Annotated in this window: 36 protein-coding genes; 16 read left to right on the top strand and 20 right to left on the bottom strand. The window is 68.7% G+C overall.

Annotated features, from left to right (window positions below):
- Positions 1-390, top strand: a 390-nt coding sequence (locus FB557_RS13880; RefSeq protein WP_144858235.1) for a helix-turn-helix domain-containing protein, incomplete at its 5' end; no start/stop codon positions are given.
- On the opposite strand, the gene FB557_RS14675 is transcribed toward FB557_RS13880, so the two are convergent.
- The 3 genes from FB557_RS14675 to FB557_RS13895 all read right to left on the bottom strand — a co-directional run bounded on the left by FB557_RS14675 (position 387) and on the right by FB557_RS13895 (position 2,550).
- Positions 387-1,799: a M23 family metallopeptidase gene (locus FB557_RS14675; protein ID WP_246074859.1), complete on the bottom strand. Its 1,413-nt coding sequence runs from the start codon at positions 1,797-1,799 to the stop codon at positions 387-389. The genes FB557_RS13880 and FB557_RS14675 overlap by 4 nt on opposite strands.
- The gene (locus tag FB557_RS13890) at positions 1,796-2,161 is read right to left on the bottom strand and encodes a hypothetical protein (protein ID WP_144858236.1); all 366 of its coding nucleotides are present in this window, start codon (positions 2,159-2,161) and stop codon (positions 1,796-1,798) included. Before FB557_RS13890 ends, FB557_RS14675 begins: the two co-directional genes overlap by 4 nt.
- Before the next feature lie 185 nt (positions 2,162-2,346).
- Entirely contained in the window at positions 2,347-2,550 is a 204-nt protein-coding gene (locus FB557_RS13895) for a helix-turn-helix domain-containing protein (RefSeq protein WP_170236306.1), read from the bottom strand.
- Positions 2,551-2,682: 132 nt separating this feature from the next.
- On the opposite strand from FB557_RS13895, the gene FB557_RS13900 reads away from it, so the two are divergent.
- From FB557_RS13900 to FB557_RS13940, 9 genes are all read left to right on the top strand, one after another.
- A complete protein-coding gene (locus FB557_RS13900; RefSeq protein WP_144858238.1) occupies positions 2,683-2,937 on the top strand; it encodes a hypothetical protein in 255 nt (84 codons plus the stop codon).
- 652 nt (positions 2,938-3,589) lie between these two features.
- Entirely contained in the window at positions 3,590-4,597 is a 1,008-nt protein-coding gene (locus FB557_RS13905; RefSeq protein WP_144858239.1) for a hypothetical protein, read from the top strand.
- A 190-nt stretch (positions 4,598-4,787) separates the two neighbouring features.
- Complete coding sequence (locus FB557_RS13910) at positions 4,788-6,272, top strand: ParB/RepB/Spo0J family partition protein (RefSeq protein ID WP_144858240.1); 1,485 nt, start codon at positions 4,788-4,790, stop codon at positions 6,270-6,272.
- Entirely contained in the window at positions 6,265-7,059 is a 795-nt protein-coding gene (locus FB557_RS13915) for a ParA family protein (protein ID WP_144858241.1), read from the top strand. Before FB557_RS13910 ends, FB557_RS13915 begins: the two co-directional genes overlap by 8 nt.
- Complete coding sequence (locus FB557_RS13920; protein WP_144858242.1) at positions 7,056-7,361, top strand: hypothetical protein; 306 nt, start codon at positions 7,056-7,058, stop codon at positions 7,359-7,361. Before FB557_RS13915 ends, FB557_RS13920 begins: the two co-directional genes overlap by 4 nt.
- Before the next feature lie 182 nt (positions 7,362-7,543).
- On the top strand, positions 7,544-7,966 hold the full coding sequence (locus FB557_RS14385; RefSeq protein WP_211356589.1) for a hypothetical protein: 423 nt from the start codon (positions 7,544-7,546) through the stop codon (positions 7,964-7,966).
- Positions 7,939-13,101 carry a helicase-related protein gene (locus FB557_RS13930; RefSeq protein ID WP_144858243.1) on the top strand — a complete coding sequence of 1,721 codons (5,163 nt, stop codon included), beginning with the start codon at positions 7,939-7,941 and terminating at the stop codon, positions 13,099-13,101. Before FB557_RS14385 ends, FB557_RS13930 begins: the two co-directional genes overlap by 28 nt.
- A complete protein-coding gene (locus tag FB557_RS13935; RefSeq protein ID WP_144858244.1) occupies positions 13,098-13,406 on the top strand; it encodes a hypothetical protein in 309 nt (102 codons plus the stop codon). Before FB557_RS13930 ends, FB557_RS13935 begins: the two co-directional genes overlap by 4 nt.
- The gene (locus FB557_RS13940) at positions 13,403-14,008 is read left to right on the top strand and encodes a hypothetical protein (protein WP_144858245.1); all 606 of its coding nucleotides are present in this window, start codon (positions 13,403-13,405) and stop codon (positions 14,006-14,008) included. Before FB557_RS13935 ends, FB557_RS13940 begins: the two co-directional genes overlap by 4 nt.
- Positions 14,009-14,111: 103 nt before the next feature.
- Here the strand turns inward: FB557_RS13940 and FB557_RS14245 are convergent, their stop codons facing one another.
- A complete protein-coding gene (locus tag FB557_RS14245; RefSeq protein WP_170236307.1) occupies positions 14,112-14,474 on the bottom strand; it encodes a thermonuclease family protein in 363 nt (120 codons plus the stop codon).
- Between the two features lie 407 nt (positions 14,475-14,881).
- Here FB557_RS14245 and FB557_RS13950 point away from each other — a divergent pair, with 407 nt between their 5' ends.
- Together FB557_RS13950 and FB557_RS13955 are read left to right on the top strand one after the other, a co-directional pair.
- The gene (locus FB557_RS13950; protein WP_144858247.1) at positions 14,882-15,172 is read left to right on the top strand and encodes a hypothetical protein; all 291 of its coding nucleotides are present in this window, start codon (positions 14,882-14,884) and stop codon (positions 15,170-15,172) included.
- A complete protein-coding gene (locus FB557_RS13955) occupies positions 15,165-16,505 on the top strand; it encodes a hypothetical protein (RefSeq protein ID WP_144858248.1) in 1,341 nt (446 codons plus the stop codon). Before FB557_RS13950 ends, FB557_RS13955 begins: the two co-directional genes overlap by 8 nt.
- An 85-nt stretch (positions 16,506-16,590) precedes the next feature.
- On the opposite strand, the gene FB557_RS14390 is transcribed toward FB557_RS13955, so the two are convergent.
- Positions 16,591-16,884 carry a C2H2-type zinc finger protein gene (locus FB557_RS14390; protein ID WP_144858249.1) on the bottom strand — a complete coding sequence of 98 codons (294 nt, stop codon included), beginning with the start codon at positions 16,882-16,884 and terminating at the stop codon, positions 16,591-16,593.
- Positions 16,885-17,716: 832 nt separating this feature from the next.
- On the opposite strand from FB557_RS14390, the gene FB557_RS13965 reads away from it, so the two are divergent.
- Complete coding sequence (locus tag FB557_RS13965) at positions 17,717-18,193, top strand: mycothiol transferase (protein ID WP_144858250.1); 477 nt, start codon at positions 17,717-17,719, stop codon at positions 18,191-18,193.
- Between the two features lie 212 nt (positions 18,194-18,405).
- Here FB557_RS13965 and FB557_RS13970 read toward each other — a convergent pair whose 3' ends face one another.
- Positions 18,406-19,428, bottom strand: a complete 1,023-nt coding sequence (locus FB557_RS13970; protein WP_144858251.1) for a hypothetical protein — start codon at positions 19,426-19,428, stop codon at positions 18,406-18,408.
- Positions 19,421-21,058: an N-6 DNA methylase gene (locus tag FB557_RS13975; RefSeq protein WP_144858252.1), complete on the bottom strand. Its 1,638-nt coding sequence runs from the start codon at positions 21,056-21,058 to the stop codon at positions 19,421-19,423. The genes FB557_RS13970 and FB557_RS13975 overlap by 8 nt, the downstream gene beginning before the upstream one ends.
- Before the next feature lie 275 nt (positions 21,059-21,333).
- On the opposite strand from FB557_RS13975, the gene FB557_RS13980 reads away from it, so the two are divergent.
- Together FB557_RS13980 and FB557_RS13985 are read left to right on the top strand one after the other, a co-directional pair.
- Positions 21,334-22,647 carry a pentapeptide repeat-containing protein gene (locus FB557_RS13980; protein WP_144858253.1) on the top strand — a complete coding sequence of 438 codons (1,314 nt, stop codon included), beginning with the start codon at positions 21,334-21,336 and terminating at the stop codon, positions 22,645-22,647.
- Positions 22,641-23,225: a recombinase family protein gene (locus FB557_RS13985; protein WP_144858254.1), complete on the top strand. Its 585-nt coding sequence runs from the start codon at positions 22,641-22,643 to the stop codon at positions 23,223-23,225. The genes FB557_RS13980 and FB557_RS13985 overlap by 7 nt, the downstream gene beginning before the upstream one ends.
- 335 nt (positions 23,226-23,560) lie before the next feature.
- Here FB557_RS13985 and FB557_RS13990 read toward each other — a convergent pair whose 3' ends face one another.
- From FB557_RS13990 to FB557_RS14000, 3 genes are read right to left on the bottom strand one after another with little or no spacing between them, the layout of a single operon-like run.
- Positions 23,561-24,052, bottom strand: coding sequence for a hypothetical protein (locus tag FB557_RS13990; RefSeq protein WP_144858255.1), 492 nt, complete (start codon positions 24,050-24,052; stop codon positions 23,561-23,563).
- Positions 24,052-25,038 carry a hypothetical protein gene (locus FB557_RS13995; RefSeq protein ID WP_144858256.1) on the bottom strand — a complete coding sequence of 329 codons (987 nt, stop codon included), beginning with the start codon at positions 25,036-25,038 and terminating at the stop codon, positions 24,052-24,054. Before FB557_RS13995 ends, FB557_RS13990 begins: the two co-directional genes overlap by 1 nt.
- A complete protein-coding gene (locus FB557_RS14000) occupies positions 25,035-25,397 on the bottom strand; it encodes a hypothetical protein (protein ID WP_144858257.1) in 363 nt (120 codons plus the stop codon). The genes FB557_RS13995 and FB557_RS14000 overlap by 4 nt, the downstream gene beginning before the upstream one ends.
- A gap of 183 nt (positions 25,398-25,580) precedes the next feature.
- Here FB557_RS14000 and mobF point away from each other — a divergent pair, with 183 nt between their 5' ends.
- Positions 25,581-31,100, top strand: a complete 5,520-nt coding sequence (gene mobF, locus FB557_RS14005) for a MobF family relaxase (RefSeq protein WP_144858258.1) — start codon at positions 25,581-25,583, stop codon at positions 31,098-31,100.
- 12 nt (positions 31,101-31,112) lie between these two features.
- Here mobF and FB557_RS14010 read toward each other — a convergent pair whose 3' ends face one another.
- The 10 genes from FB557_RS14010 to FB557_RS14055 form a co-directional block, all read right to left on the bottom strand.
- Positions 31,113-31,742, bottom strand: a complete 630-nt coding sequence (locus tag FB557_RS14010) for a hypothetical protein (protein WP_144858259.1) — start codon at positions 31,740-31,742, stop codon at positions 31,113-31,115.
- Positions 31,743-31,756: 14 nt separating this feature from the next.
- Positions 31,757-32,410 (bottom strand): hypothetical protein, encoded by a 654-nt coding sequence (locus FB557_RS14015; RefSeq protein ID WP_144858260.1) that lies wholly within the window; start codon positions 32,408-32,410, stop codon positions 31,757-31,759.
- Positions 32,411-32,496: 86 nt separating this feature from the next.
- Positions 32,497-33,024 carry a hypothetical protein gene (locus FB557_RS14020; RefSeq protein ID WP_144858262.1) on the bottom strand — a complete coding sequence of 176 codons (528 nt, stop codon included), beginning with the start codon at positions 33,022-33,024 and terminating at the stop codon, positions 32,497-32,499.
- Complete coding sequence (locus tag FB557_RS14025) at positions 33,021-34,838, bottom strand: type IV secretory system conjugative DNA transfer family protein (protein ID WP_144858264.1); 1,818 nt, start codon at positions 34,836-34,838, stop codon at positions 33,021-33,023. The genes FB557_RS14020 and FB557_RS14025 overlap by 4 nt, the downstream gene beginning before the upstream one ends.
- Positions 34,835-36,355, bottom strand: coding sequence for an ATP/GTP-binding protein (locus FB557_RS14030; RefSeq protein ID WP_144858265.1), 1,521 nt, complete (start codon positions 36,353-36,355; stop codon positions 34,835-34,837). The genes FB557_RS14025 and FB557_RS14030 overlap by 4 nt, the downstream gene beginning before the upstream one ends.
- Positions 36,352-37,974, bottom strand: a complete 1,623-nt coding sequence (locus tag FB557_RS14035; protein ID WP_144858267.1) for an SCO6880 family protein — start codon at positions 37,972-37,974, stop codon at positions 36,352-36,354. Before FB557_RS14035 ends, FB557_RS14030 begins: the two co-directional genes overlap by 4 nt.
- Positions 37,971-39,515, bottom strand: a complete 1,545-nt coding sequence (locus tag FB557_RS14040) for a hypothetical protein (protein ID WP_144858269.1) — start codon at positions 39,513-39,515, stop codon at positions 37,971-37,973. The genes FB557_RS14035 and FB557_RS14040 overlap by 4 nt, the downstream gene beginning before the upstream one ends.
- Entirely contained in the window at positions 39,515-40,207 is a 693-nt protein-coding gene (locus FB557_RS14045) for a hypothetical protein (RefSeq protein ID WP_144858270.1), read from the bottom strand. Before FB557_RS14045 ends, FB557_RS14040 begins: the two co-directional genes overlap by 1 nt.
- 52 nt (positions 40,208-40,259) lie before the next feature.
- Positions 40,260-40,586 (bottom strand): hypothetical protein, encoded by a 327-nt coding sequence (locus tag FB557_RS14050; protein ID WP_144858272.1) that lies wholly within the window; start codon positions 40,584-40,586, stop codon positions 40,260-40,262.
- Between the two features lie 4 nt (positions 40,587-40,590).
- On the bottom strand, positions 40,591-41,673 hold the full coding sequence (locus tag FB557_RS14055) for a MinD/ParA family ATP-binding protein (protein ID WP_144858274.1): 1,083 nt from the start codon (positions 41,671-41,673) through the stop codon (positions 40,591-40,593).
- Between the last annotated feature and the right edge of the window lie 278 nt (positions 41,674-41,951).

The following is a 41,951-nucleotide window of genomic DNA, read 5'->3' on the forward strand; positions in this document are numbered from 1 at the left end:
GACATCCCAGCCGCCGCGAAGATGCTCTCCGTGAGCGAGTCCACGCTTGGCCGTGCGATCCGCGCTGGCGAGATCCCGGCGTGGCGACTTGGCAAGAAGTGGCGCATGTGGCGCCCGGCCGTCCTGCGCGCCGTCGTCGGCGAGGTCGCCCTCGTCCAGCACCCGCTGATCCCTGAGGGCGATCCAGAGGTCGTTGACCGCACCACCGCCGCAGGGCTGCTCGGCATCACGCCAGACACCTGTGCGCTGCTGATCCGGGACGGCACGATCCCCTCGCAGCGCATCGGACCTAACTACCGGATCTGGTGGCCCGCCGTGCGACAGCTGATGATCGACGGGACGGCCACGCAGGCTCCCCCCACCGGCGACAACGAGACCGCGGCGCACTAGGCCTTCCCTTTTCCGATCCACGTCTGCGGATCGATCGGCTTGTCGTTGACCCGGACCTCGAAATGCAGGTGACACCCGCTCGACTCGCCGTCGCTGCCGACCTTGGCGATCTGCTGCCCCGCCTGAACCTCGTCGCCGACCCGGGCGAGCAGCCCGTTGCCGTACATATGCCCGTAGCGGGTCGTGGTCCCCTGGCCATGGTCGACCTCGATGAGGTGGCCGTATCCGCCCATCGGGCCCGCGTAGACCACGCGGCCCTTGGACGGGGCGCTAATCGCCGCGTCGCACGGAGCGCCGATGTCGATACCCGCGTGCATCCGGGCGTACCCGAGCGTGGGGTGCATGCGCATGCCGAAGGGGGAGGTAATCGGGCCCTTGCTGGGCATGACCCGCTCCCCCGGGGCGGCGAAGACCGAATCTGCCTCGGAGTCCATGCACGCGCTGGCCGCTGGCAGGGCGCCCGTCCCCGCGCTGCCCTGGAACGTCGCGTGGACGTGGTCTTGGTGGTTGGCCGTGGGCGAGCCCCGGTTCTCCATCGGCTTCCAACCCCGGTCCGGGTACCAGCTGCGCTGCTGCCACAGCAGGTACTTCACACCGAGCTCCTCGTGGTTCTCCGTGAGGTACTGGGCCAGGGCGTCCCCCTTCGCCGTCCCGGCGTCGGTGAGGGGGACCATGAAGTCCGCCGCCAATCCCGACGGGTGGTCCGGGTAGGGGTCGTTGGGACGGTGCCCGCCGACGGTGGAGATCTTGAACTGGGGAGCGAGCACTCCGACCGCGCGGGCGGTCACGTCCCGGACGCTGCCGAGGTTGTACGCCTTGATCGTCTTGGCGGTGTCGACGTTCGTCGAGCCGGCCTCAGTGATCTGAGCCCCCTCTAAGGCGGAGACGAGCTGCTGCGCAGAGCGCCAGTGCTGCGCGTAGTGGTACGGGTCGGCGTTGCTCTGCACCCGGTGCGCGGCAAAGGTCGGAGCGAGGTCCTCCCACCCCTCGACCTCAAGGAGCGCCTTGTAGAAGTTCGTCGCGGCGCTCGAGGGGTTCATCCGGTCCTCGAGCGAGCCCCACCCGGTCGCGCGCTGCTGGAACAAGCCGCGGCTGTCCGGACCCACGGCGTCCCCCCGCTCCAGGTTGTTCAGTGTCGACTCGCCGATCGCCGTCATCACCGCGATCGTCTGCGCGTGCCGGGACAGGCCCATCTTCTTGCCCGCGTTGACGATGAGGGCCGCGTTCTTCAGCTGCTCACCGGAGTACGGGCCAACCGAGTCGGGGAGGTTCGCGATGTTGACCACGATCCCGTCCTCGGTCGGGATGCAGCCGTCGTTTGGGCTCTCCGCCCCGCCCACGAGGAAGCTAGACGCCAGGAGGCCGCCCAGCAGAACCGCTGGCAGCCCGAGCGCGACCTTCTTGCTCACGAGCCCCGCTCCGGCTCGATCCGTTCAGCCAGCCACGGGGCTCCCTGGCCCGTGCGCGCCATCAGGACCGTGTACTTGCCGCGATCGGTGCTGATCTCGACCGTCGCCAGGTACGGGCTCGAATCGTCGGCGATCCGGCCCTTCCCCTTCACCTCGCGCACGGGCACCGCGGCCACGTCGACTGAGTTGTAGACCTGCCGGGCCGAGGGGGTCATCATCGGCCCCAGGTCGCGCCACCACTCCCCCTGCGAAATGTCCGGGCGGGCAAAGGCCGTCAGGACCTCCTCGGCCGCAGTGATCGCCTCTCGTCGCGCCTGCTGATCCCAGGTCGGCGACGCCACCGGAGGCGTCGTCTCGGTCATCTGCGCGTCGTTCGGGCCGGACGGCGTCGAGGTCGCCTGGGTCGAGGTGGAGGACCCTGACGACGTCGAGGACGTCGGCGGCGGATCCTCTCCCCCACTGCTGCACGCTGTCAGCACCGCGACAAGCGCGGCGCACGTCAGCGAACCCCTCCCTGCTCGGTTCATGTGCTGCGGCCCCCTTCGGGCTACTGGTTGCGCTGCTCCTCCATCCAGTCGCGAACCTCAGCCGCCAAGATCACCCAGGACGTCCCGACCTTGTAGGCCGGGATCACTCCCGATGCGAGCCACCGACGCACCGTCGGTTCACTCACACCGAAGATCTCCCCGAGCTCCTTCGTCGTCAAATGCTCGCCGTAGGGCGCAAACAGGTCGTCAAGACGACTAGCCATCAGCAACCCCATGTGTACGAGAAAAGCACATGTGAGCGCTTTGCGCTACCGTGAGCGCATAGGAAGTTGTCGAGTCGAAGGCCAGCACCCCCGCACGGTATCCGCCGACCCGCCCTCATGAAGGAGCATCCGATGGACGAGCTGAACGCCGTCATAGCCAACATCCCTATCGCTGGAGCGCTACTTGTCGCGCTGATGACCTTCGCCCGTCCGGTCCTGCGCCTCCTGGCGGTGGGCGTCTTCGCCGTCGGCGCCGTCATTGCCACCCAAAGCGAGGGAGCTGACCGGCTCCTCACCCTGCTCAACCTCGTTGCCGGCGTGACGCTCTGGCGGCTGGGGGCGCGACCCAGGAGGTCGTCACACCAGCCCCATCCGACACGCTCATGAAAGATCCCGCACATATCTGATATGCGCGGCTAGGTTCTATCTATGGCTGGACGACCGAGCAAGGGCGATCGCACGCTGATGGCTGCGCGGATACCCAACGCAGCGGCAGACAGGGTCCGAATCGAGGCTGCGGCACGCGGCCAGTCCCTCTCGGAGTACATCGCTGCCGTCCTGTGCCGCGAGGTCGGTCTGCCTGACTTGGCCCCCGCCGAGAACCCCGCGAAGGACGGGGAACTCCCCCGACAGGAAGAGTGGGAGCTTACGGGCTAACCCCTAATCAGGGCAGTGCCCTGACATGACGAAAGCCCCGGCGGCAACCGGAGCTTCCATCGTCAAAAGCTAGGTGGGAGACCGAGCGGCAACTCGGTGACTTCCCCGATCTGAACCACTCACCGAACCGTGAGGAGGCGGCTTTGTGCTGCCCACTTTAGACGACTCTGTCTCGAGATTGCCAGTCTCTGGCGAGATCTTCTCGGCGTGTCCAGGCGTCCCCACCGACTTGCGAGAGCGGCGTCGAGCCGCGCTGACTGCACGGGAGTGCCCGGACGGCCTCGGGCCGTGGGTGCAGCGGCAGTGCCTCCGTCACCCCGAGTTGCTCCCCCGCCGGCACCCCACTGACCGTGCTCGACGACGCACTGCCCGCCCCTCAGGCGTGCACTACGAGACCCCCGCCGGCGCCTACGCAGGCGTGGCCGCGTGGCGCTCACGCGAGCACTGGCTGGCCTGGGTCGTGCCCGTGGCGATCGCTGCTCACCCTGAGCTGCGTGCCGGGCTGGTCTCCGAGGACCTGCTGCGCCGCTACCTGGTGGTGCGCTCCGGCTACGCACACCGCCGCACCGGCCGGGGCGCCACCGTACGCCCGGACACCCTCGCGAGCGTCCTCGGCGTCACCAAGCGGCAGGTCCAGAACTGCGCCCGCGTCTCCCGTGCGATCGGGCTCGAAGTCGTCATCCAGCGAGGCCGGATGCTCACCTGGGCCGAGCGGATGGAGGCATGGCGCTCCGGTTCTCACCAGAGGGGTCTGGCCACCGAGGTCGCCTTCACGACCCCGTCCGGGCTGGGGAAAACCCCTGGGGAGATTTTCACCCCCCCTAGGAGGACCAAGTCCTCCTCAAAAACTCACCTAACACCTCCCTCCCCTGACGCCGCACGCGGCGAGAAAAAGGACGCGGCTCCGCCGCGGCCACCACGAAGAGGGGCGGCTCGACGCCGAGCTGGCACCCAACTCGGTGCCGAGCTCGTCAAGATCGTCCCCTGGCTGCGCCAGGAGGCCCCCAGACGCCTCGGACCGGCCCTGGCACGCTTCGCCACCGCCCCCACGCCGTGGAGTCCCCAGGACGTCGTCCTGGCTCTCGCAGACCTCGCCAAGCGCCGCGGTCAGATCGCTCCCCTCACCGCAGACCGAATCGCCACTCGTCCCGCCGTCGTCCTCGCCGGGCTCCTCCGGCACCTCGACGTCGAGGCCGACCACCCCAGTCACACACCCTTCGTCGACCCCGCCACCCTCAAGCCCTGCCGCCGCACCGACTGCGACGGCCACGGCTGGGTCACCATCAGCGACGGCCGCGGCCGCCACGTCGTCGCCAAGTGCCCCGATTGCCCACCCGGCATCCGCGCCAACGTCGTGGACGACGGACTCGACGAGGAACCGCCGTTCTAGGCCTGCGAATGCGGCTCTCGCTACACCGGTTAGGTCGAGGGGCGGCCTGTCCGCTCTGTAACCGGGGTGATTCGTCACGAATCACCCAGGCCCAGGCTCCGACACGCCCACACCTCTGAGAGGTTGCGCCCACCCCCGTCCTGTTACATGCTTTACATGTAACGTATGCAATCGAGTGAAGGGGACGACCATGGCGAAGCCAGCCAAGGGCATGTCGACCACCCTGAACCGCGCCAGGGTGGCCCCCTCGCGCAAGGGCGGCGTGGTCGAGGCGATGAAGTCGCGGGCAGCGGCGGTCGGCGAGAGTCGGATGATTCCCCTGGGTGACATCCAGCCCAACCCCGATAACCCCGCGGAGAGGTCGCGGCCGGGGGAGGGGCTGGTGGCCTCGATCCGCGCGGTCGGCGTCATCCAGGACCTGGTGCTCGTGCCGCTCGAGCTGTGGCGCGCGAATCACCCCGAGCACGAGGACGTCGTCACCGACGCTCCCTACGTCGTGCTTGCTGGGCACCGGCGACTGGCGGCCGCAGCCGCCGCCGACCGCGATGAGGTCCCGGCCCGGGTCCGGGAGGACTTCGACCCGACGACGCTGGACTCCCTCGTCGTCCACGAGAACATCCACCGGGAGGCGCTGACGCCCATCGAGGAGGCCATCGCCTACCGACGGATCATGGAGCGCCAGAGCCTCTCCCAGCGGGCCCTGGCCAAGCACACCGGGGTCTCGCAGTCGCAGATCAGCAAGAAGCTCAAGTTGCTCGAACTCCCTCCGGGACTCCAGGAAGTCGTCGGCGCGGGGCTGCTCGGCATCGAGGAGTCCGCCACCGTCCTCGACGAGGACCCCGACGTGATCCAGCTGGTCAACGAGGCCGCCGCAGCCGCCGAGGAGGAGTTCGACCTCACCGAGGCCATCACCCATGCCCGGTACGACGCGCGAGTGGAGGTCGCGCGAACCACGGCCGTCGAGCAGGCGGAGCAGCGCGGAGCGCCCTTCGTCGCCTTCGACGAGCTCGACGCACACCTCAAGTGCGGCACTGGCAGCGCCTGGAACCACCGACTCAACGATGACAAGGCCATCGCCCAGGCCCAGGACGCGGGCACTCTCGTCGTCAGCCACAGCCACGTCGCCCCATTGGGCGGAGGAGGGAAGGTCGAGTTCTACACGACCGAGAAGCCGAAGAAGGCCCCCGCATCCAGCCGGCAGCAGGAGCAGGCCGCGAACGACACCCAGCGTCGCAAGGCCAACAAGGCCAGGCGGGCCGCTTTGCTTGACATGGTCGCCAAGTCCCCGAAAGCGGACGTCATCCGCCGAGGACTGCTCGCCTGGGCGATCAACGGCGCCAGCTGGGGCTCAGAGACCCTCCGCGTGGCCCAGCCGCTCCTGGAGCACGCCGAACTGATCCCCACGGGACTGAACTACTGGGACATTCGCGTCCACCTCCGCACACTCGATGAGCGTGCGCAACTGCACGCCGCCTGGGTCCTGCTGATCGCCAAGCGCGACGAAGAGGTTGGACTGCCCCAGGACCATCGGAAGTGGGGACAGGTGCACCTCGAGCACTACGCCTGGCTCGCCGAGCAGGGCTACGACCCCAGCCCGTGGGAGCAGGGCAAGCTCGCCGAGGCCCGAGAGACCGTGAACGCTCAGCAGCAGGAAGAGGACACAGCCGATGACTGATTCGCCACGAATCACCCCCGTCCTAGCCATCGTCTCTGGGGCAGGCAGCGCAGGGAAAACCACCACGGCAACGACCCTGGCCGCCCTCCTGGCCCAGGACGGGCAGCGGGTGCTGCTCATCGACCTGGACCCCCAGGCCAACGCCACGACTGCCGTCGGGGTGGACCCCGAGACGGTCACCCATACCGCCGGCACGGTCATGCTCCGCGAGATCACGCTGGCCGAGGCGATCGTCTCGACCCCGATCGAGGGACTGTCACTGGTCCCGGCCAGTGACCTTCTCGACCAGCAGCGCATCCTTCTCGGGACAGTCACCGGTGCGGAGCAGCGGCTCAAGCACGCCCTGCGCGGCGTCGAGGATCTCGCCGACGTCGTGATCCTCGACTGCCAGCAAGGCGTCGGGGAACTGTTCCCAGTTGCGGCTCTCGTGGCGGCGACCGCAGCCTTGACCACGACCTTCCCTTCGACCAAGGAACTCCAGGGGCTGCCGCGCACCGAGGGCATCGTCACCGACGTCGCCGACGCCTACAACCCCGATCTGGCCCTGGTCGCTGTCGTCCCATGCAGCGTTCCCCCGGTCGGGGCGGGCCGGTTCTACGCCGAAGCCATCGACGCTCTCCAGGGCGCCTACGGCGGCCTCGTCACCCCACCCGTGCGCCGCTCCGTTGTCGCCTCGCGCGCCTACGACCAGCGGACCCCGCTCCCCATCGGAGCATCGGGGGAGCCCGTGACCGAGGACTACCGCGCCGTCCTTGCCGATCTGCGGGCGAAGGGGGTCCTGGCATGACGCCCAAGGAGAACCTTCAGGCGCAGGTGCCTGCGCAGCACGCCGAGCGGGTGCGCGGGACGGTCGCTGGGATGCAACGCGTTCACGGTGCCGCCTACACCCTCACGCAGTTCCTCCTCGACGCCACCGAGGAGCACTGCCGACGCCTCGAGGCGGAGCATCACGACGGGCAGCCCTGGCCGCCGATGCCGAAGGGTGACCTGCCCCGGGGGGCCCGGATCGGGCAGGCCAGACCCGCTGGCCGCGCGACCTCATCCACGGGTGATTCGTCACGAATCACCCCCGAGCCGGAGGGCGGGTGAACCCCGTGCGCCGCCACTTCTCAAGGCGCGACTTCTCAACAGGCGGATGCCGTACCCGTACTGCACAATGGCGAAGACTTGATTACGTCCACAAGGGGGAAGCGGGATGGCTCGGCCACGTCGGAGCACCGACGACGCACAGCTGGCCTTCGACCTCTTCGGAGATGGAGAGCCCGACCGCGATGAACGAGCTCGGACAGCTAGCGATGGACCACTGGAAGACGTGGCTCCCCGAGCAGTACCAGCAGATCCCGGACCCGGAGACCCACTTCGCGGCCCTGGGCCAGACCGCCCACGAGCAGATGATCCAGATCGAGGAGGACATCCTCCGAGCATCACCGGCCGACCCGGACTATCTCAAGGAGGTCGGGAGGCGGAACATGGCCCGCCTGACGGCCCGCGAGACGATCTTGTCCGAGCTGCTCCCGACACCTCCGCAGAGCGACGACGACGCGCAGGACCCGACGCCGAGCCCGATCGACCCGACGGGGATGCCCAGCGACCCGAGCCACCCGCTGTGGGCGGACCTGGACGACGACTCGATCAGCCCAGCGGAGTTCCAGGCCCGGCGGAAGGCTTGGATCGACTCACTGCCGATCCGCTGACCCTCCCCGAGGGGGCGCCGAGGTTCGTTCCCCGCGGTCAGGAGCACCTCGGGGGGTCCTCAGAGACCAGCGCACGAGGTTTCGGGGATGCCGTCGCTGCCCGCTCCCGGCTCGCGAGGAACCTTGCTGCGCTGCACTGGCTCCAGGTCGCCCAGTCCACCGGGGGCGTCAACGCCCACATGCAGGAGCAGATCGCTCGGTGGTCCGGGTGGGGCGCGCTGCCCCACGTCTTCGACGAGCGGAACACCGAGTACGCCGAGGACCGCGCCTACCTGCGCGAGATCCTCACCCCGGCCCTCTACGCCGCAGCGTCCCGGTCGACGATCAACGCCCACTTCACCGACGCCGCGATCGCCACCCAGATGTGGGACGCCCTCCAAGGACTGGGGTTCACCGGGGGAGAGGTCCTCGAGCCCGGGTCCGGGTCGGGAAACTTCATCGGCCTCATCCCCGAGGACCTGCGCGGGGATACCCACGTCACCGGCGTAGAGGTCGACGCGGTCACCGCCAACATCTCCCGGGCCCTCTACCCGGACGCCACCGTCCGCACCGAGTCCTTCGCTGAGACCCCCTTCGCCCCCGGCACCTTCGACGCCGTGATCGGCAACGTCCCGTTCGGGCAGCTGCGCCTCCACGACCCGCGCCACAACCCGGACAACCTCCCGATCCACGACCACTTCATCCTCAAGGCCGTCGACCTCGTCCGCCCCGGTGGCACCGTCGCCGTCCTGACCTCCCGCTACACCCTGGACAAGACCGACAGTCGCGCCCGCGAAGGCATCTACGCCCAGGCCGACCTCCTCGGCGCCGTCCGGCTCCCCGCAGGTGCACACCGACGCGCAGCAGGAACTGACGTCGTCACCGACGTCCTGCTGTTCCGCCGGCGCCTCGAGGACGAGACGCCGGGCGACGACACATGGCTGCGCACTGTGCCCGTCGAGGGCCAGGTCCACGCCAGCGCCTACTTCGAGCAGCACTCCGAGCACGTCCTCGGTACCGTCACTGTCGGCACGGGACAGTTCGGCCCTGAGCTCCAGGTCCACAGTCCCGAGCTCGACCAGACCCCGGCCCGGCTCGAAGAGACGCTGCGAGCTATCACCGCAGCCGCGACAACTGCGGGCCGCGTGCACCAGCCCCAGGGCGGTGATTCGTCACGAATCACCCCGACTCCGGTCGCGATCACAGGCAACCCGCTGCGCTTCACCGGCTTCATCCAGGAAGCGGGGGAGGGGTTCACCCAGGTCCGCGACGGCCAGAGCCACCCCTTCGAGGTCCCCAAGTCGCGCCGCGACGAGATGCGCGCCCTGCTGGCGCTGCGAGACACCACGCTGGCCCTCCTCGACGCGGAGGCCGCCACGGTCGAGGACACCGGGGACATCGCCGGACTCCGGGCCCGTCTCAACGCGCAATACGACACATACGTGCAGCGCTACGGGCCCCTCAACCGGGTCACCCACCGCCGCACCGGCCGGGTCGACGAGAACACCGGGCAGGACATCCTCGCCCGCGTCCTGCCCCGCTCTATCGTCCAGTTCGGCGAGGACCCCTTCGCCGCGCCCGTCCGATCGCTGGAGGTCTACGACGAGGCCACCGGCACCGCCACGAAGGCCGCGATCCTCCGCGGCCGAGTCCTGGAACGCCGGGAGGTCCTCACCTCCGCAGACACCCCGGCCGACGCCCTGGCCATCTGCCTTGACCAGCGCGGCGAGATCGACCTTCCCGTCATCGCCGACCTACTCGGCGCCGACACAGACGCCGCACGCGCCCAGCTGGGCACGCTCGTCTACGACGACCCCGCCACCGATGGCCTCGTCCCCGCCGCGGAGTACCTCTCCGGGGACGTGCGCAGCAAGCTCGCCGCCGCCACGACGGCGGCCGCCGACGACGACCGCTTCCAGAGCAACGTCGAGGCACTGACCGCCGTTGTCCCCGACGACCTCGGGCCCGAGGAGATCCATGCCAGCCTCGGGGCGGTCTGGATCCCTGACACCGATGTCGAGGCCTTCCTCCAGGAGACCCTGGACGATCCCTCCGTCCGGGTTCGCCATGGCGCGGGCGCGATGTGGACCGTGGCCGGCAACAAGCGCACCGTGGCCGCCACGAGCACCTGGGGCACCGAACGCCTCAACGCCCTCGACCTCACCACCCGTCTGCTCCAGCAGCAGGAGACGGTCATCCGGGACGAGATCGAACGCCCCGAGGGCGGCACCGTCCGCGTGGTCAACGCCGAAGCGACCGATGCCGCCGCAGAGAAAGCGGCCGCTCTCCGTGACCGGTTCGCGGAGTGGGTCTGGCAGGACCCGGGCCGCTCGGCACGCCTGGCCCAGGCCTACAACACGATGTTCAACAGCATCGTGCTGCGCGCCTACGACGGCGAGCACCTCACCCTGCCCGGACTCGCCAAGTGGTTCCACCCGCACCCGCACCAGCGAGCCGCGGTGCACCGCATCGTCAGCGAGCCGTCCGTGGGGCTCTTCCATCAGGTCGGGGCAGGCAAGACGGCCGAGATGGTGATGGGCACCCAAGAGCTGCGACGGCTCGGGATGGTCAACAAGCCAGCCATCGTCGTGCCCAACCACATGCTCGAGCAGTTCACCCGCGAGTACCTCGCGCTCTACCCCCGTGCCAACGTCCTGGCCGCAGGCACCGAGGACCTACAACGCGACAAGCGCCGCCTCTTCGTCGCCAAGGCCGCGACCGGCGACTGGGACGCCATCATCATGACGCGCGGCGCTTTCCAAGCACTGCCGGTCTCCACCGAGACCGAGCGGACGTACATGCAGCGAGAGCAGGAGGCCCTGCGCGCCTCCCTCGAACGCCTGGCCGGTGACACCGCCGACACCCGGATCGTCAAGCAGATGGAGACCCGGCTGGCCAACAGCGAGGAGCGGCTGAAGAAGGACCTCGACCAGCGTCGTGACGCCGGGCTGACCTTCGAGCAGCTCGGCATCGACTACCTCATGGTCGACGAGCTCCACGACTACAAGAACATGCGGATCGTCTCCTCGATCCGCGACGTCGCCCACGATGGGGCCCAGCGCGCGATCGACCTCGACATGAAGATCGACTACCTGCGCCGCCGCAACGGGGCACGGGTCTTCACCGGGGCGACAGCGACACCGATCGCCAACAGCGTGGCCGAGGCCTACGTCATGCAGCGCTACATCCGCCCCGACCTCCTCGACGAGGTCGGCATCGTCGACTTCGACTCCTGGGCCGCGACGTTCGGCGAGACCGTCACCCAGGTGGAGCTGGCCCCCGAAGGAGGCGGCAACTACCGGACCACGACGCGGTTCGCGAAGTTCCGCAACGTCCCCGAGCTGCTACGGATGTGGCACGTCGCCGCCGACGTCAAGACCGCCGAGGACCTCACCCACCTCAAGCGACCCGAGCTGAGGGCCAGGCGCGACGGGCAGCGACTCCCCGAGACGGTCCTCATCGCACCCAGCCCCGAGCTGAGCGAGTACGTCAGCGACCTGGGGGAGCGGGCCGAGAAGGTCCGAGCCAGGCTGGTCCCGCCCACCGAGGACAACATGCTCAAGGTGTCCTCCGAAGGGCGAGCGGCTGCACTCGACCTTCGGCTCGTCGGGCAGGACCAGGCCGACGACACGCTGATGCCCGTCCCGACGAAGCTCGAAACAGCAGCTGAGCGCATCCACAGCATCTGGCAGACCCACCGCGACGACACCTACGCGATGCCCGACAGCGAGGGGCAGACCCACACCACCCCTGGCTCTTTGCAGATCGTGTTCTGCGACCTTGGCACCCCGACCGGCTCCGCCCCCTTCAACGTCTACGAGAACCTGCGACAGGAACTCGTCGCGCGGGGCATGGACCCGGCCCGGGTCCGCTTCATCCACGAGGCCAACAACGACCGCAAGAAGGCGCTCCTGTTCGAGCAGTGCCGCACCGGGCAGGTCGACGTCATCATCGGATCGACCTCGAAGATGGGCGTCGGGACGAACATTCAGACGAGGGCGGTCGCCCTGCACCACCTCGACTGCCCCTGGAGGCCAGCCGACATCGAGCAGCGCGAAGGGCGGATCCTGCGCCAGGGCAACCTCAACCCCGAGGTCGGCATCTACCGTTACGTCGTCGAGGGCAGCTTCGACGCCTACTCGTGGCAGACCGTGGAACGCAAGGCGAAGTTCATCGACCAGATCATGAGGGGCACTCTCGACCAGCGCGAGATCGAGGACCTCGGCGACAACACGCTCAGCTTCAACGAGGTCAAGGCCCTTGCCTCCGGCGACCCGCTCGTCCTCGAACGCGCAGAGCTTGAGCAGGAAGTCGCCACCCTGACCCGCCTCGAACGTTCACACTCCCGAGCCCAGGCCGGTCTGCGCACCAGGATCCACACCGCCGAGCAGGATCTCGACCGTGCCCTGGAACGCATCCCGCGGATCGAGGCCGCGATCGCCGGCAGCACCGACACTCGCGGCGAGAACTTCCGCGCCCGCACCGCAGACGGGCGCACCCACAGCAACCGTGCCGACGCCGCGGCCACCCTGCGCCACACCCTTGGGGCCCACCTCGCCCGCCTGGACAAGCACACCCGTCCCGAGGCCGAGCCTGACCAGGTCCTCATCCTCGGCGGGCACACCTTCGACGGGCGCGTGCGTCTCGCCCGTCTCGGCGGCCAGGACGTCGCCCAGGTTCGCCTCGGTGACCTCCCGGACATCAGCGTCGACATCGACCTCTCCGAGAGCGGGCATGGCGGCATCACCCGCATCGAGAACGCGATCGCCAACTTGCCCCGCGCCCTAGAAGCCGCGCAAGGCGCAGCCGAACGCGCACGACGCGAGATCGCCGAGGCCCAGGACAGCATTGGCGTCCCCTTCGCACGCGCAGACGACCTCAAGGACGCCCGCGACCAGCTGGCCCAGGTCGAAGAGCGCATGAGCGCCCCCAAGGCCGACCCCGCAGTCGTCGCGCCCGCAGCGACTGATTCGCCACGAATCGGGGATGATGACGAGGTGCTTCCCCCGGACCAGGCCGTCAGCCGTGCTCAGGAGGCCCGTGCACGCCTCCAGGCCACCATCGAGGCCCAAGGGTCACGCCGGGCTGAGCCGCGCCGTGACCACCCAGCCAGGCAGCCCTCACGTACTCACGGGCCCACGACAGGACTGGGATGACCGGAACCACCCCAGCAGCCCTGGACAGCACGCTGCGCGAGGTCTTGGGGCACCTCACCAAGGCCCGGACCTCCATCAGCGACACCCACCCCCTGAGCGAGCACCTCGAGGAGATCGCTCTCACCCTCCACGAGGTCGTCGACCTCGAGGCGCCGGACATCACCATCGACACCACGACGAGCCCCGAAGACGCACTCCGCGGAGCGGAACGCGCCCTCGACGCGATCCCCGCGCAGGACCGCCCACTGTGGCTGCTCCCGCTCCGAGCCGAGCTGGCGATTCTGCGACGCAGGAGCACCGCATGAGCCTCGACGACACGATCCAGCGCGTCCAGGACGCCGGGTGGCAATCCGTGGCCAACCTGCCCGACGCCGAGAGCACCACCGCCAGCGACCTCGCCGGGTGGGCCGCAGTCGCCCGAGCAGCCGCCCCGCTCCTGCAAGACGCAGGCCACGACCAGGTCACCACCGCCCTGACCGCAACAGCACGGAGCATCCCCGCCAGGCCCGCCACGCAGGCCGACCCCACCTCGCACCTGGCCGAGCTCGCCGCTGCGATCGAGGACCTCACCTCGGAGGTCAACGCCCAACCCCAGCGACGGGAGGACGCCGCCACGGCCGTGGCTGTCACCCTCCAGGCCGCAGCGATGGTCGAGGCCGAGCACACCCGAGACGCCCCCAACCCCCAGGTCCGCCAGGTCGGTCACCAGCTCGCGAAGGTGGCGGTCGCCGCCCGCTCAGCCCACAGCGATCGTCGGGCACGCGCGATCTCCCCAGGCCCCAGGCCCGAGGCCGCGACAGCCTCACCGACGGCCCGACGGGAGCAGGCCCGCACCCCGCAATCCCGGGATGATTCGCCACGAATCACCCCGGCCGAGACTCGCAGCCAGGGCCCGTCCCTCACCTAGAGGCGCGGAGCACCCGGGGACGCCGGCCTCTTCGCCGGCGGACGCCATGGGGTGCCCCCGGCGCGCGAGTGCCAGGTCACGGTGATCGGTTCGCCCATCGCGATCAGCAGCTCCACACGCCGCGACCGGCAGCCTTCGCGGCCTTGGATGGGGCCCGGTAGTCGGCCTCTCGGGTGTGCGTGCGCGCCTTCGCGGTCTTCCACGCGTGGCCCTGGCGCAGCATCACCGCAGTGACGTCACGACTCTTCCCGTCCCCGCCAGGCAGGTCGACGTAGCGCAGCAGGCGACCGTTATCGTCGCGGTCGTCGTTCTTCGGGTCGCTGACCAAGGTGACATCCTTGCCCTCGAGGAGACGCTTGGCGGCCTGGGTGCTCTCCTTCGACCAACACTGCGCAGGGTTGGTCTCGGGGGCATCCATCCCGAGGATCCGTACCCGCCCCAAGTCACGGCCGCTCTTGTCCGCCACCACCACCGTGTCCCCATCGACGACCCGAGTCACAGTCCCCGTGGTCGATTCCGCAGAGCCGCTGCCGGACCAAAAGGTCACGTCCGGCAGGCCACTCAGCAGCAGGAAGACCGCACCGAGCCCCAGGAGCGCACCAACCACCCGCACGGACGGGGCCTGCCGCCCCTTGCGTGCGTTCGGGCAACCGATGGTGCTCTGCCGATGCCGCTGCCCGCACGAGCAACTCCGCAGCCTTGCCATCGCGTCCTCCTTGTCTCGGTGGGTCTGACCATCCTTGGGCAGAGCACCGACAGCGCAACCGGAGCGACCAGTTTGGGCTTTCCCCAGTTGCGGTCACCGGGTCGACGTTGTCCACTGATGTGACGAGTCCACGCGACACCCCGGGACCGACCGACACACTGAGGCCCATGACCAACCACATCGCCGAAGCCATCGCCCAGCTCGAGGTCGCCGAGGTTGTCGGCGAGGGCCTCCTCGCTGACGACATCCGCTACACCCGGACCACCCTGGTCCTTGCCACCGGACGCATCGAAGCAGACACCCCTCTTGCCGTCAGCAGCGCCCATGAGCACCTGCTCGCCGCCGCCGCAGCTCTCGACGCGGGCGTCACCGCAGGGGAGACCACGGCCGCAGATGTGCTCACCGCACGCAGCGAGCTCGCCTCCCTTCTCCTGCGTGCCCAGGAGTTCGATGCCTGACGTCTTCCTCGACGACCTGCTCGATGACATCTCGGCCGCCGCCTACCGCTACGCCGCGACCATCACCGCAGGGTCACGAACGCAGGACCTCGAAAGCCGAATCCGGTCCGACTGGGAGGTCATTCGCCCGGCCGCTGTCCGAGCGCTATCAACCATCCCCACCCTCGGCGGGGCCCGCACAGCCGCCGATCCCGTCCTGAGGGGCATCTCAGACCTTCCGACGGTTCGCAGCAGGGCGCCGCAGGGATCAGCCCGTGAGGAGGCGGTGCACCTCGCACGCCTCCTCGGCGTGACCGCCGACGTCCTGGTCAGCGCCTCGCTGCGACCCGACTTCAGCGAGGAGCACGCGCGCGCTGCGCTCACACAGGTCACCAGCGCCGTCGGTGCAGTCAGCCGAATCTCGGCGGCCGCAGCAGCCACCACCGCCGCCGAGGCCAACGCTCACACCGCAGCTGCGGCTCGGCGGGCTGTTATTCGCTACGACGCACTGGAGAGGACCTGTCGAAACATCGGCCGGCAGGGTGAGCGACCCGTCGTAGGAATGGCCCCGGCGCCGACGACCCTGGCCGGGGCGATCGCCCGATGGTGCGCAACGACTGAGCGGGCACTAGAGCCCACGCAGGTCAGCAGCCATGTCATGCGGGCGGCCCCGGCAGACCTGCGGTACATCCACGCCGCCACAGCAGCACTCACACATGCCGCGAGGCACTCGCCAAGCACCCAGACCCTCTCGCAGGTCGCCAGGGTGCTCGGCTCGGCACAGAGCGCCTGGGGTGACGTGCTCGACGCATGGCCTGCGCAGACCCGCACCCAACCCGGAGGGCGCGAGGACTTCGAGCAGCTCCAGGCAGCGCACGACCTGCACGACCGCATCCGAGAGGCCGTCCGCTCGGGTCCAGGCTGGGCCACCGCCAACGAGATACATGACCGTGTCGACGTCGGGCACGAGCTCCGCGCTCTCTCCGACCTCACCGGGAGCGCCCTGCGGCGGGTCGCGGATCGCTACGCGGCCACGACTCGCACCCTCGTCGACAACGAAGTCGTCACCTTCCCGGCTCGCCAACTACCCAAACCGGGCGGAGGGCAAGGACATGACCCACGAATCTTGACCGCAGCGGCGAAGGGGGGCTGGGTCCCCCTCCCCGCGACATCAGCACCAGCCTTGACGCTGCGTACTGCGGTCGACGTCGCGAGCCTGTCCACCACCCGAGCAGGAACCGCGTTGCGGGCGCGGCGAGAGCCGCCGCCCAAGGCTGGCGGCCGAGCACTTCCCACCGCGCAACGCGATAAGCCGCGCCTGGACCCGCCGCAGCACCCGCAACGCAGGATCTGAACGCCCGCTAGGAGGGACGCGCCGCCCATCCTTATCCGGAAGAGGCGGCCGATGAGTACGTTCGCCCCCTCCTGCGGAGCCTGTCCTACCTGCGGCCAGCGCTCTTGCGGCCACTGTTGTGCATCCGGGTGGTGTGAGCTCGAAGGCCGCCAGCGGTCACGAGGATGCGGTGGCACTCTGGGCAGACGTGCTCCTGCTGGTCGAGCCAGTGGGCGAGGGTTGAATGCCACCACCACGCGGTGGGGTCGTAGCCGTCAGCGGTCGGGAACCGGCCGGTGCGTCGATGCCTGGTCAGGGTGGCGGAGGTCCATCCGGTGAGTGTGAGGACCGCTCCTCGGCCGAGGCGCCGCCCGTCGAGGACGACACGGCCTGTGGCCATGTCCTTCGCTAGCCGTGACCGCGTCAGGTTGAGGGCAGCAGCTACCTCGTCGACGGTGGCTCCGGCAGTCCAGAGATCGGATGCGCGGCGCAAGGCTGTGTAGCCATGCCGGGTCGGTGTGGGCAGCCCGTCGAGGGCGGTCGTCACGGCCACGGGGTCTGCGCCCCACGCGGCGGCGGTCAGTCGGTCGAGTGCTCCGTTGGCACGTGCGTGAGCCCAGTCGGTGATGTCCTCGATGTGAGGTGCGATGAGCAGGAGGCCAGCGGTCTCGATCGCATCGTGGACGTCAGCTCTGCTGACGGCCAAGGCACGAGCTATCGCGCTGGGTCGTTCCCCATCCATCCGGCATTGCAACGCCCAGCGGCGCTGCGGCGTGAGGGCCTGTCGGGTCTCGGCCGACCAGACCCGGATGAGCTTCACCGACGTGAGGTCATGGCGTGCGAACGCCTCACGCCAGTGTGGATGGAGCGCGCTCAGGGTGTCTTTGCCGTTAGTGTCACTCATCAGAGTAGGGGTCCTCATCGGCGGAGGTTCGCAGTGCCGGCCCTGTGCGCAGGTCGCTCTCCCACCGCCACGCCACCCAGTGCTCTACACCCTAAAACAGGGTCACGCAGGAGCGGTTGAGGGCTCTGTCGTAGATCGGTAACGCTCTCGTTCGGAGACCGGGGGTCGAGTCCGGCCCGTGACGAGATGGCGGGCGATGAAGGCCGCAATGACGATCGTTGCGGCCATCCAGGGCTTTCAACGGATCAGCCAGCGTCGCCGCAACAGGTTCGTTAAGTGACACGCGTTCGCCGAGCAAGAGGGACAGCAGCCCACCTACTCTGTTGGGATGCCCGACCATAGCTTCCCCGTCGATCACCCCGACGATGAGAAGGAGTTGCTCTTGGACTGGCTCCGCTTCCTTCGGGGCGCCGTCGTCCGAAAGGCATCTGTGGGCAATCAGAATGCCCATTGGCGTCCCGAGGAACGTCTGCTGAGTCTGATCGGGATCGTCAACCATCTGACCCACGTCGAGTGGCGCTGGATCGACGGTGGCTTCCTCGGAGTGGGAGTTGAGCGCGATGAGGCCGAATTCCAGCCCGGCGAGGAGTTGACGATCGACGCGGCCATTGGCGCGTACCAAGAGCGGTGGTTGATGACGGACACCCTTGTGCGATCGACTCCGCTGGACAACTCCTGTCAGCTGGAGGGTCAAGGGGACGTTAGTTTGCGCTGGGTGCTTCTTCACCTGATCAACGAGACGGCTCGTCACGGCGGGCATGCCGATGCTGTCCGCGAACTGCTCGACGGAACCACCGGCGAGTAAGGCCGGAGCGGACTTCGCCATTCACGGATTCCCATTCGGCGCGCGGAGGTGGTGTGCAGAGGACGTGCAGCCAATTTCGGAAACTGACAGCGCAGACGGCACGTGGCGGTGGCACGCGCGGCATGGGCGTGCGGTGACGATGGGTTAGTGCGACAGCAGGTTAAGTCCGGACGGGTCAAAACTGTCGGGACTGCTGCACCCCTCCTCGTCGGTCATTGCTCTGCCAGAAGGTCTACTCCGGGGTTGTTGCGAAGGTGCCTGGCCATGACGTGGTAGTTGATCGGGGTGTGGTCGAGGACCTTGCTGAGCATGACGGCGAAGAACCGTTCAGGGCTGATCTCGTGCGGGACCAGATCACCTCGGAGGGTCACAGAGGGAAGCGTGGCCAGCTGCTGTCGTACTACCGCATCGTCGTCGCCGTCATCGTTCTCGACGAGGGGCTCGGGTTCGGCTAGGGCGGAGGGGTCGATAGGTGCTTCGTCGTCGGGGTCTGCCCCGGCTTCGTCGGCGCTTGGCAGCGGTCCGGAGTACTCAGGGACAACTAGCGCGACCGCGTGGTATGCGTCCTCCTCGCGACCAAGCTTGGTGAGCAAGTCGACCAGCCAGTTCGCCTTGTCGAGGCTCTGGTCCCAGCAAGTCGAGCGAAGTCCGTAGACGAACCCGCACGCGGCTTGCGGGTGGCGTAGCCGAAGGTTCTTGGCGTCTCCGTACGACTCTTCTACGCGGTTGGCGGCGTTGTTGCCGAACGAGGAGTCCATGCGCTTGGTCGAGATCAGCACCTCGGGGCCGGTCGACCAGTGGCTGAGGATGACGTCGACTTGCTTGAGGTAGTTCTTCCCGAGGATGTTCCCGCTGGCGGCGCCGCCGTTGCGGCTGCCGCCCTTGGCGATCCTCCCGCGGAGAGCGTTCGCGGTCTGCTTCGTCTGGCCGTTGACGAAGTCGAGAACGTCCTGGGAGATGACCCTGGGGGCTTCTTCTCGCGGCCAGACGCGGTCCGGCTCGAGACCGGCCCGGCGAAGTTCGTACGCAACCCAGACGTCCAGGGCCAGAGCAGGGACACCGGAGGTGGTGGCGGCATCGAGTAGAAGGGGCACCCCCAGAAGTTGCTGGAGGACCTCGTAGTCAGGGGCGAACACTCCGGGCTCTACCCAGGGATTGGTGCGTCGACCGGGGGCCTCGGTGACGATGGGGTCGAAGAGCCGCCAGGCTTGAGCCTTCTTGGTGTCGTCAGCCACGGGAGACCTCCCGGGCGCGGTCCATGCGTCGCTTCGCCAGAGCGTCGCGATCAGAGCGGATCGCGGCTTGAGGCTTCTTCCCAAGGCGGAGGGCTCCGGTAAGCAGGACCTCGTCGACGAGGTCCACCGCCTGAAGCAGATTGCCGGCGCGCAGAGCCGCGGCGACCTTGGGTCGGAGCGCGGTCAAGGCCTCCGCGTGCGCGGTCACCAGCGCGGGCGAGGGCACGGCAAGTAAGTCTGCCTCGCGTGGCTCGATCTTGAGCATGCCGCCCCCGTACGCCCGGCCGACCGTCTCGGCTGAGAGGAGAGTGACGGAGTTCAGGCTGGCGATCGGCAGCAAACGGCGGCCGAGGTCGCTGTGCTCCTGGCGGAGGTAGACCCCATGCACCGAGTTGAGGTGGTGGGCTCGAACACGGTTGGTCGACAACCGCGGGGTGTCCGCGTTCATGTAGGTGAGGAAGAGGTCAGCGGGCCGGAGGTAAGGCACACGCCACCACGGGGTGCGAACCTGGCACTTGTAGGCCTCGTGCACGTCAAGGGCCTCGCCCGACGCGATGTATCGCAGTGCCGCAGCGGACGGCTTCGCAGCAGGCCGGAAGAGGTGTGTTGCCTGCCCGGCGTTCCCGAGCGCCTTGTGTGCGTCGGCGCTGAGGGACAGGCCGCGCAGGTGACGTGAGCCGGGGGGTGAAAGCTTGATGACGTCGGAGGGTGCGAGGCCGAGCTCTGCGACCTTCGCGGGGGAAAGTGCGAAGAACTTATTATTGCCGGTGACCATGCCCAGCGTCGTGTCGCCCCAGTCCTCGAGGAGCCCGAAGCCCTTGTGCGAGGTGGCACGGGTGAAGGCAGTCAGGCCCGAGGGCGAGAGCATTCCGCCGGACCATTTGGCGCCTCTGGTCGGCGGCGACCACGTGCGTGCGAGAGGCAATCCATCGAGTCCTGCGGCGTCGCGGACCTGGACAAGGCTCATGTGGTCGGTGCCGGTCTTCCCTTCGGGGTCGTAACCGCCCGCGAGCAGGAGCACTGCGTCGACATCGACACCGGGAAAGACTCGCTCCTCGAAGAGGACGAGGGAGACCTCTGCGAAGTGACTCATGAGGAACGAGCGGACGGGTGCGGCGTAGTTCACGGTGAGCAGCTCGGCCGGTAGGACAAGTGCGAGCCGGCCCTTGGGTCGGAGGTGTAGCGCGGAGTGGACGGTGAAAGCGGCCCATGACGAGGCCAGGTTCGTCAGGCTCACGCCGGCGCGCAGCGCGGCCTCGCGGCTCTTGGCGCGGGCCGCACCGGTCCATCCCTGGTAGCGCACGTAGGGCGGGTTGCCGACCGCGGCGTCGTACTTGCCGAACTCCTCGTGGAGGAAGAAGTCACGCACGTGCAGTTCGGCGTTGACTCCGGCATCGTGCAGGGTGCGTCGGGCCTCGTCGGCCGAGCTCTTGTGGATCTCGACGCCGACCACCCGGCCGGTGTGCTCTGGCGCGATCTGGTGGAGGAAGACAGCCTCGCCGCACGATGGTTCGATCACGTCGTCGCCGTAAGAACGGATCGCCCACTGTGTGATGTAGCGGGCGACCGGTTCGGGGGTGAAGAACGCTCCCCGGGCCTTGCGCAGATCAGCGGTGTCCTCGGGAAGCATGCGGCCATCCTGCCGTACGGCGAACGTTGCTCCGACCCGCCGCGCCCGGGGGCAGAGGCTGACGCTACGACACGGCGGGAACCTCGGCACGGGAGGCCGTGGAGCCACACGCGGATCTCTTTGCCCAGAGGGCGACAGGCGTGCGTTGACGATCGTCAAGTGAGACACCCGCAGGCCGCGGCCCGCGGCCATGCGTGGCCGTACGGTGAACGTCTCGTTTGACCAGCCCGAGGTAGGTTCTCACTGACGTAGTGCAATTGAGACGGGGCGTGTAGATGAAGGCTTGGTTGGGCAAGCGGGGGTTGCTGTTCTGGTCGTGCCTGGTCGGTTTGCTCGCGCTCCTGATCGCGGCAGCCGCCGCGGTCTTGGCTTACTGGCTGGCCGCGGGTGGGTGGATCGGTGAGCCCAAGGGCCGTGTTCCCCGAGCGGTAACAGACGCGATACGCATCGGGCTTACCACCGCTGCTGGTGCCGGCGCGGCTGTGGCCCTCGTGGTGGCCTTCCGCCGCCAGCGACTCCTCGAAGAGGACCGCGAGGGGGACCGTCAGAGCCAGATGGCCCTGCACGAGCGCTACCAGGAAGCCACGGCACAGCTCGGCCACGACAACCTGACTATCCGCCTCGCGGGCGTCTACGCCCTCGCGGCGGTCGCGGACGACTGGATCGGCCGGGGCAACCGAGGTCAGGCCCAGGTCTGCGTCGACGTCCTCTGTTCCTACCTGCGCACCGACGCTCGCGCGAAGGACGGGTCGCAGCCCGACCTGGAGGTGCGGCAGACCATCACCCGCGTGATCGCCAGCCACCTCCAGCCCGGCGCTTCGTTCTCGTGGGGGGGCTTCTTCCTCGACTTCACCGGCGCAAGATTCACGGGACGGCACTCCTTCGTCCGGGCGGAGTTCACCGGCGGGGAGGTGTCCTTCAACGGGGCGGAGTTCACCGGCGGGGAGGTGTCCTTCAACCTGGCGAAGTTCACCGGCGGGCGAGTGTCCTTCGACCAGGCGGAGTTCACCAGCAGGCTGGTGTCCTTCGTCCAGGCGGAGTTCTCCGGCGGGCTGGTGTCCTTCGAGAAGGTGAAGTTCACCGGCGGGGGGGTGTCCTTCTTCGGTGCGGAGTTCACCGGCGGGGAGGTGTCCTTCTTCGGTGCGGAGTTCACCGGCGGGGAGGTGTCCTTCGACGGTGCGAAGTTCGCCAGCAGGCGACTGTCCTTCGACGGTGCGAAGTTCACCGGCAGTGAGGTGTCCTTCGACCAGGCGGAGTTCACCGGCAGTGAGGTGTCCTTCGACGGTGCGAAGTTCGCCAGCAGGCGAGTGTCCTTCGACGGTGCGGAGTTCACCGGCGGGGAGGTGTCCTTCTTGGTGGCGGAGTTCTCCGGCGGGCTGGTGTCCTTCGACGGTGCGGAGTTCACCGGCGGGGAGGTGTCCTTCTTGGTGGCGGACTTCACCGGCGGGCGAGTGTCCTTCGAGGAGGCGAGGCTCCCCGGTGGGAGCTTGTGCTCCCACAGCCGGGTGGTGTTCGGTCCCTGGCCGAGGCCCCCGGCTCCGCTTCCTGTGGTGTGGCCGCCTGCCGGGGAGGGGCAGGGGCCGTGCTGATCGGGTATGCGCGGGTGTCGACGGAGCGGCAGGACCTTGCGGCGCAGCTGCGGGGTCTGGCTGACCTGGGTGTGGACCGGGCGCGGATCTATACGGACAAGCGCACTGGTCGGTCGATGAAGAACCGTCCCGGCCTCACGCAGGCGATCGCCGCCCTTCGTCCCGGGGACGTGCTCGTCGTGACCAAGCTCGACCGGCTCGCTCGATCGGTACCCGATGCGCGCGACCTCGTCGGCCAGGTCTACGAGAGGGGCGCGGCCCTCCAGCTTGGACCGTCGCTGCACGACCCGGAGGACCCCGTCGGGAAGTTCCTCTTCAACGCGCTGGCGATGGTCGCGGAGTTCGAGGCGGACCTGAACCGGCAGCGCACGATGGAGGGCTTGGCGATCGCGCGGGCGCAGGGTCGGCTCAACGGGAAGCCGCCGAAGCTCAACGAGCGACGCACGAGGAAGTTGCTCCAGGACTACGAGGCCGGTACGGCGACGGTCGGCCAGCTCGCCGAGGACTACAACGTGTCCCGAGCAACCGTGTACCGAACGATCAAGCGCGCAAGGGCGCAGGAGGAAGGGGCTCGATGAGCACGACTTCTATCGCAGTGCTCGTGCTCGGAGCCGGTGCGGCCGGGGCCCGCGCTGTTCGGCGATCGGTCGACCGGACCATCGCCGACCAAACAGGATGCGTACCTCATGTGAAAGTCGGACGTGATTCGTCACGAATCGCGTCCCCATCGGCCTCTTCATCTGACGACCTAACGCCGCCCCAATCGCCAGGAATGTCGGTGCGACGGGGCGCGTGCTGGCAGTAACACCACCGTTGGATCCCGAGCCTGGGGGGCGACGCGAGCTCGTCTATGCAGTCCTCGGACGCGTGCGGCTCTTGGCATGGTTTGCAGATCACGATTCGTCCCTCTCGGTCAAAACAGACGAGGTTGTTGACGGTCGAGCTCGGACAGCCCCAGCCGCATAGCGGCGGGGACATCGCTCTCGGCGAGGATGGCTGCCCGGATGGCTCGTGCCCGTCCAGCCCGGCCGCGCACGTCGCGCAGGGGTGAGCCGACGCGATGTCGGCGCAGAAGCCATTCCAGGTGGTTGTCGTGGTTGTCGACTGCGGGCTCCAGGTGGGTCGGGCGTTGGCAGAGTGCCTCGTCGCAACTGTGGCGAAGGACGGGCGCGGCACACAGGGCGGCGGCGCCATGCTCCAGGGCGTACCCGAAGCGGTGAGCCAGGACGACGACGTCACGGCCGGTGACATCAGTCCCGACCCAGAATCGGCCGTGGCCGGAGCGCATGATGGCCCCGGTGAACCACCAGTGGGTCTCGGTGATGGCCACCTTCGCGTGGTAGCGATCGCGCACGTCACTGTCCTCGAGGGCGCCCTCGAGGAAGCGAAGCCGCTCCGGGTCCATCAGTCCCGCCGCGGCGCGTCTTCGCGTTGCGACTCGACGTACTCGCGGTTCTGTTCCCACCGCTGAGCAGCCACCGTGCGCTGACGCGGTGTGGGGGTGTCAGGAGGCCCCGCCTTACGGCGCTGAGCGGTCGAGGCCATCGCTGCGGCCACCGCACGGTCCCGAGCAGTGCCGTCATCTCGACCCGCTGCGGCCGCTTGCTTGTACGCGGCGTCGAGCTCGACGAGGTCCACCGCCGCGAGGGAGGGGTCGGGCTCCGTTTGGGGTGGGGCCTGTTCCTCGTCCCACCCCAAACGGTCCCCGAGCGTCTCGAAGTCCTCCCCCAAGGCGTCCAGGGATTGAGCCAAGCCGGCGGTCCAGTCTCGGACCTCGCCGACAGCGTCTATAGCGTGGCTCGCGCTGGTTCGCGCTTCACCGATGTGCAGCCCGGCGCCCGTTGCCATCGCACGGGCGACCTGCGGCGTGGGTGCCGGCATCGAGAGGTACGCCTGGCTCGCGGCGACCGAGACGTCGACATGGCGTAGAGCGTTGCGGGCGGTGCTCACCCAGTGATGCCCCTTGGCAACGTTTCTACGCATAGACGCGATCAACTCTCCATCCTCGGAGAGCGTGGCTCGTGCCTCCGCAGCCGCGAGATGTTCACGTGCGGCGACCAGGCGCTCACCGGCAGCATCGAGGTACTGGGCTACTTCCTCTCGGGTGGTGCCCGAGGCGGCTAACGCCACCGCAACCTCACGGCTGTCGCTAAGGGCCCGTGCGATCACTTGGTCGGCGACGTCGGCGTCATCGGCCCACTCTCCGCTCTGCGTCATCGCAGCGACCTGCTCGACGTCAACACCGGCGTAGTACAGCTGGGCCTCAAGCTCCTGTAGCTCGTGGTCGGTGCGCAGCAGCTGCTCGTGTCCGTCTTCCAACGCGGACACGGCCGAGAAGAGGTCGCGTTCCAGGTCCTCAGTCTCCATCACGGTCTGCTCTGCGGGCCTCATGCGACGTCGCTCTCGGCAGGAGCCTCACCGGCGGGCTCCGCAGCCGTCTCGGTGCCGCTCGGCGTGCTCTGCCGGCCCCGCTTGCTCAGCGCTCGAACCTCGGCTTGCGTGATCTCGCACAGCTCGGCGATCTCCTCGGGACGCACCCCCAAGGTGTCCTTGAGCTTGGAGACCGACAAGGCCATGTCCTGTTCCGCCGTGGCGACGGACTCCAGGGCTACATCGCGGTCGGCGACGGCGATGTAGTACGCCGTCTGAGCCTCGCTGATCTGCTCATCGCGGGCAGCGCGTCGAGCATCGACCCGCGCCTTGGCAGCCCGAGCACGCTCCCGTGCCTCGACCTTCTTCGACTTGGCCATCACTAGCCCCTTTCCGTTAATCAGATTCGTGCAAGTCGCTCAAATCTGTGTGTGTCAGTCGAGGTTATCTCCAATCCGAGAGGTCCACCACCGCAAGGACACCCCAATCCGTCCACCGACCTCTGGACAGGCAAGGATCGGACACACCTCTTGCACCTCCGGTGATCCGGTATCGTCGCTGCCGTGACGGCCTCGCTGCACAAGCTCAGCGCGGGTGACGGGTACACGTACCTGACCCGCCAGGTCGCTGCGTCCGACTCCACCGAGCTCGGCGGTCAGAGCCTGGCCGACTACTACTCCGCGAAGGGCGAGTCGCCGGGTCGCTGGCGGGGCCAGGGGCTCTCGAGCCTGGGTCGTCTCGCGTCTGGGGACACGGTGACCGAAGACCACATGCGGGCCCTGTTCGGGGAGGGTCGGCACCCGTGCGCCGATGTGATCGAGGACGAGGTCCTGGAGGCCGAGATCCGTGCCGGAGCGACCGAAAAGCAGGCCGCTACGCGGTCCCTGGCAGCCTCGAAGCTGGGCGCCGCGTTCGCGTCGTACGACGACAAGCCCAGCGAGTTCATCGTCCAGGTGACCCGCGCCTACCGGGCCTACAACCAGGAGCACGGACTTCCCCGGGACGCGGCGGTTCCCGACGAGGTCCGCGCCGATATCCGCACCCGCGTCGGTCGGGAGACCTTCGGCGCGACCTACGACCGGGAGCCTTTGGACGACCGGGAGCTGGCCGCGCACATCGCCCGATCCAGCCGCCCGCCGCGACAGCCGGTCGCCGGGTACGACGTCACCTTCTCCCCGGTCAAGAGCGTCAGCACCTTCTGGGCCGTCGCCCCCAGGGAGATCTCCCAGGAGATCGAGGCGGCACACCAGGCGGCCGTCGAGGACGCAATGGACTGGATCGAGCGGACCGTCTCGTACACGCGCCGCGGCAAGGCCGGGGTCCGTCAGGTCGACATCAAGGGCCTGCTCATGGCCCAGTTCACACACCGCGACTCGCGCGCCGGGGACCCGGATCTGCACACCCACGTTGCCATCTCCAACAAGGTCCAGGCCCTCGACGGCTCCTGGCTGGCCCTCGACGGGCAGCCGCTCCACCAGGCGTTGGTGTCAGCCTCGGAGCGGTACAACACCCGCTTGGAAGCCGAGGTTCAGGACCGGCTCGGGGTCTCCTTCGTCGAGCGGGAGGACCACACCCGAGGGGCCAAGCGGGCTGTTCGGGAGATCGACGGCGTTAGCCCAGAGCTGATGGCCGCATGGTCCTCGCGACGGGTGCAGATCGACGCTCGGCGAGCCGAGTTGACGGCAGAGTTTCGCAACATCCACGGTCGCCCGCCGACGCCGAAGGAGGCGATCGCGCTTGCCCAGCAGGCCACCCTGGAGACGCGGGAGGCCAAGCACGAGCCTCGCAGCCTGGCCGAGCAGCGGCAGCACTGGGCAGCCCAAGCCGAGGAGGTTCTCGGCGCGGACGGGCTGGAGACGATGCTCGCCACGGTCCGTTCCACCCTCGGCCCTGAACCGAGAGACCTCACCGGCGCAGAGCGCGACGACCTCGCGGCGAGGGCCTTGCGGACCGTGGAGGCGAGCCGCGCACGGTGGCAGATGGTCCACGTGCGCGCCGAGGTCGAACGGCGCGTGCGGGGTCTGGGATTGTCCAAGGACGCACTTGATGACGTCGTCGAAGACTGCGTCAGCCGGGCACTTGGGCCCGACCGTTCCGTGTCGTTGCAGCGTCCGGAGACGCTCGAGGTTCCAGCAGAGCTGCGCCGGGCCGACGGGTCGAGCCAGTACCACCGGGCGCACTCGACCCTCTACTCATCCGAGCGCGTCCTGGCCGCCGAGGAGAAGATCCTCGCCGCCGCGCAGCGCTACGACGGGCGCACCATCGACGACGCCAAGGTGGCCGTCGCACTCCTGGAGGCAGCGGCGAACGGGACCGCCCTGAACACCGGCCAGGCCGCGATGGTCACGGCGATGGCGACCAGCGGCGCACGGGTCCAGCTGGGCCTGGCCCCTGCCGGGTCGGGCAAGACCACGGCCATGCGGGCCCTGTCGAGCGCCTGGCAGGACGCCGGCGGAACGGTCATCGGGTTGGCCCCGTCCGCCGTTGCCTCGACCGAGCTGGGGACCTCGATCGGTACTGACGCCGACACCCTGTCCAAGCTTGTGTGGCACCTACGCAACCCCGAAGGCACCCCGAAGTGGATGCGTGCGATCAACGAACGGACCCTCGTCATCATCGACGAGGCGGGCATGGCGTCCACCCCCGACCTGGCCGCCGCGATCGACTACGTCACCTCCCGAGGCGGCAGCGTCCGACTCATCGGCGACGACCAGCAGCTCGCCGCCGTCGGCGCCGGGGGCATCCTGCGCGACATCGCTAGCGAGGTGGGCGCGGTGTCCCTGAGCGAGCTGCACCGGTTCACCAACCCGGCCGAGGCCGAGGCGACCCTCGCGCTGCGCGAAGGGCGCACCGAAGCCCTGGGCTACTACCTCGACAACGGCAGGGTCCGTGTCAGCGCGGACACCGACAGCGTCCTGGCGGAGGTGTTCCAGGCGTGGAAGCGCGACCGGGACGCCGGGGTCGACGCCCTGATGCTGGCCGCAACGAACGTCGACGTGGACGCGCTGAACGAACTCGCCCGTGCCTACCGCCTCGGGGACAACACGGAGGACCAGACCACGGTCACCCTCCGCGCCGGGACCCACGCCAGCGCCGGAGACCAGATCATCACCCGCCGCAACGACCGCCGGCTGCTGGTCACCCAGACGCACTGGGTCAAGAACGGCGACCGATTCACCGTTGGGACAGTGCACTCGGACGGCTCCCTCACCGCCGTGCACGACGGGACCAGCAGGAGCGTGCACCTCCCCGCCGACTACGTCCGAGAGCACGTCGACCTGGGGTACTGCACGACCTATCACGGCGCGCAGGGCACCACGGTCGACGCCACCCACTGCGCCCTGAACGGCAGCGAATCACGGCAGCTGCTTTACGTCGGGATGAGCCGAGGACGACACGCCAACCACGTCTACGTTCCGGTCAGCGGCGACGGCGACGACCACGCCAACATCCACCCGGACACCGTCAACCCCCGCACCGCTGTCGACGTGCTTGAGCAGGTCCTCCAGCGTGACGACGCACCCCGGTCCGCGCGCACCGAAGTCCGCGACAGCGCCGACCCGGCTCTCCAACTACACGCCACAGCGGGCCGATACGCCGACGCGATCGACCTTGCCGCGCTCGTGGCGATCGGGCAGGAGCGCGTCGCCGAGATCACCGAGGAGGCCGAGCGCCTCCTCCCTGGCCTGACCGGGTGCCCCGCCTGGGACACCCTGCTGGGGCACCTCTGCCGCATCGACGCCGAGACCAACGGTGCCGCGTTGTCCCGGCTCGACGCAGCGATCAAGCAGCGCGACCTCGGCTCCGCTGCCGACCCGGCCGCGGTCCTGGACTGGCGCTTGGACTCCAATACCAGCCGCTCCGCGGGGACCGGCCCACTGCCCTGGCTCGCTGCCCCTCCCACGGTGGACGACCCGGCATGGTCGACATATCTCGCCGCTCTCAGCGAGGAGGTCACCGAGCACGCCCGCGACCTCCGTACGCGCGTGCGCGACGGGGCCGACCTGCCCGCGTGGGCGCTCGGGCTCCAGCACGATCCCGAGCTCGTCGCCGATCTGACCGTCTGGAGGTCCGCGCTCGGGATCGAGGACCCCCACTCCCCCACCGGGCCACGTCGCCCCTCGGCACGCCACCGCAGGCACCAGGAGTGGCTCGACTCGCGAGTCAGCGAGGCACGCTCTGGCAGCGCCGCCCCCAGCCAGACCTGGGATGCGGTGCTGGTCGGCACCCGGGTCGTCGAGGACCCGCACTGGGTCGCGCTGAGTCAGCGCCTTGATCGGGAGTCCGTCGCGGGCCGCGACATCCCCAAGCTGCTCACTCAGGCTCTCCAGAGGGGACCGCTGCCCGATGACCACCCGGCCGCTGCCCTGTGGAGCCGCCTGACGGAAATCCTGCCGACCCTCCCGGCACCGACCAGGCCCGCGCCGCCGTGGGCCTCGGTGATCACCGACGTCCTCGGGGACGACCTCGCGTCCGCGGTGACCACCAGCAGCGCCTGGGCGCACATCGTCGACGCGCTGGAGGCCGGCGCGACGGACGGCCATCGCCCCGAGGCTGTGCTGCGCTCCGCGCTGAGTTTCCTCGAGGACGACGCCGCCGACGCTGCCTCGGCGGGTGGCCTCGGGGCACGTCTCCTCGGAAACGTCCGCAGCGTCCTGGATGCTGATTCGTCGCCAATCACCCCGCCTGCCGAGCAGGACTACTTCGACCCCGAGACTGCGGAGTACACTCCGGTCTGGGACGAGACTCCCCAAGCACCGGACGTCGAGACTCGCCACGAGGACTCGGAGCCCCCGGAGGACCTGGCCGCGGCCTTCCCCCTGGGCGGGACCAGCCGAGACCGCATCCTCGAGTTGACCTCGGCCAGCGCCGACTACTATCGGGAAGCCCTCGAGGGGTCCACCGCAGAGGCGTACCTGCGCAGGCGCACCGGAGAGGCCGACCTCGACCGGTACGTCATCGGGTACGCCCCGGCCGGATGGACCGGTTTGGTCGACCACCTCCGCGAGACCTCCGCGGCGACCGACACCGAGCTCGTCGATGCTGGTCTGGCGAAGTGGTCAAAGCACGGCACCCTCTACGACGTGTTCCGAGACCGTCTCGTCTTCGGGCTGCACGACATCCACGGTGACCTCGTCGGGTACGTCGGTCGCCGCGCCCCCGGCACCGACGACGGCCCGAAGTACCTCAACACTCCCGAGACAGACGTCTTCCACAAGCGAGCTGTCCTCTTCGGCCTGCACGAAGGTCGAACGCACCTTGACGACGGCGCAACCCCCGTGCGGGTCGAAGGCACCCTCGACGCCATCGCGATCACCGCCGCGAGCAATGGGCGCCTCGTGGGCGTCGCGCCGCTGGGCACCGCCCTCAGCGCCACCCAGGCCGAGCACCTCACCGCAGCGGCCAACGCAGACCGGCGTGTGCTCGTCGCACCCGACGTCGACGAGGCCGGTCTCGCGGCCGCCGAGCGCGACTACTGGAAGCTCGTCGACCTCGGGGCCGACCCGCGCATCCTGCCCATCCCTGGCGGCGACGCCGCCGAGGCGTGGCAGGACCAGCCCGAGGTTCTGACCACCGTCACTGCCGTGGCCGATGCTGCGCCCCCACTGGCCAGCACCGTCATCGACCGCCATCTAGACCGCCACACCTCGGACCTCGACGAAGGATGGATCCACGCGCGCGTCAATGCCGCCCGGGCCGTGGCCCCGGTCATCGCCTCCACCCCCCTACCCCAATGGGAGCAGCATGTCGAGGATGTCGCCGCCCGCCTGGGCGACGACGACGCTAAGGACCTCATCTGGACCGAGGTCATCGCCGCGGCGATCCCGTGGAATCCCCTCGTCGAGGACGAGCAGACCCGCGCGGAGGAGGAGATCACCACCGTTCGTCGCAGCTTGGCTGAAATCTCCGCCGATCTTGAGGCGATCCAGGCAGACCAGGGACCGCGACGCGATGCGATCGCCGCACTCAGCGAGGCCCTTTCACGCCGCCTGGATGCGCGCGAAGAGCAGCCACGTAGCACCCGACGCGACCGAGGCCGCGGCCAGGACCGTCCAGCCCGTCCAGGTCCGTCCAGGTCCTGAGGCGGCCCGGTCTTAGTCGGGTCGCTGGATCGGGTACACCTCGACCGGTCCCGTGAGCCCGTCACGGATAACGCGGTAGGCCCCGTAGCGCAGGTGATCCACACGAGTGCCGTCTGGCAGTTCAGTGATCGTGCGCTCCTCAAGCACATCGATGACCTTGACACCCTCGACCCCCTCGACCCTGCCCGCGGGCGGCTCTGCGGGGCGCACCGGGTCTTCGTCGCCCCGCTGTCGAAAGTGCTCACGGGCGCGCTCTGCGGCGCGCACCATGAGCGGCACGCTCGCGCCAGCAATGGCGTTCTCTACCGGGAGGTCAAGGAGGTCCAGCGGCAGCCCAACCGCAACCCCGGCCAGGACCTCGAGGACAGTTCGGTTGCCAAGCAGGTGAAGCCGGAACGGCGACCCGTAGTCGATGGCCTCCACCCGCAGGTTCATGTCGTCTAGACGAGGGTTCCATCGCGGTCTGCGGGCGAAGGCGGTGGCGGTCACGACGTCAGCGCCACTGAGGGCGGCGATCGCGTCGTAGAGCCTCGTGACCTCGTTGATGATGCGCGCAGCCTCGTCCGCGTAGATCTGCTTGGGGGCATCGGGGAAACCCAGCCCCAAGGTCCCCCACTCGCCACGACTGACGATCTCGCCCACGGCTCTCCTTCGTCCTATCCCGCTGCGGGTGGTGTCGGCTGCGCCATTATCCAGCCAGCTGACACGGCTAGCCACCCGGGAGCGGTCAGAAGCATCAGCGCTGCGGCCGCGAAGTCGGTCTCTCCAGACGGGATGGTCGCGGTCCTCGCCACGAGCAACATCGCCAAGCCGACGAGGACGAGCCCGAGCATCATCGCCAGAACGCCGCGTCGTGGGGTCGCCCGCTCCTCGAGGAAGCGCAGCTGCGCCCACCCGCGACCCGCACAGCGCATAATGCGCGCGCGCTGGGCCAAGGTCAGCACCACCGTGCCGACGAGAACGCAGGACGTGACGGCCATGAGGAACCCCGGCTCGAGGTCCCCGCCGAACACGACGTGCAAGAACATCGCCCCGATCGAGAACGCGAACAGACCGACGAAAGCCCCGGCCGCGACGGCGGCCGGGGGCAGGAGAGTGGGCCGGTCCGGTGCACCGAGGTGTCGATCGCGTTGACGGGCGTGATGCTGCTCGAGGCGGTCGCCGACCAGCGCGGCAGACCAGGCCGCGAGCGTGCCGACAAGCGACCACAGCACTGCGGAGCGCAGGCCCGCGGCGGTAGCGAGCATCGCCGGAATGTTCGCCGCGGTTCCTGCCCACCCCAGCGCCGCGAGCCGTCCTGCGGTGGACACATCGGCAGCCCGGCGACGCCACCACCTGCCCGTGACTGCAACAATGCCCGCGGTCAGTGCCGCAGCCGCCAGGAGGAGCCCGGCACTCATCCCAGGTTCGGGAGCAGGTCCCGGTCGGTCAGGATCGACTTCGCCGCGGGCTCGTGCCCATTGCGGCAGATTCGCACGGCGTAGATCGCGGGCAGCCGATGGACTAAGGGCGCGAGATAGCGGTCGTGCCAGAAGGCCAGCGCGTCATCCTCACCTTCCGTGGCGCGTGTGGCGGCATCTCGCCACGCTGAGTGCAGCGCCGCGAGTTCCTCGACGACCCCCGGGTGCGCGGGCCAGCACGAGGTCAGACGCACCTCATCGCGCAGCTCGTAGGTGTGGATCAACCAGTCGACCCACTCGGCCAGGGCGTGCCAGTCCTCGGTGGTCGCCCGATCACCCCACGACACTGGCTCCGCCGGCGGAGCGGCGGATGAGGCCTCCCCTCCCCCAGACAGGGCTCGCTCGACCATCTCGAACGCCTCGGCGTTGGCCTCGCGTTCTTCCTTGAACGTTGTGACGAGCTCATCGAGCAGCCGCTCGAGCCGCTGGATTCGCCTGGCCGTACTCACCTGGTCTTCGCTCACGCGCTGACCTCCGCGCCGGCGGCCGCCCGCGCACGCTCTGCGCGGGCGGTGGCTTCCTCCTTCGCGGCCGCGCTCAGCGCCGTGCCGTCGCTCCGCTCCCACCACGGGATGGTGTGCACCAAGAACGGGGCGACGTTCCGGTAGACCACCAGGGCAGTCCCGTCGGGCATGCGGCGCACCTCATCGGCGCGCATCACTGGCCGCACCTGCGTCGAGAGACCGACGCTGCGGCCCTGCCCCTTGCTGATGTCGAGGTTGGTGGTCCGTTCGACCACCTCGACCTCGCCGGTCAGCTTGCTGAACCGGTCGAGCGTGGTGCCGGACTTCACCCCTGGGAGGACCAGCTCGACCCCCATCGAGTTCAGTAGCTTCATGCCGTCGTCCTCGCCCCACCGTGAGGTCGCCTGCCGGTCATCCTGGAAGGCCAGGATCATCTGCACACCCATCTTGCGGACCTCGGTCGCCATCGCCGGAAGGCGCGGGATCGGTGCGACGTTCGCGATCTCATCGCCGGCGACCCGCAGCGGAGGCTCCAGCCGCTGACCCGGCGTCGAGGCGACAACCCTCTTCACCGCATCCATGACCTCTTGGAACAGCATCGAGCACAGCGGCCCCACGTCGGACGGCGCGTTGTCGTCGGAGACCAGCACCAGGGTGTCCGTTGACTGGACGAATGCGATCGGGTCGAAGGTGTCGGTGATTCGTGACGAATCACCGCTCATCGACGGGTCGACCCAGCGCAGGACCGACCGCCGCAGCAGCGGTTTGATGTGCCGCTGCAAGGTGGTCCGGGTCGAGGCGACCGTGTCGTCAGCGCCCGTGGCCACCCCCTTCAGCGCCAGCGACCACATCGTCTCGGCGCTGGGATCCTCGGACCCCTCGATGATCTTGCGAGGCGTCTCCACGCCGTCGCTCATCTCCAGGGCCCACCGCAGCACGTCGCGGATCGTGCGCCCGTCCAGCGCCGCCGCGTGCAGCATCGTCTCCATCGCCGTCGTCGCGGTGTCAGCGAAGAACTGCTCGTTGCCGCCGCGCACCGTCGCGGAGTGCACGCCAGCGCAGAACGCGGCACCCCGAGCACTAGCCCGGTCGCCGTCCTTGCAGCCCTCAACCGGGTCCCACACCATCGGCTCCGGCCAGTGGGCGCGGCCCAGCGGGTCAAACACCCAAACTCGGCCCATGGCCCTGCGCGGCTCCGCGATCGCGTCCAGGATCGTGGCCTCGTTCGTCGTGACAATGAGCGCGCCAGGAGCGGTCTGCGCGGCCGGGATCATGATGTCCCGCGACTTACCCGCACCGGTAGGGGCAACGACGCTGATGTGGTCGTCCCAGTTCACCACGATCGGATCCTTCGTGCCCTCCGCCGTGCCGAGCAGGAACCCCAGATCGTTGACCGCCGCGCGGCCCCCCTTGGGCAGGCTCGGGCGAAGGGGGGCGCCTCCGCTGGTGGCTCGCTCCTGCGCGGCGGCGACCCCGAACTTGTCCTTGATGACCTTGCGGTCCGCCAACCCCTTCCCGCGTCGCTTGCGGGTGACTGATCCCTTGAACCAGGCCCCGGCGAACAGCAGCAGCGTGGCCAGGACCAGGAGGGCGCCGAAGGTCATGAACGTAGAAGTGCCCGGGGCCGACCCGGAGAAGGCGACCTCGACGCTGCCGTTCAGATCGCCCCACCGGGTCCCGGTCGTCAGCACCACTGCGGCGTGCCACGCCCCGAGCAGTGTGCCCAGCAGCAGGATCATCTGCGCCACGGCCCAGTCCCGCGCCGAGAGGATCGGGACTGACTGGTCCTGGCGCCCGTGCCACTCCTGGCTCATGCCGCCCTCCCCTTGTTGATGAGCATCGCGCTGTCGGTCTCGGTGAGCTGCTCCTCCAGCGGAGAGCGCACGTGATCGACGTGGATCTCCGCGCGACGTCCGATCTTGAGCAGGTGATGTCCCTGTTCCAGGTGCTCCAGTGCCGCGGACGAGCCTGCGTCGAGGCCGTACATACTCACCACCGCATCGATGTCCTCGGCACGGTCCTGCCGGAAGATGTGGACCGTCTGGGGCTCGCGCAGGAGCGAGCGGGCGTCAGAGTCCTGCCCAACCTGGGCGACGTGGTGCAACGCCACGATGTTGCTCAGCCCCAGCCCTCGGGCCAGCATCTGGTTGGCGTTCATCTGCCGCGCCACCCCTCCGGAGACCAGCGCCCACCCCTCCTCGGAGACGAAGTTGGTGCCCTTGCCCCGGTCTCCGCGCAGGCGACCCAGGACCAGGGCGTGCGCGACAACCTGGACCAGGGCGTTGGCCGGGCCGTCCTCCGGCAGCTGCGAGATATCGAAGGTAGTCAGTTTCTCGTTGAGCTGAACATGCCCGGACGTCGGACCGTCGAAGAGGCCGCCGAGCTCGTCGCTCATCAGCCCCTCGAAGAGGAAGGAGACCTCTAGTCCGGCCTGATGCATCCGCTCGGCCGCCTGCGGTGAGTACCTCCCGTGCGGGTCGTGCACCGTTCCGAGTTCGCGGGCCAGGTCCTCGATGAGCGGGGCGCGGCCGCTCTGCTCGGAGGAGCGCAGGACCGCCACGTGCGCGTCCCTTAGGGCCTTCATCTGCCAGGTGCCCAATGAGTCCAGACCGGCCGCGCGCTCGGCCATCGCGCGGAGAAGACCGAACTGACCGGGACGACCCAACACATCGCAGATGAGCGGATCGAGGGGATTGATGATGGTCCCGCCCCCGCCGAGCCGGAACCGGAACGGTTCGTTGCCGAGCTGACGGGTCAGCTCGGCGTACTCCCCTTCGCCCTCACGGTCTTTCTTGTCCATGACCACCGCGCGACGTCCGCGCAGGATGATCGGACGCAGCACGTACACGGTCTTGATCAGGGAAGACTTCCCGGAACCGATCACGCCAAGCACGCACACCGACGGCGAGGTGATCACCTTGCGCCGATATGCGGTGAAGGGGTCGTGCGCGACAGCAGAGTTGCTCAGCACGTCCCGGCCGATGACCACCCCCTCATCATCGGTGGGTGCCGCGATCAGCGCCGGGTTGAGGATCTCTGCCTGCCGGGTCGTCGACGGTGCGGCCACCGCCCGCTCGAAGTACCCTTCGCGGCGAGCCCTGCGCAGGTTCGGCCGAGCCTTCGCGCCCTTGGTGATGTATGCCGAACTCGGCTCGACCGGCGCCGTGACCGGGGCCGGGTTCGTCTGCTTCTTCCGCAGGAACCGGCGCGCGGGGCGTGGCTGCGCCCGCCGCATCTCCTGGGGTGTCTCGACCTCTGCCAGCGTCGTCTCGACCTGCTCCGGCGGCAAGATGGCGGTCCCACCCTGCAGGGTCCCGTGTCGCCCGGTCATGTCAGTGCCTCCTCGTTGCCCTTGCCCGCCAGGAGCGAACGGATCTTCGCGGACTTGCTCTGCTCGATCGGGCGCATGCCCCTGGCCACCGGCCAGCAGGTCGCCGCGGCACTGGACTGGTCTGGGTCCAGCCACGCGACCTCGTCGATGTCGAGGTCGGTGCCCAGGCACTCCTCGACGACGGCGCAGGCCTCGGCCAGGCCCTCGACGCTTCGAGCCGAGAGCGAGACGTGTATGGCGAACCCAGCGCCCTGCGCGCCGCTGCCCGGAGCGAGGTCGTTGCGGCGTGCTTCCGCTGAGCGCATCGCCACCTCCAGCTCCTCGTTGGTCAGCGCCCCCTTGCTCTGCTGGGAGTGCAGGTCCGCCAGGTCCGAGGCGAGATCAGCACGAGCCTGCTGCCGGGCCAGTCCCGCAGGAATCGGCTCGATCTCGATGGACAGGGTGCGGATGATGTCCTGGGGCAGCTGGGTCAGGAACGGCAACAGCCAAAGCGGCGTGCGTGGCCCCGTCCCGACGTTCTCGATCGGCACGCGCAGTGTGCGGTGCAGCCACTCCTCGGTTTCCCCGGTCGGGCCCAGGTCCCGCTGCCGCGTGTACGACCAGGCGTCCTCGCTCGCCAGCCACGGCCACATGATGTCTGCATCGGCCACCTGGTCGATGGGCCACGACGGCATCTGGAGGTGGCGCAGGAGAGCCGCCATCCGCGGCGCGGACAGGGGCTGCCCCGGCTCGAACCGGGCCGCAGAGAGGCTGCGGTACACCGCCTCGATCTCGCGGGCCAGCAAGGTGCGCCACCCGTCCTGCCCGGGACCGCGGCGACCAGCCGCCGCGAGGAACTGAGGTGTGACCGTCCACCGGACCACCACGAAGTGCCGCTGCATCATCCCGCCGCGGCCGACCTGGCGCACGACGTCGTCGTAGGACTCCAGGAGCGCGTCCGGGGTGTGCATATCGACGTTGTCGAGCACCCACTGCTCGTGACGGGCCGAGTCGACCGGAAGGATGCGCGTGAGCATCTGCGCGGATGAGACCAGCGAGCGGCTGCTCCCCCACGCAGCCAGCCAGCGGCCGAACCGCCCAGCGGCGGCGTTGATCGCACCGTCACCCTCCAGGCCCTGGATCTGCCCCCGGATGGGAAAGGTCACCGTGAAGTACGCCTCCTGGCCCGTCGGGGTGTGCCAAAGAATCCCCGGCTTCCCGGGCGCCGCCTGCAACCAGTTCAGTCCATCAACACCGTCGGGCCAGTCGCGGTACTTGGTCCACTCGACTTGCAGCTTCTTCCGCGACCTGTTCGACGACGAGGACCACTGCTCCTCTAGCTCGGCAGGTCGACGCGACACCGGGATGAACACCGCCCGTCCCGAGCGCACCCGTTCCCGCCACCGCCGGCGGGCCTTGAACCGGGACCACGGCGAGCCGAAGTGCGTTCCGGTCGTCGCGCCCCACACGACCACCCCGGCGAGCCCGGCCACGATCAGCCCGGGCACCTGCCAGACGATCACCAAGACCAGCCCGACGACGAAGACCACCGACATCCCGATGGAGCGTGGGCGGTTCTGCCGGCCACCGAAGAACGAGCGGCCCTGGGACTCGCCGCCGATGAATCTCTCGACGATCATCGCCGCCGCCCTTCCTCTCGGTGGTGGTCCATCTGCCGCTCGGCGTGATCGCCGGCCTGCTGCGCCAACGCGCCAGCGTTCGAGGCCACCTGGCCCGCGGCACCCAGCATCGACTTCAGACCAGGACCACCAGACGACCCGTCGAAGCCACCGCCGGACCCGTCCTGGACAGAACTCGAAGGGCCTCCGCCGCCAGCAGCGTTCAAGCCGCCATCACTCTGCTCAGAGGAGCCCTCAGCGCCGCTCGACCGGGAGCCAGATCCGGAGGACTGAAGCGAGGGCGAGCCGGACCCTCGCCCGCCGCCGTCCTGTCCCCCATCGCCACCCTGTTGTCCGGCGTCCTGGGCCTGCTCACGCACCTGCTGCGCGTGCCTGGCGAGGCCCTTGCCGCTCTCGTGCGCGGCCTTCGCGGCGATCAAGGCACCACCCGTAGCAGCCCCTCCCGCAGCCGTTGCCACCGTCGAAGAGGAGCCCGTGGAAGCAGCCTGCCTGGCCGCGATCTGCGACGTCTGCGACGACGTCGGCGCCGACGGACCGGCACCGCCACGGCCCCCACCCGATCGCGCCTTGGGGACGTTCATGCGGGGCCCGGACGGTGCGCCATCGGTCGGGCCCACCGGAGCGAAACTTGCCAAGGTCGTCGGCCCAAGCGTCGCCATCACAAGCATGATGATGACCACGACCAGCTGGACCAACATCTCCAGCGGCGGCAAGCCACCGCCGCTCGGGGTCTCGCTCAGGACCTCCATCGCCTGCGCGGTGATTCCCGAGAAGGCGAAGCCCAGCAGCAGGAAGATCAACGGCTGCGAGCAGAGAATCCCCGCCCAGACCATCACGACCTTGCGGCCCTTCTCGCGCTGACCAACCTTCGCCGCCCACATCAGCGACAACGGCAGCACAACACCGCTCATGTAGAGCGTGACAAGCATGATGACCAGCACGACCAGCACGAGCAGCAGCGCCAGCACCAGGCAGAAAAACACGAGCATCGCGACGAATGAACCGCCGAGGAACTTCGAGGGATCGTCACCGATGATCGCGTTGAAGTTCTGCACCAGTTCCTCGGTCGTGGATGCGATCCCCCAGTTGATCAGTGACGCGTTCAGCGACCCGATCAGCTTGACGATGCTTGCTCCGGCGGCCGGACCGAACATCGACCCGACGAGGAACACCGGAGACCACCGGACGACCGAGTCCACCAGCTCCGCCCCCGACTCACCACGACGACGGAACGTCGTGAGGTCGTAGAGCAGGATCAGCACCCACGCGATCACCGCGCCGGCGAACGAGATCCTGTAGGCGTTGATGAACCACTCCGCCGACAAGTCCGGCTCAGTCACCCGAGCCAACGCCGGGATCAGGTTCTCGGTCAACGCCTTCGCGGCCTCAGCCTCCTTCTGCGCAACGTAACCGAACGGATCCTTCCCGAACTCGATTACCGCACCAACCTTGTCGGCGGCATCACCGATCGCCTGCCCCGCTCTGCAGCTCGGCAGATGCTTCAAGGGACCAGCGCAGGGATCCAACGTCGGGTTAGCCATCAGCACCCTCCCTTGAATGGGTGGCCTTCAGCGCGTACAGCTTCCATGTCACCTTCAGGCATGGAATCGACGTCTGCCACCTGCCACTTCCCATCAGAAGCCCGCATTCGGATCTGCCCCCACACGATCGCTGTACTTTCCTCATCGCCCTGCTGTGCGTAGCCGGTTGCGACCAGCTCGACCGTTGCCGACTCCTTGTCGGACTGCGTGACGGCGTACCGGCCGTCTGACATGTCGGCCCATCCGGTACCTGCCTCGGTCTCTGCGTCGCGCGTCAGCAGTTCTTCGCCCGCGTCTTCGGTGAAGACCCTCTCGGCGACGTCCTCGTAGTCCGTCCCCTGCGGGTATTGGCCCCGCCACCGGAAGAATGTGGCGGCCATCGCCGCCGCGCCGCGTGGATCGAGCGCTGCCTCTTCCTGCGCGCGAAGAACGGCCTTGGACGGGTTTATCCCGCCGAGGCACCCGTCTGCGCCGGCAGCGCTGGCCTCGTTCGTGGTCTGACCGGCCGTGGTGGGCGCAGTCGGCTCCTCCGGTGCCGTGGTGGTTGTGGGTGATCCCCCTTCGCGGCCGGTCATGCGGCTGGTGACGAGCACCGTGGCGAAGACCACCACGACGAGGAGGAGGGCGACCCCCAGGATCAGGCGTCGCCGCGACCGGGGAGGGGAGGCATTCAGCCCGGACTGCTCAGACATGACTTCCTTCTCATTTCGTCGTGTCCGCCATGGGCGGGGCGGGAGGTGGAGCTCAGCTGACGAGGGCGAGGATCGCGGTGACGATCACGCCGAGTGCGGCGACTCCGGCTAGGGCACCGCCCGCCCACGCGGCCTCGGCACGGTGCTCTGCGAGTTGCTGGGGGTGGCCGCCCTTGCTGTTGGACATTGCGGCGATCGCCACGGCCAGGCGCGCGATCGTGTAGATCAGCGCCAGCGCCCAAAGGGCAGCGAAGAGCTTCTTCCAGAAGGAGTTGAACTCAGCGCCGAAGACGCTGAAGTCCGGGACGATCCCGGCGATCGGGTTGTCGATCGCCGGGACCATCGCGGGGATCGTCAGGAGGGACTCGATGAGGTACATGGGTCTACTCGCTTTCGGGGTTGGGGTAGCGGGTCATGGGTGCGTCGTTGAAGGCTTCAACGACGTGGCGGGCGACGTGGCGGATGGCGTGCCGTGTCCGGAGCTGGAGGGCGCTGTAGCTGAGCTCGCCGTCGGTACGGATCGCGGAGTCGTAGGGGACCTCGACCATCGCCCGGACGCGGTAGCGGCGGGTCAGCTGCTCGGTGAGGTGCCGAGAGAACTCGGCGTCCTCGGGCCCGCCGTCGTGGGTGACGACGAGGACCGTGCGGTCACTGAGCCCGGTGACGCGCTCGATGGCGACCAGGGCTCGTTGCAGCCCACGGACCGACTTGTGGTTGACGACGCAGGGCACGACCACGGCGTCCGCTCCGCGGAGGACCTCCTGGAGCATGGGGCGCTGGAGGTTGTTGGCGGTGTCGGCGACGTCGATCTGGTAGTAGGTGCCGAGCAGGTCCCGGACGGTGCGGACCTCTTCGGGCGTCATCTCGTTCCGCCCGCTGACGGACCCGATGACGGCGGCGTGCGAGGTCTGCGGTGCGGTGTAGCCAGCGAGAGTGCCGGCGGACTGGATCGTGTCCGCGGCCGCGATGAGTTCGGTGAGCCCGCGAGGTGGAGTCCCCTCCGCGATGTCGGAGAGGTCGCCGGGAACCTCGGTGGCCTCCCAGGCGGCGACTCCGCCGCCGCGGATCTCGGCAAGGGCTCCGGCGAGGAGAAGTGTCAGAGGTGTCTTGGCGCTCTGCCCCTTCGGGTTGACCACGGCCACGCTCATCGCGCGTGTCCAGGTCGACTGCCGCACGATGCGTTCGTTCTCGGAGTCCTCGAGTTCGGTCTCGGTGGGCGGGGCCTGAGCCGCACCCATCTTGATGAGCAGCTGCTGCCACAGACCCGGTGCCTGCACGGCCTGCGGGCCCCTGCGGGTCGGCAGCAGTTCCTCGTCGACCGGCGCAATCTCGCCCCCCGGGGCGGGCGGGGGTGGCAGAGCAGATCCCTCGAAGAGCGCACCCTGCCGGGGTGATTCGTCACGAATCACCGTCGGGGTGGCAACCTCCGCCGGGGCGGGATAGCTGGCTGCGCTGTCGTCGTACATGTGGGCACGTCGAGCACCCGCGAAAAGTGAGTTCGGGTCAGTCATGGTCGTCCCTTCCGAGTCCTGAGGTAGTCCTCCGATCGTCCTTCATCTAAGCACTACCCGTGACGCGAAACGAGTGATATTGGCTGCAAACTACTCGTACTTACCATATTCTTACGGTCCTCTTACCCCGTCTTTACGCCGACGCCCTGTTGTCTGGAAAAGGGCTGGCAGGATGAGCCACCACGACCTGAACCACGTCCGAGGAGGCTTGATCGGTGCACGCGGACGTCATG

This window comes from Marihabitans asiaticum, assembly GCF_007828725.1.
Classification (GTDB): Bacteria; Actinomycetota; Actinomycetes; order Actinomycetales; family Dermatophilaceae; genus Marihabitans; species Marihabitans asiaticum.

Excerpts from the sequence above, each read along its gene's own strand:
- FB557_RS13910 (WP_144858240.1), top strand. The coding sequence starts at position 4,788 with ATGGCGAAGCCAGCCAAGGGCATGTCGACCACCCTGAACCGCGCCAGG.
- FB557_RS14055 (WP_144858274.1), bottom strand. The coding sequence starts at position 41,673 with ATGTACGACGACAGCGCAGCCAGCTATCCCGCCCCGGCGGAGGTTGCC.
- FB557_RS14000 (WP_144858257.1), bottom strand. The coding sequence starts at position 25,397 with ATGGCCAAGTCGAAGAAGGTCGAGGCACGGGAGCGTGCTCGGGCTGCC.
- FB557_RS13920 (WP_144858242.1), top strand. The coding sequence starts at position 7,056 with ATGACGCCCAAGGAGAACCTTCAGGCGCAGGTGCCTGCGCAGCACGCC.
- FB557_RS13965 (WP_144858250.1), top strand. The coding sequence starts at position 17,717 with ATGCCCGACCATAGCTTCCCCGTCGATCACCCCGACGATGAGAAGGAG.
- FB557_RS14050 (WP_144858272.1), bottom strand. The coding sequence starts at position 40,586 with ATGTACCTCATCGAGTCCCTCCTGACGATCCCCGCGATGGTCCCGGCG.
- FB557_RS14025 (WP_144858264.1), bottom strand. The coding sequence starts at position 34,838 with ATGAGCCAGGAGTGGCACGGGCGCCAGGACCAGTCAGTCCCGATCCTC.
- FB557_RS13950 (WP_144858247.1), top strand. The coding sequence starts at position 14,882 with ATGACCAACCACATCGCCGAAGCCATCGCCCAGCTCGAGGTCGCCGAG.
- FB557_RS14045 (WP_144858270.1), bottom strand. The coding sequence starts at position 40,207 with ATGTCTGAGCAGTCCGGGCTGAATGCCTCCCCTCCCCGGTCGCGGCGA.
- FB557_RS14040 (WP_144858269.1), bottom strand. The coding sequence starts at position 39,515 with ATGGCTAACCCGACGTTGGATCCCTGCGCTGGTCCCTTGAAGCATCTG.
- FB557_RS14030 (WP_144858265.1), bottom strand. The coding sequence starts at position 36,355 with ATGACCGGGCGACACGGGACCCTGCAGGGTGGGACCGCCATCTTGCCG.
- FB557_RS13955 (WP_144858248.1), top strand. The coding sequence starts at position 15,165 with ATGCCTGACGTCTTCCTCGACGACCTGCTCGATGACATCTCGGCCGCC.
- FB557_RS13995 (WP_144858256.1), bottom strand. The coding sequence starts at position 25,038 with ATGAGGCCCGCAGAGCAGACCGTGATGGAGACTGAGGACCTGGAACGC.
- FB557_RS13975 (WP_144858252.1), bottom strand. The coding sequence starts at position 21,058 with ATGCTTCCCGAGGACACCGCTGATCTGCGCAAGGCCCGGGGAGCGTTC.
- FB557_RS13895 (WP_170236306.1), bottom strand. The coding sequence starts at position 2,550 with ATGGCTAGTCGTCTTGACGACCTGTTTGCGCCCTACGGCGAGCATTTG.
- FB557_RS13940 (WP_144858245.1), top strand. The coding sequence starts at position 13,403 with ATGAGCCTCGACGACACGATCCAGCGCGTCCAGGACGCCGGGTGGCAA.
- FB557_RS13980 (WP_144858253.1), top strand. The coding sequence starts at position 21,334 with ATGAAGGCTTGGTTGGGCAAGCGGGGGTTGCTGTTCTGGTCGTGCCTG.
- FB557_RS13915 (WP_144858241.1), top strand. The coding sequence starts at position 6,265 with ATGACTGATTCGCCACGAATCACCCCCGTCCTAGCCATCGTCTCTGGG.
- FB557_RS13890 (WP_144858236.1), bottom strand. The coding sequence starts at position 2,161 with ATGACCGAGACGACGCCTCCGGTGGCGTCGCCGACCTGGGATCAGCAG.
- FB557_RS14390 (WP_144858249.1), bottom strand. The coding sequence starts at position 16,884 with ATGGCCACAGGCCGTGTCGTCCTCGACGGGCGGCGCCTCGGCCGAGGA.
- FB557_RS13990 (WP_144858255.1), bottom strand. The coding sequence starts at position 24,052 with ATGGACCCGGAGCGGCTTCGCTTCCTCGAGGGCGCCCTCGAGGACAGT.
- FB557_RS13900 (WP_144858238.1), top strand. The coding sequence starts at position 2,683 with ATGGACGAGCTGAACGCCGTCATAGCCAACATCCCTATCGCTGGAGCG.
- FB557_RS13935 (WP_144858244.1), top strand. The coding sequence starts at position 13,098 with ATGACCGGAACCACCCCAGCAGCCCTGGACAGCACGCTGCGCGAGGTC.
- FB557_RS14385 (WP_211356589.1), top strand. The coding sequence starts at position 7,544 with ATGAACGAGCTCGGACAGCTAGCGATGGACCACTGGAAGACGTGGCTC.
- FB557_RS14035 (WP_144858267.1), bottom strand. The coding sequence starts at position 37,974 with ATGATCGTCGAGAGATTCATCGGCGGCGAGTCCCAGGGCCGCTCGTTC.